The sequence below is a fragment of the Specibacter sp. BI4 genome, assembly GCF_056680095.1.
Window position 1 is genome coordinate 4,416,117 of sequence record NZ_CM155265.1, and the last position, 57,671, is coordinate 4,473,787.

General features: G+C 58.2%; 49 protein-coding genes (1 of these 49 only partly in view). 32 read left to right on the top strand and 17 right to left on the bottom strand.

The genetic code is table 11. The features are described 5' to 3' along the window. Positions 1 to 22: 22 nt before the first annotated feature. From AC1L6K_RS19935 to AC1L6K_RS19955, 5 genes are all read right to left on the bottom strand, one after another. Complete coding sequence (locus AC1L6K_RS19935) at positions 23 to 1,033, bottom strand: MsnO8 family LLM class oxidoreductase (protein ID WP_480950557.1); 1,011 nt, start codon at positions 1,031 to 1,033, stop codon at positions 23 to 25. A gap of 1,051 nt (positions 1,034 to 2,084) precedes the next feature. Further along, on the bottom strand, positions 2,085 to 3,677 hold the full coding sequence (locus AC1L6K_RS19940; protein ID WP_480950558.1) for a long-chain fatty acid--CoA ligase: 1,593 nt from the start codon (positions 3,675 to 3,677) through the stop codon (positions 2,085 to 2,087). A gap of 38 nt (positions 3,678 to 3,715) precedes the next feature. Further along, on the bottom strand, positions 3,716 to 5,113 hold the full coding sequence (locus AC1L6K_RS19945) for an MFS transporter (protein WP_480950559.1): 1,398 nt from the start codon (positions 5,111 to 5,113) through the stop codon (positions 3,716 to 3,718). Between the two features lie 72 nt (positions 5,114 to 5,185). Further along, positions 5,186 to 6,385, bottom strand: coding sequence for an acetyl-CoA C-acyltransferase (locus AC1L6K_RS19950; RefSeq protein WP_480950560.1), 1,200 nt, complete (start codon positions 6,383 to 6,385; stop codon positions 5,186 to 5,188). Next, positions 6,382 to 7,305: an SDR family NAD(P)-dependent oxidoreductase gene (locus AC1L6K_RS19955; RefSeq protein ID WP_480950561.1), complete on the bottom strand. Its 924-nt coding sequence runs from the start codon at positions 7,303 to 7,305 to the stop codon at positions 6,382 to 6,384. The genes AC1L6K_RS19950 and AC1L6K_RS19955 overlap by 4 nt, the downstream gene beginning before the upstream one ends. 151 nt (positions 7,306 to 7,456) lie before the next feature. On the opposite strand from AC1L6K_RS19955, the gene AC1L6K_RS19960 reads away from it, so the two are divergent. The 3 genes from AC1L6K_RS19960 (at position 7,457) to AC1L6K_RS19970 (ending at position 10,434) form a co-directional block, all read left to right on the top strand. Further along, on the top strand, positions 7,457 to 8,080 hold the full coding sequence (locus AC1L6K_RS19960) for a TetR/AcrR family transcriptional regulator (protein ID WP_480950562.1): 624 nt from the start codon (positions 7,457 to 7,459) through the stop codon (positions 8,078 to 8,080). A 428-nt stretch (positions 8,081 to 8,508) separates the two neighbouring features. Continuing rightward, on the top strand, positions 8,509 to 9,375 hold the full coding sequence (locus AC1L6K_RS19965) for a peptidylprolyl isomerase (protein ID WP_480950563.1): 867 nt from the start codon (positions 8,509 to 8,511) through the stop codon (positions 9,373 to 9,375). A 372-nt stretch (positions 9,376 to 9,747) separates the two neighbouring features. After that, entirely contained in the window at positions 9,748 to 10,434 is a 687-nt protein-coding gene (locus AC1L6K_RS19970; RefSeq protein WP_480950564.1) for a hypothetical protein, read from the top strand. Positions 10,435 to 10,559: 125 nt separating this feature from the next. On the opposite strand, the gene AC1L6K_RS19975 is transcribed toward AC1L6K_RS19970, so the two are convergent. The 3 genes from AC1L6K_RS19975 to AC1L6K_RS19985 all read right to left on the bottom strand — a co-directional run bounded on the left by AC1L6K_RS19975 (position 10,560) and on the right by AC1L6K_RS19985 (position 12,613). Continuing rightward, positions 10,560 to 11,117, bottom strand: coding sequence for a hypothetical protein (locus AC1L6K_RS19975; protein WP_480950565.1), 558 nt, complete (start codon positions 11,115 to 11,117; stop codon positions 10,560 to 10,562). 175 nt (positions 11,118 to 11,292) lie between these two features. Further along, positions 11,293 to 11,604, bottom strand: a complete 312-nt coding sequence (locus AC1L6K_RS19980) for a hypothetical protein (protein ID WP_480950566.1) — start codon at positions 11,602 to 11,604, stop codon at positions 11,293 to 11,295. A gap of 73 nt (positions 11,605 to 11,677) precedes the next feature. Then, positions 11,678 to 12,613: an IclR family transcriptional regulator gene (locus AC1L6K_RS19985; RefSeq protein WP_480950567.1), complete on the bottom strand. Its 936-nt coding sequence runs from the start codon at positions 12,611 to 12,613 to the stop codon at positions 11,678 to 11,680. Here AC1L6K_RS19985 and AC1L6K_RS19990 point away from each other — a divergent pair. The 5 genes from AC1L6K_RS19990 to AC1L6K_RS20010 all read left to right on the top strand — a co-directional run bounded on the left by AC1L6K_RS19990 (position 12,541) and on the right by AC1L6K_RS20010 (position 17,911). Continuing rightward, positions 12,541 to 13,554, top strand: coding sequence for a 2-dehydro-3-deoxygalactonokinase (locus tag AC1L6K_RS19990; protein WP_480950568.1), 1,014 nt, complete (start codon positions 12,541 to 12,543; stop codon positions 13,552 to 13,554). The genes AC1L6K_RS19985 and AC1L6K_RS19990 overlap by 73 nt on opposite strands. A gap of 9 nt (positions 13,555 to 13,563) precedes the next feature. Next, entirely contained in the window at positions 13,564 to 14,181 is a 618-nt protein-coding gene (locus AC1L6K_RS19995) for a 2-dehydro-3-deoxy-6-phosphogalactonate aldolase (RefSeq protein ID WP_480950569.1), read from the top strand. Between the two features lie 137 nt (positions 14,182 to 14,318). Then, positions 14,319 to 15,467, top strand: coding sequence for a galactonate dehydratase (gene dgoD / locus AC1L6K_RS20000; RefSeq protein ID WP_480950570.1), 1,149 nt, complete (start codon positions 14,319 to 14,321; stop codon positions 15,465 to 15,467). 78 nt (positions 15,468 to 15,545) lie between these two features. Then, positions 15,546 to 16,904 (top strand): MFS transporter, encoded by a 1,359-nt coding sequence (locus AC1L6K_RS20005; RefSeq protein WP_480950571.1) that lies wholly within the window; start codon positions 15,546 to 15,548, stop codon positions 16,902 to 16,904. A gap of 74 nt (positions 16,905 to 16,978) precedes the next feature. Continuing rightward, complete coding sequence (locus AC1L6K_RS20010; protein WP_480950572.1) at positions 16,979 to 17,911, top strand: 2-hydroxyacid dehydrogenase; 933 nt, start codon at positions 16,979 to 16,981, stop codon at positions 17,909 to 17,911. Positions 17,912 to 18,315: 404 nt separating this feature from the next. On the opposite strand, the gene AC1L6K_RS20015 is transcribed toward AC1L6K_RS20010, so the two are convergent. Beyond that, on the bottom strand, positions 18,316 to 19,164 hold the full coding sequence (locus AC1L6K_RS20015) for a GIY-YIG nuclease family protein (RefSeq protein WP_480950573.1): 849 nt from the start codon (positions 19,162 to 19,164) through the stop codon (positions 18,316 to 18,318). 1,404 nt (positions 19,165 to 20,568) lie between these two features. Next, on the bottom strand, positions 20,569 to 22,296 hold the full coding sequence (locus AC1L6K_RS20020; protein ID WP_480950574.1) for an AIPR family protein: 1,728 nt from the start codon (positions 22,294 to 22,296) through the stop codon (positions 20,569 to 20,571). A 364-nt stretch (positions 22,297 to 22,660) separates the two neighbouring features. On the opposite strand from AC1L6K_RS20020, the gene AC1L6K_RS20025 reads away from it, so the two are divergent. The 12 genes from AC1L6K_RS20025 to AC1L6K_RS20080 all read left to right on the top strand — a co-directional run bounded on the left by AC1L6K_RS20025 (position 22,661) and on the right by AC1L6K_RS20080 (position 31,395). Next, positions 22,661 to 23,380: a hypothetical protein gene (locus AC1L6K_RS20025; RefSeq protein WP_480950575.1), complete on the top strand. Its 720-nt coding sequence runs from the start codon at positions 22,661 to 22,663 to the stop codon at positions 23,378 to 23,380. A gap of 1,406 nt (positions 23,381 to 24,786) precedes the next feature. Then, complete coding sequence (locus AC1L6K_RS20030) at positions 24,787 to 25,230, top strand: hypothetical protein (RefSeq protein ID WP_480950576.1); 444 nt, start codon at positions 24,787 to 24,789, stop codon at positions 25,228 to 25,230. A 450-nt stretch (positions 25,231 to 25,680) separates the two neighbouring features. Then, on the top strand, positions 25,681 to 26,178 hold the full coding sequence (locus AC1L6K_RS20035) for a hypothetical protein (protein WP_480950577.1): 498 nt from the start codon (positions 25,681 to 25,683) through the stop codon (positions 26,176 to 26,178). Positions 26,179 to 26,369: 191 nt separating this feature from the next. Then, positions 26,370 to 26,531, top strand: coding sequence for a hypothetical protein (locus AC1L6K_RS20040; RefSeq protein WP_480950578.1), 162 nt, complete (start codon positions 26,370 to 26,372; stop codon positions 26,529 to 26,531). A gap of 54 nt (positions 26,532 to 26,585) precedes the next feature. Next, positions 26,586 to 27,077, top strand: coding sequence for a GNAT family N-acetyltransferase (locus AC1L6K_RS20045; protein ID WP_480950579.1), 492 nt, complete (start codon positions 26,586 to 26,588; stop codon positions 27,075 to 27,077). A 207-nt stretch (positions 27,078 to 27,284) separates the two neighbouring features. Then, on the top strand, positions 27,285 to 27,500 hold the full coding sequence (locus AC1L6K_RS20050; protein WP_480950580.1) for a hypothetical protein: 216 nt from the start codon (positions 27,285 to 27,287) through the stop codon (positions 27,498 to 27,500). Positions 27,501 to 27,813: 313 nt separating this feature from the next. After that, positions 27,814 to 28,200, top strand: coding sequence for a hypothetical protein (locus tag AC1L6K_RS20055; RefSeq protein WP_480950581.1), 387 nt, complete (start codon positions 27,814 to 27,816; stop codon positions 28,198 to 28,200). Between the two features lie 79 nt (positions 28,201 to 28,279). Continuing rightward, positions 28,280 to 28,642 carry a hypothetical protein gene (locus AC1L6K_RS20060; protein WP_480950582.1) on the top strand — a complete coding sequence of 121 codons (363 nt, stop codon included), beginning with the start codon at positions 28,280 to 28,282 and terminating at the stop codon, positions 28,640 to 28,642. After that, complete coding sequence (locus AC1L6K_RS20065; protein WP_480950583.1) at positions 28,639 to 29,490, top strand: hypothetical protein; 852 nt, start codon at positions 28,639 to 28,641, stop codon at positions 29,488 to 29,490. Before AC1L6K_RS20060 ends, AC1L6K_RS20065 begins: the two co-directional genes overlap by 4 nt. Before the next feature lie 660 nt (positions 29,491 to 30,150). Beyond that, entirely contained in the window at positions 30,151 to 30,630 is a 480-nt protein-coding gene (locus tag AC1L6K_RS20070) for an ImmA/IrrE family metallo-endopeptidase (protein ID WP_480950584.1), read from the top strand. Next, the gene (locus tag AC1L6K_RS20075) at positions 30,623 to 31,033 is read left to right on the top strand and encodes a hypothetical protein (RefSeq protein WP_480950585.1); all 411 of its coding nucleotides are present in this window, start codon (positions 30,623 to 30,625) and stop codon (positions 31,031 to 31,033) included. Before AC1L6K_RS20070 ends, AC1L6K_RS20075 begins: the two co-directional genes overlap by 8 nt. 149 nt (positions 31,034 to 31,182) lie before the next feature. Further along, a complete protein-coding gene (locus AC1L6K_RS20080) occupies positions 31,183 to 31,395 on the top strand; it encodes a helix-turn-helix domain-containing protein (protein WP_480950586.1) in 213 nt (70 codons plus the stop codon). An 802-nt stretch (positions 31,396 to 32,197) separates the two neighbouring features. Here the strand turns inward: AC1L6K_RS20080 and AC1L6K_RS20085 are convergent. From AC1L6K_RS20085 to AC1L6K_RS20110, 6 genes are all read right to left on the bottom strand, one after another. Next, positions 32,198 to 32,647 (bottom strand): hypothetical protein, encoded by a 450-nt coding sequence (locus tag AC1L6K_RS20085; RefSeq protein ID WP_480950587.1) that lies wholly within the window; start codon positions 32,645 to 32,647, stop codon positions 32,198 to 32,200. 115 nt (positions 32,648 to 32,762) lie between these two features. Further along, positions 32,763 to 33,512, bottom strand: a complete 750-nt coding sequence (locus AC1L6K_RS20090; RefSeq protein ID WP_480948877.1) for an ATP-binding protein — start codon at positions 33,510 to 33,512, stop codon at positions 32,763 to 32,765. Further along, positions 33,509 to 35,065, bottom strand: coding sequence for an IS21 family transposase (gene istA / locus AC1L6K_RS20095; protein ID WP_480948876.1), 1,557 nt, complete (start codon positions 35,063 to 35,065; stop codon positions 33,509 to 33,511). Before istA ends, AC1L6K_RS20090 begins: the two co-directional genes overlap by 4 nt. Positions 35,066 to 35,182: 117 nt before the next feature. Beyond that, entirely contained in the window at positions 35,183 to 36,457 is a 1,275-nt protein-coding gene (locus tag AC1L6K_RS20100; protein WP_480950588.1) for an AAA family ATPase, read from the bottom strand. 172 nt (positions 36,458 to 36,629) lie between these two features. Then, a complete protein-coding gene (locus AC1L6K_RS20105) occupies positions 36,630 to 38,027 on the bottom strand; it encodes an IS1380 family transposase (RefSeq protein ID WP_480949419.1) in 1,398 nt (465 codons plus the stop codon). Between the two features lie 79 nt (positions 38,028 to 38,106). After that, the gene (locus AC1L6K_RS20110; protein WP_480950589.1) at positions 38,107 to 39,255 is read right to left on the bottom strand and encodes a hypothetical protein; all 1,149 of its coding nucleotides are present in this window, start codon (positions 39,253 to 39,255) and stop codon (positions 38,107 to 38,109) included. Between the two features lie 184 nt (positions 39,256 to 39,439). On the opposite strand from AC1L6K_RS20110, the gene AC1L6K_RS20115 reads away from it, so the two are divergent. The 8 genes from AC1L6K_RS20115 (at position 39,440) to dcm (ending at position 50,189) form a co-directional block, all read left to right on the top strand. Next, complete coding sequence (locus AC1L6K_RS20115) at positions 39,440 to 40,732, top strand: restriction endonuclease (RefSeq protein WP_480950590.1); 1,293 nt, start codon at positions 39,440 to 39,442, stop codon at positions 40,730 to 40,732. Between the two features lie 196 nt (positions 40,733 to 40,928). Beyond that, positions 40,929 to 41,153, top strand: a complete 225-nt coding sequence (locus tag AC1L6K_RS20120; RefSeq protein WP_480950591.1) for a hypothetical protein — start codon at positions 40,929 to 40,931, stop codon at positions 41,151 to 41,153. A 768-nt stretch (positions 41,154 to 41,921) separates the two neighbouring features. Continuing rightward, positions 41,922 to 42,962, top strand: a complete 1,041-nt coding sequence (locus tag AC1L6K_RS20125) for a hypothetical protein (RefSeq protein WP_480950592.1) — start codon at positions 41,922 to 41,924, stop codon at positions 42,960 to 42,962. Next, positions 42,959 to 43,564: a hypothetical protein gene (locus AC1L6K_RS20130; protein WP_480950593.1), complete on the top strand. Its 606-nt coding sequence runs from the start codon at positions 42,959 to 42,961 to the stop codon at positions 43,562 to 43,564. Before AC1L6K_RS20125 ends, AC1L6K_RS20130 begins: the two co-directional genes overlap by 4 nt. 15 nt (positions 43,565 to 43,579) lie before the next feature. Next, entirely contained in the window at positions 43,580 to 45,637 is a 2,058-nt protein-coding gene (locus AC1L6K_RS20135; protein ID WP_480950594.1) for a hypothetical protein, read from the top strand. Between the two features lie 275 nt (positions 45,638 to 45,912). Further along, complete coding sequence (locus tag AC1L6K_RS20140; RefSeq protein WP_480950595.1) at positions 45,913 to 47,124, top strand: HNH endonuclease; 1,212 nt, start codon at positions 45,913 to 45,915, stop codon at positions 47,122 to 47,124. A gap of 321 nt (positions 47,125 to 47,445) precedes the next feature. Next, positions 47,446 to 48,648, top strand: a complete 1,203-nt coding sequence (locus tag AC1L6K_RS20145) for an MvaI/BcnI family restriction endonuclease (protein ID WP_480950596.1) — start codon at positions 47,446 to 47,448, stop codon at positions 48,646 to 48,648. 230 nt (positions 48,649 to 48,878) lie between these two features. After that, on the top strand, positions 48,879 to 50,189 hold the full coding sequence (gene dcm, locus AC1L6K_RS20150; protein ID WP_480950597.1) for a DNA (cytosine-5-)-methyltransferase: 1,311 nt from the start codon (positions 48,879 to 48,881) through the stop codon (positions 50,187 to 50,189). Here dcm and AC1L6K_RS20155 read toward each other — a convergent pair. After that, positions 50,186 to 51,562, bottom strand: a complete 1,377-nt coding sequence (locus AC1L6K_RS20155) for an MvaI/BcnI family restriction endonuclease (protein WP_480950598.1) — start codon at positions 51,560 to 51,562, stop codon at positions 50,186 to 50,188. The two genes, dcm and AC1L6K_RS20155, sit on opposite strands and share 4 nt — an antisense overlap. 647 nt (positions 51,563 to 52,209) lie before the next feature. On the opposite strand from AC1L6K_RS20155, the gene AC1L6K_RS20160 reads away from it, so the two are divergent. From AC1L6K_RS20160 to mobF, 4 genes are all read left to right on the top strand, one after another. Next, the gene (locus tag AC1L6K_RS20160; RefSeq protein WP_480950599.1) at positions 52,210 to 53,232 is read left to right on the top strand and encodes a DUF4192 domain-containing protein; all 1,023 of its coding nucleotides are present in this window, start codon (positions 52,210 to 52,212) and stop codon (positions 53,230 to 53,232) included. Positions 53,233 to 53,282: 50 nt separating this feature from the next. Next, a complete protein-coding gene (locus tag AC1L6K_RS20165; RefSeq protein WP_480950600.1) occupies positions 53,283 to 53,519 on the top strand; it encodes a glutaredoxin family protein in 237 nt (78 codons plus the stop codon). Positions 53,520 to 53,932: 413 nt separating this feature from the next. Beyond that, positions 53,933 to 54,343, top strand: coding sequence for a hypothetical protein (locus tag AC1L6K_RS20170; protein WP_480950601.1), 411 nt, complete (start codon positions 53,933 to 53,935; stop codon positions 54,341 to 54,343). Next, a protein-coding gene (mobF, locus tag AC1L6K_RS20175) for a MobF family relaxase (RefSeq protein WP_480950602.1) crosses the window boundary here: on the top strand, positions 54,340 to 57,671 show its 5' portion. The gene runs 247 nt beyond the window's last position; only the first 3,332 of its 3,579 coding nucleotides appear in the window; it begins with the start codon at positions 54,340 to 54,342; the stop codon falls past the right edge of the window. The genes AC1L6K_RS20170 and mobF overlap by 4 nt, the downstream gene beginning before the upstream one ends.

A 57,671-nucleotide genomic window follows, 5' to 3' on the forward strand; every position in this document is an offset into this window, starting at 1 on the left:
TCGTTGCAGCTGAACTTGAAACTTAAGCGTGAGTTCTACGCGTTGCCATGATGGCGGCCAGGGCGGCGTCAGCATCGTCACGATCGGCATCGGCGAACGTTGAGGCGCTGCTCATGATCTCGTCGGCACCGGTGAAAGCAATCAGCTCGTCCATGCGAGCTTCCACGGTGGCCGAATCGCCGTAGATCGCGTTTGCGAGCCAGTCATCGATCCCCTCCTGCTGACGAGCGGTCGGTCGTTTCGCCAGCACGCTCTCGACAGATTCCAGCGGTCCGAATTCGCCGGTCTCGCGCGAACGCACCATCGCCCACGCCTCGGGAAGCAGCAACTGCCGAGCCCGCTCGCGAGTCTTGGCAATCATGATGTCGACGCTGACAATGAGGTGCGCGGCGTCGCCGGCCCGTTCTCGGTACTGAGCCAGGGCATCCGGGTTCCGCAGCAGCGAACCGCCCACAACAGTGGGCAACCCGGCTTTACCGGAGACCTCCAGCCCTTGCTGCATTGCGAGAACAAACACCGGCGGCGGCGCACTTGCTGCCGGGCGCGCGGTGATGGGCCCAGTTCCGGCCAGTGCGTCGCGCAGTTCAGCGAGGTCATGGGGGAAGCGCTCGGCGGCAGCCGCCTCGGTGCGCAGGGCGCGACGCACTCCCGCCGTGAAGCCGAGTGAGCGCCCGACTCCGAGATCAACCCGACCTGGATACAGCGCCTCTAGCATGAGGAACTGCTCGGCGACCACAAACGGTGGGTGGTTGGGCAACATGACGCCGCCGCTCCCGATGCGGATGCTGGCGGTCGCCGCGCCGACGGCTGCCAGCAGGACGGCGGGACTGCCGCTCGCCACCCCGGGAACCCCGTGATGCTCGGCGACCCAGAAACGGTGGTAGCCATGCGCCTCGGCGCGCTGCGCACGGGCGATCGTGCGGTGCAGCGCCAGCGCATCCTCCTCGCCCTTCCGGGTGCGAGAACGGTCGAGCAGCGATAGCTGAACAGATTTAGACATTGTCTCGTGCAACGCCGGGCGGGCACTGTTCATTCCGCATCCAGCGTGGGCAGCCTCCTGGAGCTTTTGTCTCCGAGGGTCGCACTCTCGATCCCGGCGGGCCACTGAACTTTCGGCCTCGCTCTACTGGTGGGGCGTCCGGTACGTATAGGGATACCGCTGGCAGAACCAGCGCGATCGATTTAGCCCACGAGATCATTTCACGCGGAGCCTACCCGATCCACTGATCGACTGAATGACCCAGGCAAAGCTGGATTCATTCAGCACAAGCGCAGCAGCGACTCGTTCGCGAGCGGCATTCAACGAGCCGGGAACCATGGACATTCGAACCGAAACTGCCGGCACTGAACGGTCGGCACTACAGCCGCAAGTAAATACTATCGAATAGTATCGCCGCAGGTCAGAGCATGCTGAACCCTGAATACCTATCAACAGTTATCAACGTTTATGAACCCCGATTGCTGATCAGGGGTCAATTCTAACCTTCCAATAGGCTATTTTGACCTGTTCCTGCATGGCGTGACTCCAACAATGCAAGGTACTAAATAGCCACCGTTGCGTCTTCAAAAATATGAGTTCTGTATGACGTGGTGGGAACTTCCACCAGACTACTGAACGGCCCTGAGTCTGGCACGTCAACCACCAATACTGCAGTTCACATTTTACTCTTAATTCATGTCGATCTACCTGCAAGGCCTGGCATTCACGAAACGAAGTCTAGATCCGACACGAGCGATCGCTCAGTGACTCGTCTCGCGGACAAAACCTCGCGGACAAAACGTTGACGAGGTCAGTGGCAGTGCCCAAGCTCCTATAAGGTCATGCCTACTTGACCGCGACCTAATACAAGGCGTCCGTCGAGCAGACTGTTCAGTTTTTAGGACAAGCTCCACAAAGAGCCTAAGGGCTGTCAGTCTCAGATGGGGTCATGTCCGACGAAACAATTAATACCAGTATCAACGTCCCTGATTCTGGGCCCAAGTCAGAGACTAGCGAAAGATCAAGGGCACAGCAGGACGGGACATGTAGGGCGCTTACAGCGCTTGCACGTGCCTTGCCCGCAGGGCAGATCATGCCAGAATGATCAGACCAATCCTGAAGCGACCCATGCCTCGGTATCCCGCAGAACCTTTTTGGAGATTTTTCCGGTGGGCGTCTTAGGGATATCATCCGTGAAAAGGACATCCTCGGGGATCCACCACTTTGCCACCTTTTCGCGGAGGTGGGTGCGCAGCGCAGCATCGGTAAGGCTGGTGTTCGGTCGGGCTACGACGAAGGCGACGGGGCGTTCACCCCATTGGTCGTCGGGCCTTCCGATCACCGCTGCCTCTGAAACGTCCGGGTGGCTCATGATGGCGTTTTCCAACTCGACAGATCCGATCCACTCTCCCCCGGATTTGATCAGGTCCTTGAGTCGGTCCACCACGTGAACGCAGCCGTCGGGGTCGATGACTCCAACGTCACCGGTGCGTAGCCAGCCGTCTTCAGTGAAGGAGTCCGCCCCGTCGCAGGAGCCGAAGTATCCGGCTGCGATGGTTGGCCCCGCCACCTGGAGTTCCCCATTTTCTTTTCCATTATGCAAGGCTATGGTGCCATCCGGGCGGGCGAGCCTAATCTTGATCAACGGGTTGGGGTATCCCGGTGCACATATTGCGCTGAGGCTCTGCTGATCGATGTCCTTAAGGTTTTGCCCGGCAATCGTGGCGGCACGGGCGGTGGTCAACGTTGGGCTGGCCTCGGTCATGCCCCAGGTTCCCACGACCGGCACGCCGGTACTCTCCAAATATTGTCGGGAAAGTTCAACCGGCAGGGGCCCGCCACCGTTCGCAAGCCGGCGAAGGCTGGATAGATCACGTCCGTGTAGATGCGGCAGCAGGCTGCGCCATACGGTGGTGACTGCAGCCGAGACGGTTACCTTCTCGCGCTCGATCATCTCGGCTAATCTTTCGGGGTCTGAAACTCTCCCCGGTAAGACCAGCGACGATCCGCTCAGGGCCACAGCGTAGGGCAGGCCCCACGCGTTCGCGTGGAACATCGGAACAATCGGCATCACCACGTCGGTGTGGACGAGCGCAAAAGAGTCGGCGAACAAGTGGGACATGGCGTGCAGAATAATCGAACGGTGGTCATACAGCACCCCCTTGGGGCGACCCGTGGTGCCCGAAGTGTAACAAAGTGCGGCAGCCGCCCGCTCGTCGAGCGGATCGAAGCTTTCTGCTGCCTGGGCCTCGTCTAGGAGGTCTTCGTAACGCAGGATGCGCGGATCCGACGGAACCTGGATTTCCGGTACATCGTCAATCACGACGATGTGGCGTACCGTGGGCAGCCGTTCGGCCAGTGGCCACAGGACATCGAGCAATGAACGATCGACGAAGATGACGTCGTCCTGTGCGTCATTGATGATGTATTCGATATCGCCCGGGGCCAGGCGGTGGTTGATCGTGTGCAGCACGCGCCCGGAGCTGGGAATTCCAAAGTACAGTTCCAAATGCGACTGGCTGTTCCAACCTAGGGTGGCCACCCGTGCAGCGGCAGGAACCCGAAGGGTATTCAATGCAGCGGCGAGCAGTCTCGCCCGGCGCCCCACCTCACCGTAGGTGGATTCCCTGCGTTGTTGGTAGGGGCCGGTCACCACGGACTTTGAGGCGAATGACCCTTCGAGCTTCTCGACCAGCAAGATGGTGGTCAGCGGGTGATCCTGCATGAGTCCGAGCATCATCGGCCTTCCGTTAGCGGAATATCCATGGACTGCTCACGTGCCAGAGCATCATCCGATACCGGATCTTGAATATCTTGCTCACCTTTAAGCTGCCGTTTCCGATCTTCGCTCCGAAGCGCTCGGGCCAGGAATGGAACTAGTGCCATGGAGATGGCTGAGACTGCAATGACTATCACGAAGCCGGTGGCCGGGTCGCCGGTCTTAGTCTCCGCGATGCCGAAGAGGTATGGTCCTACAAACCCTCCGATGAGTCCGATGGTATTGATGAAGGCCAGTCCCGCAGCGGCGACCACGCCGGACATCCGGGCCATGGCTACCGACCAGAACAGCGGCAGGGTGCCGAAGATAAAAATTGCGCCAATCAGGATAAGCAGCACCCGGATGACTGCAGAATCAGTGAGCATATAGGCCGCCGCGGTCAGCAACGTGCCAAGGGCCATTGCGCCCAACCAAGCGGCTTCACGCTGCGACCCGCGAAATAGCCGTGGCATGACCAGCACACCGATTGTTGCACCGATGCCCACCGAACCGGAGATCAGACCGATCATGAATGGGGTGGAGACGTTCATGCTCTCAATGATGGAGGGGATGTTGAACACCAGGCCGACGCTGCTGATTTGGTTGAGGAAGTAGACGAAGGCGAGAAGGACAATGAAGGGGCGTCCAAAAGCCTTGCCCAGATTGCCGCGGATGTGCCTGTCGCTCTCGTCCGGGACTCCGGCATGCGAGATCATGCTGGACGACTCTTCGGTGGTCAACCATTTAGCATCTGACGGGCTTGATGGCAGCTTGAACCACAGCAGCACGCCAATAGCCATGGTGATCAGGCCTTCAACAATGAACATCCACTGCCATCCGTGAAGACCGGCAATGTCATCCATTTCCATTAGTGCCCCGCCCAGCGGGCCGCCAATGATCAGGGCGATAGTCGGCGCCAAGTAGATGTAGCCCATGACGCTGGCGCGCTGATGTTGCGCAAACCAGACGGTGACCATGTAGGCCATCGCAGGGAACAGGCCGGCTTCGGCCGCACCGAGGATGAAGCGGAGGATGTAGAAGGAGTACTCGCCCTGGACGAACATCATCAAGACGGTGACCGCGCCCCAAGTCAGTGCGATGCGAGTGATCCACGCCCGCGGGCCGACCTTGTACATGATCAGGTTGCTCGGTATTTCAAGGAACGCGTAGCTGATAAAGAAGATACCTGCACCGAGCCCGTAGGCTGCCGCGCTGAGCCCAATGTCGGTCTCGAATTGCGTCTTGGCCATCGACACGTTGGTTCGGTCGATGTAGGACATGAAATAAATAAGGCACAGCAAGGGGATGAGCTTAAGCATCGTCTTACGCGTTGCCCGAGCATGCACGGGGTCAGTGCGGACTGCTGGAGTAGTCATGGTTCCTTGATCCTTCTACTAAAAGTGGAAAATGTGGAATCTAAGCGAAAGAGGATCACCGTTTGGTGGAGATCAGAAAATTTCGAAGAGTGCGGCGGCGCCCATGCCGCCTCCTACACACATAGTCACCACGCCGTAACGTGCACCGCGTCTGCGACCTTCTAGCAACAGGTGCCCGGTCAACCGGGAACCTGTCATCCCATAGGGGTGGCCAACGGCGATGGCACCGCCGTTGACATTGAACTTGTCCGGGTCGATGCCAAGCCGGTCGCGGCAATAGATGGCTTGGGAGGCGAAAGCCTCGTTGAGCTCCCACAAGTCAATGTCGTCTATGGCCAAGCCGTGGCGAGCCAGCAATTTTGGTACCGCGTAAACGGGCCCAATGCCCATTTCGCCTGGCTCACAACCGGCTACCGCCATGCCACGGTAGGCGCCCAAGGCATCGATTCCTCGCCGTTGAGCTTCAGCGGCTTCCATCAGCACGGCGGCCGAGGCCCCGTCGGAGAGTTGCGATGCGTTGCCTGCGGTGATCGTCGCTTGTTCCGAGGCTTGCCCATTGTTGAGCACGGGGGACAACTTAGCCAAAGCCTCGAGCGTGGTACCGGGACGGTTTCCCTCATCCATGGCAAATATGTTGCTCGGACCAGTTCCTGCTGTACCGCGCTGATCGGCGGAGTCGTCGTCCAGCGCGAACGGCAGGATTTCGTTCTCAAAGTACCCGCGCTGCTGAGCGGCAGCAGTACGTTGCTGCGAGGTGAGCGCGTAGGCGTCCTGCGCCTCCCTGCTGACCCCGTATTTCTCGGCCACGATTTCCGCGGTCTCAAGCATTGAGAGGTAAATGGAGGGGCGCCGTTCTTTTAGCCAAGAATCCTGCGCCAGGTAGCGATTCTGATGTTCATTTTGGACCAAGGAAATTGACTCGACTCCGCCGCCCACTGCGATGGACATCTCGTCGGTGATGATCTGCTTGGCCGCGGTGGCAATGGACATTAGCCCGGAGGCGCATTGCCTATCGATACTCATCGCCGGCACGGTGACCGGAAGGCCGGCGCGTAAAACTGCCTGGCGGGCGGTATTGAAACCGGTGGTGCCTTCCTGCATGGCGCAACCGAGAATGACGTCTTCTACCTCGGCACCATCAACGCCTGCCTTGGCCAACGCTCCGGTAATTGCATGCGCCGCCAAATGAGGGCCTGTGGTCTTGCTCAGCGAACCCTTGAAGGCGCGGCCTATGGGTGTTCGGGCCGTTGCGACGACTACCGCTTCCCTCACAGCAAGGCCCCCAGGGATTCACTGACGTTTTCGACCTTCGCGATATACCGGCGGGTCTGTTCAAAGGCGCTCTCGGTACGCACAGTGCTGGACATGTCGCTGATGCGCTCCCACTGTTCGGCTACATCTTCGGCCGAGAGATTCTCGACGGGCAGGAAGACCCCTGCGGATTCTTCCATTCGGGCCGTGGCAAAGACGCCCGCGCCAGCTGCCAAAATTGTCTTGGTCGGGGCCTGCGGTGAAACCATGAATACCGCACCGGGGGAGACATGCTCTGGTGCCAGCATCGCCAAGTCTTCGGGCTCAAGAAGTCCTGCGGTCATTTGTGTTGCGGCGGTTGGCGCCAACGCGTTCACTCGGACATTCTTACTCTCGCCTTCGATGGCCAACACGTTCATAAGCCCGATCACGGCAGACTTGGCCGTGCCGTAATTTGCCTGTCCAAAGTTGCCGTAAATCCCCGAGGCGGAGGTCGTCATGAGAATACGCCCGTAGCCCTGCCGAAGCATATGCGGCCAGGCCGCGTGCGAGCAGTTGACCGAACCCATGACGTGGACTTCCAAGACCTTGCGGAAATCCGCCAGGCTTGATTTGCCGAAAGACTTGTCTCGAAGGATCCCCGCATTATTGATGAGGATGTCCAGTCGTCCAAATTCACTTATGATGCGCTCAACCATGTCCTGGACCGCAGTTTCATCCGAAACATCGCAGAGGGCCAAAGCCGCACGACCACCGGACGCCTCGATCTCGGCGACGACCAACGCTGCAGCTGCGGGCTGTGTGGATTCGGTCGAAGCCGGATCCACGTCGTTCACGATGACGGTTGCGCCGTGTTTTGCAAGTTCCAGAGCATGCGCACGTCCTAGACCAGTTCCCGCTCCGGTCACCAGTGCGACTTGTCGTTCAAGGTTTATGACCATGTGGGTGCTCCTCAATTGGCAGTCATACTACTCAGTATTTTTTCATACTACTCGGTATTATCGTAATGAAGATCACATGGATGTCAAGCGGAGTCACGATGGATACGTAGGGTGAGAGTGTGATGATGTTTTGAGCGGCGACGGAGGATCAATGACAAAAAGCCCTGAAATAGACACGAGTATCCACGAGCGCATTCTCGATGCGGCCGCGGCGGCCTTTACCCGAAGAGGCTTCGACAAGACGACCATGGATGACATTGCGAAGTCAGTCGGCGCCACCAAGGGGCTGATCTACTATCATTTTCCCTCGAAGTTCGACATCTATCTCGGTGGTTATGAACTTGGCATGAGCAAGGTGAAGCAAGCAGTTGAGCCGATGGCCGATGCGGGCAGAAACGGGCTCGAGTGTCTTCGGCAGATGGGGATCGCCCATGTGCGGAACCTGATGACCAATCCCAAATACCATCACCTCATCCATCAAGGCGTGCGTGACCAGGCCTCTGAATCCATGACGATGCGCCAGCGCGAGTCCCTTTTGGATCTGAATCAGCTTCGTAAGGAATATGAGCTCATGTTCCGTCGAGCCATCGAAGCAGGCATCAATGACGGATCGCTCCGGGTGGTTGAGCCTGCACTGGCCACGAGGGTCCTGCTGAGCAGCTTGAACGCAGTCGATATGTGGTATCGCGAAACAGAAGATCAGACGGCGGAAAACATTCAGACTATGGCAGAGGACGTCGTCGATCTCATCACTGGCGGGATCCAAGCTCACTGAGCCCCACCTTACGGCGATCGGGAATTCGAGCTTTCGTTGCTCCGAAGCGGCGGGGGTGACGCGATGTCGGGCTAGGAACTACCGGTCACCGACGGTCAGAATGAGTCTCTAAGGAATTCGGGCGGAACAGCGTATCTCAAAGCCCTCCCCCACAGCAAAGCAGCTCACCTTCCCAACGCCCTCACTTGCATATACATTGCCCAATACTCCCACCTCGCGTCTCCACCACACGCCCCTGACAAGCCCACATGTTTCTCCGACCGGTGAGCTATGAACAGAGGGCGAGAATGACAGGAACGTGGCTGCCCTCCGGAATGGCTACCATCGGGGTGGAGAGCCACCGTAGCCGTAACTTCACAGAGTCAAGCTGCCTTTGGCCTACTATTGTGCCCAGCATGCCACCCACCCGAGAGCAGGGCAGAAATACCATGTCTGGTGCAGTCCCACCCAACAGAACAAACACCTTGGCCATAGTCTCCTTCGTGTCGTCCTTCTTCGTCTCGGTCGCAGGTATTGTGATCGGGCACATGGCCCTAAAACAGATAAAGAACAGCCATGAAGGAGGCAGAGGGTTGGCGATCGCAGGACTGGTCATAGGCTATGTTTCCGCAGCAGCCACCGTAGTCGGCGCCATTGTTTTGGCTGTCGCGCTGATGTCACTGAATGCCCTTGCCACAGCCCCCAGCGGTCCTACCGCTGAAGAGGCTTCCACTACGGAAGCCTATGATCTGCTCGATCAGCCAGATGCCACCTCTCCCGAACCCCGAGTGGAGGCTCCCTCCCCTGAACTCAGCGGCAACAGGGACTGGGTGGGGACCATCAGCGTGAACGGCAATGTCCTGGATGTAACTCTCCATGGGCAGAAGGCCCCTCAAGGTGTCGCGGTATTTGTCTCCCTGGCCGACCAAGGTTTTTATGACGGGACGTCATGTCACCGGCTTACTACTGGAGGGTTCGACGTGCTGCAGTGTGGCGACCCCTCAGGCACCGGCAGCGGCGGTCCGGACTATAGATTCGGGCCCATCGAGAACGCCCCAGCTGACAACATCTACCGACGTGGCGACATTGCGTTGGCTCGAGTTGCCGATGAACCAAACAGTATGGGGAGCCAGTTTTTCATCATGTATGGGGACACTGAGATTCCGAGCGATTCTGTAGGCGGGTACACGGTAGTCGGACATATAACTAGCGGTCTAGAAGCCGTTGACAAGATCGCTGCAGGCGGCGTCATCGGGGGCGGTACCGATGGAAAGCCTGCATTGCCGGCCAGTATCGAAAGTATTTCCGCGAAGTAGCAGTACTCTCCATGTCAGCCCTGGCCTGAGCACTTTCGGCCTCGGTTCTACTTGGACGAATCTTTCACTAACCACTCATCTCTAAGCCAAACAATCCGCTCTCCAAAATGGCTGAGCGGGTTGTTTCGTCGCCTGGCAACGCGGTCATGAGGAAGGCGCCTTCCAGCGCCACAGCCAGGGACGCTGGCCAGTTTTTCGGTTGAGATCTCCGAATAACTCTCCCGCAATCACAACGTTGCGGGAGCCGAATCGAAATATGCGACCGTAGGCTACCCCAGAGCTTGGGTGAAGCATTCTGACTCCGCCTCTTGACCGCCGCAGACCCCTTCTCATGTTATTTGTCGCCTATCTCGGCGATAATCAATATCTAGCTTGCTTCGGGGACGCAACCGCACTGGATATCCCGACGCTATTTCCGGACTTTTGGCCGACGTTCGTGTGCTATTCTCCTTTTTTATGGAGCCAATTAAAAAGTGTGTTTTGGGCTTTGGTACAGCATTGCTGCTGGCCATGAGCCTAGTGGGTTGCAGCAGCGAAGTTCCTGCAACCAATGACGCCGTCCCCGCCCCGAAGGTTTCTGAGACGCCTACGGCCCAGACCCGAGAATGGTCGGTGGGGGTCAAAGATTGGCAAAGCAGCGGGTGCAGCGGAAAGGTGACCTTCACCGCCGCCGGAGAGTGGGCCTCGGCGCAAAACGAGCTTGTGCGTGCTGGGGAAGTGAAATTGGGCGCAATTTGCCATAGCGATCTGCCAGCATTTCAGAAGATACTTTTACAAGATTTAGAGGATCCGGCACTGCGAGATTCAGCACGCAAGTCGCTTGAATCCGGTGACCCTCTTCAAGCGTTCATGACGTCGTACTTCGTGAGCGGCGATTGCCAAGATCTTCCACGTGTAACCATCTCTGGACAACCGGGGCTAATCTGCGAGTACGACCATTATGTACAGGCCGTTACTAGCGTCAATGACACTATGGTTTTGATACATGCGGAAACAGCAGACGGCGTCACGCCAGAAATAAAGTCAATCGTGTCGTCAGCCTCGATTTCATTGGACTGACTGACCGACTTCCTTTTGCTCTTCAATACAGGCCGCCCACCGGTACACCCACAACAAGCGGCCCGCCACTCTTCACGAGCAGCGGGCCGGTTGTCCGAAGCGAAACGCCGCCTAGGCGATAGGCGTCAAGACTTGATGCAGGTGGAGTCGTATGTGTCGGTGATTTTGAGGCCTCGCTGGCCCAGGACCTGGATGCGGGTGGTTGCTGCTTCTGATTCCGGATCGTCGGCTTTTGCAGGCATGTGAACATCGACTGGCTCGATGGCGAAATCGACTGTCTCGGGAACATTCTCGATAACCTGGTCACCGAGTGGCGTGCCGATAGTCATGGTGCGCCCGTCAATCTTCCAAGTGCCTTCTGCGGTGAACTCGGCGTCATCCCAGATGGCGGTGTAGGTGCCGTCCTCGCGGACGTCCAGCTGGATATCATCGATGTCCATATACGAGTTAGAAAGCTCAGGAAAAGTGACCGAGGCCTCTACAAATTGGTTCTGGGCGCGGCAATCCCACTTGCCTGGCAAGAACGCGGCGAAAGAGTTTGCAGCAACAGTCTCAACAACCTGGGCTGCAGGGGCCTCTTGAACCTTGGCGTCTGCCTGCGGGCTCGCACCTTGCGAGCATCCTGAGAGGGCGAGAATTCCCACCAAAGCTGCCGCCGTCATATGTCGCTTCTTCAATTGCATCCCCATAGTTTTATGTTCGAGTCCCCAGGACTGAGTTCCAGGGGCAATGTGTGTTCCCATGCATAATAGCCCACCGAACACGCCTATCGATGCGCCACGACAAAGCCCGTCTCTCAGTGTGAGAGACGGGTTTTTTGCTGGGTGGTTAAAACGCCGGGAGTGCCTCGCGGGCCTCTCAACAGGACAGGCCGCCCACCCGGCCGGCCAGCGCCGAATCCTGGTTGCGCACGAAGTGCGCGACGGCCGCCCAGATGTACGCTGTTTCCTCGCCCTCGTCGTCTTCATCAACTTCGCCCGGGCCAGTCATTTCGACCGCAATGTTCATCAACCACTGGGCGTCAGAGCGATAGGCATAGCTCGTCTTGAATTTGTAGGCTGCATAGCCAGCAGCCATCAGTTCTTCGGCGGTGTAGCTCTTGTTTGCGGCAGTTCCGGGGGTTTGGGTCTTGGTGTTCAAGCAGTCCTCCTGGACGGTCAACGGGGACATGATCGCCGGATTTTTCCGGCTTGTACTACCTCATGCATAGTCAATGGGATCCCCTTGCTCAGCACCCGAAGGATTAGCGTGCCGATCTATAGCCCATCTCACCCGAAATGGCTGCCGCAACCTGTTGGACCAGCGGGAGGAGCTCGCGCATGCGGTCCGCAGGCATGTAAGGGGCAGTCGCCGAAACACTGATGGCAGCCACAATGCCCCCTGAGGCGTCGCGGACTGGGGCCGCCACACAGCGGATTCCGGGCTCATTTTCCTCCATGTCGTACGAGTATCCGCCCTTGCGGTAGTGATTCATGCGCGCGACGAAGTCCCCCTCGGCCGTAGCGCCCGCCTTACGGGCCGCGGGTGAGGCTGCCGTCATATCTACCGGGGCTTCCGCACGCCAACGCTCCACCCATCCAGCTGCATCGTCGTCCACCAAGAGCGCCTTACCGATTCCAGTGCGCGTCAGAGGCATACGCAGACCGACTCGTGAACGCATCTCCGCGCCACGCTGGCCAGGGATCTTCATCAGGTAGAGCACCGCCCCGTACTCACGAACGGCCAAGTGTACGGTGTCTAGCACTCGGGCAGCGAGGCCCTCCAAATGCTGACCTGCGACCGTGGTCAACGGGTTGGAGGAGAGGGCGCCGAATCCAAGTTCGATCAGAGTGGGGCCCAGACCTAGCCCCACCGGCGTCTCTCGCAAGTAGCCCTCGCTCTTCAGCGCCTGCAGTAGGCGGTGAACCGTACTACGGGGCAGTCCCGTTGCACGCTGGAGCTCCGGAGCCTCCTTCAAGCCGTCAGCCACGAGGCGCACGAGTGACAAACCATTCAATAACGTCTGAGCACCCTTCGGCGCATCATTGGACCTCGTCGTCAATTCCATACGTCCCACTATATGGGTAATAGTTGAACAATGTGGGACGTGAGGCCTAGTTTCGTTACATGCATCACAACAATTCGCCTGGACAGCCTGCCCTCGTGGCCATCGACTGGGGCACTTCCTCCCTACGTGCATGGTCGCTCGATCACGAAGGCTCTGTTCTGTCTCTGACGACGTCCCGCGACGGCCTGCGTGCTGTCGGAGCCTTCGCCACGGCCTCGCGAATAGAAGCCGCACAGGCGTTCGCCCAGACCTTGGCCGCGCTCTCCGACAGGCTGGGAGCGCCCGGAGTGCCCGCGCTGGCCTGTGGCATGGTGGGCGCTGACGGCGGCTGGACAACGGCTGGGCGTCTCGATCTTCCGATCCGAGCAACAGCTGGGGCCTTCGAGCCGACAACGGTTCCGGATGCATCTCCCACGGTCGACATCGTTCCCGGGTTAAGGACCGCCCCGGATGCGGCGGGCTCGTGTGATGTCCTCCGGGGTGAGGAGACGCAGGTAATCGGGGCTCTTGCCCGCCTAGGCGACCCCGCCAATGTAACCCTCATTCTTCCCGGAACGCACACCAAGTGGCTGCGCGTGGCGGACGGCGAGATCGTCGACTTCGCAACAGTCATGACTGGCGAGCTGCACGCGGCATTGTTGGACGCGACAATCCTGGGTGATCCGGCTCGGCGCGCCACTGCGGCTGGAGCACCCGACACGACGCCGAACACCGAAGCGTTCGACGCCGGCGTTGCACATTCGCTTTCCAACCCCGGTCAACCATTCGCCGCCCGCCTTTTCAGTGCCCGCACCCGATACCTCTCTGGCGAGCTCCCACCTGCCTACATCTCGTCTTACCTGTCTGGTCTGCTCATCGGCGACGAGACTGCCGCAATGCTCGCGGGCACCCTCGCTCCCGGCGCCCTGGTTGCCTTGTGCGCCGACGGCCCTCTGGGCGACCTTTACCAGCGGGCCCTGTCCACCCAGGGCATTCTGGTACCGCTTCTGGAGGACACCGCCCTCGACGGATTGCGCGTCGTAGCCCGCGCCTGGGGACTTCTCCCTACTGCCCCCTCCACCACCTCCAATTAAGGACCTCCCATGTATTCCTCCCCCACTGGACTCATCGCCATCCTGCGCGGCCTCACCCCCGAGGAGGCCCCCGAAATCGGCCGCGCGCTTTATGGCGCCGGCATCCGCACCCTTGAGGTTCCTCTCAATTCCCCTGAGCCGCTCGAGTCCATCCGCATATTGCGCGAGGATCTGCCTGACGATGCCCGGGTCGGCGCTGGTACGGTCCTGACCCGCGCGCAGGTGGCCGACGTGGCGGCGGCGGGCGGCCAACTGACCGTCTCCCCAAACGCCAACGCCGACGTCATCGCGGCCGCGACCACCCTGGGCCTGGCCAGCTACCCGGGTGTAGCCACTCCCACGGAGGCTTTCGCCGCGCTCCAGATCGGCGCAACCGCGCTGAAGATCTTCCCTTCAGAGACTGTGGGGATCACCGGGATGAAGGCCTGGTCTTCGGTCCTTCCCGCCGGAACGCAACTGCTACCCGTCGGCGGCGTCGACGACAAAACTCTTACGTCATGGCTGCAGGCTGGCGCTGCGGGAGCGGGTATCGGTTCCTGGTTGTACAAACCGGGCCGCACCATCGAGGAGGTTGCCTCGCGTGCTGCCTCGCTCGTGGCAGCGTGGAATTCTCACCAGGCCATGTAAGTCTCCGCCGCCGGTGCCGGCTATCTCCCACGTACGAATGACTAGCCCTGCGCTAGCTCACGCACGCCTGTCTGGCACGCAGTGTCGAGCATTGAACGCGTCACCCAAAACCCCGTCATTCGAAAGGCATTTCATCGATGAAGATCAAATCCATAACCACCTATGCCGTCCCTCCGCGTTGGCTCTTCGTGAAGGTGGAGACCGACACTGGCGTGGTCGGCTGGGGCGAGCCCGTGCTGGAGGGGCGTGCGGCTACTGTCGCGGCCGCCGTGGACGAGCTGGCCGACTACCTGATCGGCAAGGATCCGCGCCGCATCGAGGACCACTGGACGGTCATGTACCGCTCGGGTTTCTACCGCGGCGGCGGCATCCACATGTCCGCGTTGGCTGGACTCGATCAGGCTTTGTGGGACATCAAGGGCAAGGCACTCGGCGTACCCGTCCACGAGCTACTTGGCGGGCAGCTTCGAGATTCCATTAAGGTTTACTCGTGGATCGGCGGAGACCGGCCGGGAGAGACTGCCGCTCAGGCGCGCGACGCCGTCGAGCGAGGTTTCAGCGCCGTAAAGATGAACGGGCCGGAGGAAATGCAGTACATCGATACGTGGGACAAAGTCGAGCGTGTGGTGCACAACGTGTCCGAGATCCGCGACGCGGTGGGGCCCAATATCGGCATCGGCGTCGACTTCCACGGGCGCGTACACCGCCCCATGGCTCGCGTATTGCTCTCCGAACTGGAACAGTGCCACCTCATGTTCGTAGAGGAACCCGTCCTCTCCGAACACGTGGACGGCATCGCCGACGTGCTGCGCGCGTCCTCCACCCCGATCGCGCTAGGCGAACGCCTGTACTCGCGCTGGGACTTCCGCCACGTGCTGGAGAGCGGCGTCGTGGACATTATCCAGCCCGATTTGTCCCACGCCGGCGGCATCACGGAAGTCCGCAAAATTGCCGCCATGGCCGAGACATACGACGTCGCGTTGGCACCGCATTGCCCCTTGGGACCAATCGCTTTGGCCGCCTGCCTGGCGGTGGACGCAGTCAGCTACAACGCAGTAATCCAGGAACAAAGCCTGGGGATTCACTACAACAAATCCAACGACCTGCTCGATTACGTTACGGACCCGAGCGTGTTCGACTACGCAGACGGCATGGTCAAGATCCCATCCGGGCCCGGCCTAGGCGTAAACATCAATGAGGAATACGTCATCGAGCGCGCCGAGCAAGGTCACCGTTGGCGAAACCCGGTATGGCGTCACGCCGACGGCTCCTTCGCGGAGTGGTGATGACTTTCCCCGACCGTTTATGCCCTCACACAGTCCACCCCAAAAATATTTCATTCCCCTTCACAACGAGGTGACCCTATGAATGCAACACTCGCTCCGTCGATTCTTCGCAAACTGAACCTGAAGATCATCCCCCTAGTCATCATCTGCTACTTCATCGCCAATCTGGACAAGACAAACATCTCCATCGCGGCACTCCAAATGAACGCCGACCTAGGACTAACGGCCACCATGTACGGTGTCGGCGTCTCCGTCTTCTACATCACCTATCTAATTTTTGAGGTGCCCTCCAACCTCCTCATGACGAAGGTGGGGCCCCGCATCTGGATTGCCCGCATTATGATCTCCTGGGGCATCATCAGTTCCATGATGTTCATGGTCCAGCAGCCATGGCAGCTCTACACGCTGCGACTTCTCCTCGGTGCCGCCGAAGCTGGCTTCGCCCCGGGCATCATCTACTACCTCTCGCAATGGTTCCCGCAGGCCAACCGTGCCCGCGCAATGTCCTTCTTCTACATGGGTTCCGTTGGCGCCTCTGTGGTGGGTCTTCCTCTGGGCGGCCTGATTCTGAATATGCATGGCTTCCTGGGCATGACCGGCTGGCGCTGGCTGTTCCTGATCGAGGGCATCCCCGCCCTTATTCTGGGCGTCGTCATCCTCTTCGTGATGCGTGACACCCCGCATAAGGCGCCATGGCTCTCGCGCGCCGAAGCCGACGACCTGGTCGCCGTCCTCGAGGCCGAACGTGGTACAGCCATCATCGGCGCCCACGTCCCCTGGTACAAGGCGATCGCCAACCGGACCGTCATCGGACTTTCTGCAGTCTGGCTGTTCCAAGCGTTTTGCACCATCGGCGCCACCCTTTTCATGCCGCTGATCCTCAAAGGGCTGGTCCCGAACTCCAGCAGCGTCATGGTCGGAGTACTGTCCGCAGTGCCGTTCCTGGTCGCCTGCATCTTCATGTACTTCAACGGCCGCAGCTCCGACCGAACCGGCGAGCGTTCCAAGCACCTCTCATTTCCGCTCATCGCGGCCGGCGTCTGCATGGCATTGGCCCCGTACAGCCCGCCCGCGGTCGCCTACGTACTGCTTATTCTTGCAGTGGGCCTTACCTTCGCCCTAACTCCAGTGTTCTGGGCCGTGACGACAGAAAAGATCGTAGGCGTCGCAGCCGCAGCGTCCATCGCCGTTATCAATACCGTGGCCCAGTTTGCCGGCCTTGGCCTGCCGCCCGTCCTTGGCGCCATCAAAGACAGCACAGGAAACTACAACGGCGGCTTGCTCCTTATCGCTGTGGCGCTGATCGTCGGCGGTGTACTAGGGCGGCTAGTCACCCGCAATCACCGTTCGCACAATCACCCGACAGTCCCATCAGCTGGGTCGGCTATTTCAGGTTCACACGACAAAACACCGACAGGCGAGGTGCCTACTCGATGACCCCCAGCACTGACTCCCAGCTCTTCACGTCGAGGCGGAAGACGCCCCTTCTACAACACGCGCCCCTCCCGGACATGCTGATCAATGCGCTTGGTCAGGACCACGAGATCGTCGACTTCCACACCCTCTCTGCCGCAGATTTCACTGCGCGGGCAGAGGAGTTCGAAATCTTGATGACCAATGGTGAGGACACCGTTACGCGCGAGCGGATCCAGTCGCTACCTTCGCTCGGGCTCATCGCCAACTTCGGAGTGGGCTATGACGGTATCGATCTGCAGGCAGCACGTGAGCATGGAGTGCAGGTAAGCAATACTCCGGACGTACTGACGGACGACGTAGCCGACCTAGCCATCGGTCTCTTGTTGGCGACCTCACGTCAGATCCCGGCAGCACAGCGCTTCCTAGAGTCCGGCGCGTGGGCCGGAGGCGGCTATACCTGGACGAGCAAGGTGTCCGGGTCACGACTGGGCATCGTTGGCATGGGGCGAATCGGAGAAGCGATCGCACGAAGGGCTTTGGCTTTCGACATGCCAGTCCGGTACTTCTCCCGCCATCCCAAGCAGGAGCTCCCCCATGGCTTCGAACCATCATTGATGAAACTTGCTACGTGGGCAGATACTCTCATTGTCTGTGTCCCCGGAGGGAAAGAAACCAAAAGGCTCATCAATGCTGAAATCCTACGAGCCCTCGGCCCGCATGGCCTCCTCATCAATGTCAGTCGCGGATCAGTCGTGGATGAAGTAGAGCTCATTGAAGTGCTCCATGCGAGCGAGCTTGGCGGTGCGGGTCTCGACGTTTTCGCTGACGAGCCCCGGGTTCCCAAGGAGCTGCAGGGACTCCCAAACGTAGTACTCACTCCACATATGGCTAGCGCGACGTTGCAAACGCGAGAAGCAATGTCACAGCTCGTCGTGGAAAACGTCAGTGCATTTGTAGGCGGCCGACGTCTTGCGACGCCTGTTGACCCAATTCCGGCCACGAAGAATTCGCTGTTATTTGACCATTGATCGTGTATACCTACACAAGTGCCAATCTAACCTTGCGAGTTGCTGACCCATAGGCATCTTCCGTTGTCTGTCAGCGACTATCAAGGAGGCCGCCTCCCGCGGCGCTTCATAGTGGGTCAGGGCTGGGTTGACCCACTATTGATTCTGGTTGTCACGCAGGACTCCTTGCGCATCTGCCATCTTCTAATATGTCACCACCGAACTGTTTCATGAGCCCCGTCTCTGCAGACAGTTGCCCGGTTGGAGGTTTAGATTCTCTCTCGTTCGGTCAACCTGATCCCACGGGCCCGGGTAAATCCCGATCGAGTTGAATGCTGTGATCTCGGGTGTCCTGAGCATAGAGGAAATGGAACGTCCCCCAGCTCCAACGGGCAAGGCCGGCGGTCTTTGTGCTCGGCGGTCGATCAGTTCCTGTTGAGCCCAAACTGGCGGGTCATCAAGGCTGCCTTGTAGTGGGACTCCGCCGAGTTCACTTCCGTGGAGGGCGTGCTGGGCCCAAACACGCGCAGGAGGCTGAAGACGAAGTGACGCGCATGGTCGGTCTTCTGCTTTTTCGCCTCGCCAGGAACGCTGATGTATGCGAGCTCGCGGAGGGCTATGTTCCCGCCGTGGCCGTCCTTGGCATAGCTCGTCCATCGGCCGAGGATTCGTTCGGAACCGTCCGCCTTGCCTACGTACTGCTTGCCGTTGGTCGAGTCGGTGATGAGGTAAATCCCCTGGACCTCGGACAGTGCTGCCCGCCAGTCGGCATAGCGAGGATCATCCACCATGTCCATCAGCTGCTGGTAACTGAGCAGGACGCCGTCGAACCCAGGGAAGGGGACTTTGTCGCGGTCGGCAATCTCCAGCACGGGCATGCGCATGGCACTGGCCGCGGATGCGCTTCTATGCCAGCTTCGAGGAGTATCCCATTCGACGACCAGGCGGTCGTTCAAGGGCGAGAGGAACGGCGACGGACGCAGGTCGTAACATCGAACCTCATCAGTACGCTCTTCGATCACCTCACCATGGTTCTCGAAGGTGCCCCAGAGCCGGGAGCGCCGTTTGCCATCGGCCAGGAAGACCACCCAGTACCTCGGTGGATTTGCCGGGAAGCGACGCGCGGAGAGGTTCTGCTTTCTGGTGTAGTACAGGACTCGTTCGTCGGTCACGTCTTCGGGCCCACGCAACCCTTCCGGATCGTTCGGCTTGAAGGCGTGGCGGATCAGGTGGACGTCATCCAGCCGGACGGAAGGGTCAAAATCGGCTCCCACGCCAGCGAGAACGTGGCTGAAAGTGAGGGACGCAAAAGCTGCTGGCGCAGCAGGAGCCGGAGCATCCTGCAGAGGGTCAGCGGAAGATGAGTGAAGTTCGGGCACAGGAACACCCTATGTCACCGCCCGGGCAGGCCAGCGTCTAGACATTCGAACCGCTATTGCTTTGTGGGATAGCCAGTCTAAATTCTCCGGTCCAATGCAAGCAGAAAAACATCGCCGCAGGTCAGAGGTGCATTCGGCGCCTGACACTTACCAATAGTTTTCAACGTTTTACACCCCGCTTTACAAGCATCGGGTTGCTATTCCTTGCCACTACCCCGCATTGGCCCATGTTTTCGCGGATGATTAATGACAATGGGAGGTACTAAACACTCTCCAGTTTGCGTTGATTGTGGAGAGTTTATGGCGAGTCGGTTGCAATTCGTCTTACCCCTTCAGAAATCCATGGCGCTTGGCGTTCAAAATTGGCAGGGATGGCATCTTCGTTGTCGAGGCTCTTTCCCTCTACCTCGACTCGTTCAATACTACGTTTCTGACAGCGAGCCCCCGGAGTCTCTCCAACGCCTTATCGCGGTCATAACTCCCATTTCGCCAGGCTCGCAAAATTGCCCCGGTTACACGTATCTCAGCGATCTTCACCTCACTGTTTGGGAGTCCGTCCAGTCTGACTAATGACCGACTCAGCGCTTTCATTACCTCGACGTCTTCCCCTCTGGAGACCATCCACATCATTTCAACCTCGGCGGTTACGTAGCTAAGGTCGAATGGGTCGGGGCCAGCGAATTCAACGGCTACGGAACCGGATGTCGGAACTGGAATGGCTTTAGCCCCTCTGTGCCACTCTTTCGTTACCCGAATGTAGGCGATAATTGCGGCGTCCAGTCGGACACCATACCCAGCGTTACTGGCCCTTTTTGCTTCTTGCCGCTGCGCCCAGATAGCGGCCCCCGCACCGATTAGCGCCGAAATCAGGCTCACTCCAACTGTAATCCAATCCGGGCCGCCACCCCCGGATGCCAGTTCAAAAGGTTGCGGTGTACTCGGGGGCGTGGATAGCAGGTTCAGGATCATGGACTAACCGTAACTGCTGGAGGGAAATCCCGCACAAATTTGGTGGCGGGATTTCCCTCTCTGCTTGCCGAGTCGGCCAAAAACCTGTTCTGACATTGGCCGTTGGGGGGTCGCTTGGTCTGCAGGACAGAAGTTTACTTAGTTGACCTAGGTCGAGTGAATCTGATGGCAGCAACCTCAAACAAAAGAAAAAACATCAGTTAGTGAATAATAAGAATGTCAAAATTGTCCGAGTTCGAGCTATCGCCATATCACAAACTTTAGCTCTCCTTGCCGGTACACCAAACTGGACTTTGGTTCCATGTCCGCGTTTCTAAAATTGCCCACGGTCTAACTCCCATTACTTCCAGGCCGAGCGGCAAGCACTCGGGCCTTAAAGCCTTCCGTGAACGCTTTAGTACGGACACTGTCACGGTTCAAAACTGCTCCAGGCGTCTCTGCCTCAACGGTTGCGTCAATCAGATCTAAGAGTCCTTTTACGAGTATCTCAAGCTTTTCAGCGTCCCATACCAGTGGCAGGAGCTTGTCGCAGGATGCTTTAGATTTCCGGTCACCCTGAGGTAGTCGCCCATCTCCCAAGACATGCAATTTAATACCCATCAGGAGCTGGTAGCGGGCGGGCGCATACTCACGAGGGATGCGCTTATTGCGCAACATCCATTCAATACGATAAAATGCCGCAGAACTCGTATAGTATGCAAGAGTGTTTTGAATCGGGTTAAACAAATCAGCTTTGCGATCTTCTTTAAGCTCATTTATGTATCGTCCGGCGCGAGCAGGTTCATCCAAAAACATCGAAGCAAATGACTTCGTAGCCTGTGCTTTAGTGACTATTCGCGTGCGTTCGACTTCCAACATGTCTGCATATTGTTTTGAGCGACGCTCGTAGTAGAGCCTTTCAGCTGGTTCGAAGGTTGGGAATAACGCTTCCAAGTCTTTATGGAAATGCTCTTGTGCTGCAAGATCGTCATCTGTCACTGCTGTCTGACGATTGGTGGCCGCTGTGATTCCCGAGATTACTTCCTCATCCTGCGACTGGATCAGACGAACACTAACATGGACATCATCAGTTAGTATTTCTTTGGCGTGGAACAGCACGTGACAAGTTTGGCAGCCGTTAACAATCTGAAAGTCTTTCAACTGAAAATCGTCGCCCGCCAATGCCAGCGATCTTGAAACGATGGTTATCCCGTTGTTAAGAACTGCAAATCTATGCTGACCAACGGCATCATTCAGAGTGCTCAGGATCTCCATGTTTACAGGGTTGTAGTCTTGGAAATCCCGAACGTTATCGAAGAACACGCTCTTCCGTATGCCTCCTCCGATGTCAGTCAGCAACCTGACTAGTTCTTTGGCAGGAAGAACGCCAAGAAACGATTGAGTAACCCCCGGCATCTTGGGCAAAGTAAGGCGTTTGTCCATCGTAAAGTCCGCAGTAGCGGCTGCCGACGCTGCCTGGTAAAGATCACGCAGGCCTCTAGCTCCTATTGGTTCAACCGAAATTTTGGAAAAATAGTTGGTCTCATCGAGACGCTTGGCGGCTGCTATCGCCTTCTTGTTCAGCAGGTCGTCTCCCACGTTTCCCGTTGTGGCATAGTAAACGGCAATCTCAGGTAGATTGTGCGAGATTTTGGAGATGTCTTCAAATATTGCATCGATGGACTTCTTGAGATTCAGCACATCCTCGTTGGCAGGATATGCGACATCCTTTTCAACAAAAAGGTGACGCAAGTTATCGCCCAATTCGGTCAGCACCGCAGCCTCAAAGCTCTGGGACCGTTTCGCTTGAATCAAGATGAACTTCACATCAAGTTTCCGAGATTTGGCGACTGCTTGTTTGATATCCGCAGCATCTAGAAGCAGATCACCATTAATGAGCACTCCTGCAACATCAACGCCAAGGTCCCCACCTGCTCCTATAACAAAATCAAGTGGGCTAAAATCGTCGTCGAAGTGTGCCTTGAGAATTGCCTTGGCGACAAATGCCTCAAACTGCGTTGCCTCGTCCTGTGCCTGCAGCCCCTCTGCAACGGCAAACGTGTCAGCAAGCGACTTCACTATCCGGTCCAAAGATTTACCCCCCACTATTGTTCCCGCACGTGTGTGCGTGTTAGACAAGTATGTGTCACAATCTGCCAGAATCCTGGTTCTGGCTGTAACACCATGTATTACTCGGTCTCTGCCAGCTGCGATGCAGCATCCGGCTGATGTGCGCCGCACCTGCCCACGCCGCTCCTCCCAGGCCAGCGACACCGAAGCAACTGGTGTGCTTCTCTGGCTCCGGATCAAAACCCACGCCATCACCAACTACAGCTTGCCCGCTTGCGGCAACACACTCTTGCCTGACTGACACATCGTGGCCGAAATCGAAGACAAAGTGATTGTGCATGGATGAGGTACGGAACACGGCACAATGGAACGCATGAGAATCATGGGGGAAATCACCTGCCGCTTGTCCGAGAGCGGCGTCAAGCCAGGCATCCTTTACTGCACCGAGCCAGAGGCCTATCGGCTCGATGAATGGGCAACTTCTGGGGCGGTCATTACTGCCGTAGCAACAATAGCCCTCGCCCTGTTCGCAGTTCTGGCTTGGAAAAGTGCACAGAAGCAACTGCGGCAAATGGAGCGGGACAGCGCGGCGGCCGAGAAACGATTCGCGAAGCAGCTGCTTGCGAACAGCAATAACGAGCTTCGAAAAGACATGGATGAATCACTGTTCGGCTATCTGTCAGCTCACGCCGACATTGTCGCGGCAGCAACGGGTGAAGGCATGCCAGTCGGTATCGCTCAAACGCAAGTCAAGAAGGCCAACCTCAGGTTCCGAATGGTCTGGGCGCTACCCGGGATGGGTGGAGAGCTTACGAATTTCGACACCATCATGACAATGCTGGCAACCGCCAGACTCCAAGAGTTGGATTGGGCTGAAGGAAACCCATTCAGAGATGGCGGCGCCGAAGCTGCGCTACTTGCAGGATTCCAGAGTCTCAGCATGCACGTCTCGAATCTATTCTCCAAACGGATTGACCCACTGCAGTTCCGCCAAGCACTGGCTGAAGAGCATCTTTATATACTCAAACTGCACCAGGGCCTGTTAATCCCTGAATACGTGCAGCGCATGATGGATCGAGGAATGTTCGAATGAATGCCGCGTACGTCCGCATGATCGTCAGCTCCGCCGCCGGCAAGTACGTAAGCGGCCGAGTTATCAACGACTCAAGAGGAATACACTCGGCGCGTCCAGTGCCTCGCGACTTGCAACGGCTACGCGGTAGCTTGAATCTTGACTACTGAGAAGAGTTCCCCAGTCGTTGCCATCCTCGCTTACACACTTGCGCAGGTCGCGGAAATGTTGAAGGGACCGGTTTCCTCGATCCGCACCCATTGCCGCACCCAAGCACTTAAGGCGCCTACAAGACGGGCGCGGCATGTCCCGCCCGCAGCGATTGAACATTACCAGCGCGCACAGCCCCGGCAGTGAGGTACAGCAGGGCTTTGTACTGCCCACCGGAAACCATCAGCTGTGACCGAAATTGACCGGAATCGGCAATGGGTAATTGACCGTTAGCAGGTCATAACACGTAAAAACTCAATGAATCAAAGACAGGATGGGGTCGCTACTGGCGACCCCATCCTCATTTCCACCGCTTACCCACCACAAACACCCAAAATTGCCGCCGAACGGAAGCGCGGAAGTACCGCCTTTCACGTTCCTGTTGGCGGCCAGTTAAAACTGCCCACTCGCGGCCAATAGGACTTCTACGGTTTTGGGCTCCATGGCCATGTTCGGTGCCCACTGGCGGCCACGTCAAATGGCCGGAATCCGCTGGAGATGTCCAGGCAACCAGTACTCGCGACGGCTCTGATGGGCAGGCGGCCTTCGGTACATCCAGGACCTGTGGTCACCACTACTTCAAGCGCTAACCTCTGCAAAGATCGATGGCTCTTCAGACGGGTTCGAGCGAGAACGGCAACGCGTTTTCATCGCTCCCCATCACCCTGCCCGCGCGAACGACTTGCTCATCACCTGCGACCACCATTCTCACCGTCGGCGCCCCAGAATCACAGGGAACACCGGCCCATAAGGCCCCCCAGTGCCAGTGAAATCATTCAGCCCTTCGGCGCCGACTCCATGGCCAGATCAATCCATGACGACGTTCCCACGGCCCTCGCATAAGTCGCCGCGGCCGATGGGCGCAATCGACCCAAGCCTCCCTACCAATCAGCCCGAGCTGGTGAGCGAGGACCCTTCAGGAGCCACGCACATCGACTTCTGAGCGACTCATGCTTGGCAAAACAGAACTAGCCCGAAATCGATAAAATTCAACTCCGGCCCGTGCCCACTGGCGGCCACCACTATTGGCCACACGTGGGCACACAGAATGGCCGCCAGTGGGCAGTTCCACCTGTCCGCTAACACGTTCCCGAGAGACTGAACATGGCCGGCCTCACATGGGGCCCGGCCGGGTTAGGCTCCCGGCGCCGTACCTCAATCCGGCGCCGGGAACTGACGGGCACACAAACACAAACCCCACCGGGGAGGCACAGAACATGACCACTGACGACGACATCGTACGGGCGCTCAACGGCGAACCTTCCCGTGTGAAGACGGCCAGGAACAACCGCCTAGTTGAAGCGCTCACAGGCCAACCAGTCACACGCACACCCGCTCGAGGCGAGATGCAAGTGCAGGAACGCGGCGACGGATTCGAAGCAACCAAGACATGGGCCGCCAAAGGCAAAGCAGACGCAGCCGTGAAGGCGCTAACCGAAGCGCTCATGCGTGCCGACAAGTCCAAGGGCATCTACGCCGCGGAGAACGAAGCCCGGGCCGTTGCCGATGAAGCCTACGAAAACGCGGCCAAGAAGACAACCTACGAGGATGAGCGACAGGAAGCGGTATTCGAAGCCGCCCTCAAGCGAACCATCATCGAGCAAGGCGCACCCACAGCAACAACCTTTGTGCGCGCCAGCGGGACGGTTACAAAGCTGTGAGCATCATGGCGGCCGCGCTCGGCCTCGGCGGAAAGATCCACCCACTCATGGGCCCCATCTTCAGCGGACGGCCCAGCTCAGTAGGGATCGGTGACACCTGCAGCATGTGCGTAGGTGACACGCTCGCCGCCGCTGACTCAGCAATCCGGGACAGCAACGGCCGCACAGTGTTCGTTTGCCTGCCTCATGAGCTACTACTTCACCGAGCTTTCGACGCCGACAAGGCCGGGCGCACCGGATTGGACGAGTACGAGGCCGAGATCCTCGGAGAGATCCTGTACGCAGCCACCCGCCCAGGATGGATGCCGCTACCCATTTACGAGGCACTGACTCGACGGGCCGAACGAAAAGCTCGCCTCCTCGCAATAGTCAGCATCGTCCCCAAAGCGCGGCCCCTACTTGACGCCCGCATCGCCACCCCCGCACCGACTGACTTAGGACCACCACATCATGGGAATTCTTTCAACCAGCGCTGAACGCGCACAGAGCAACGTCGCCAAGGCCGAGGCCACCGTTTCCGAATGGCAGGCCAAAGCGGCAACAGCCCGGGCAGAAGCCGCCGCACTCGACGCAACCGCCGGCGCCGCGATCCTTGCCGACGAGACCGCCGCCGAACGTGTCACTCTGCAGGTGCAGACCCTCGAGCGGAAGGCCCGCGCTTACGACCAGGCAGCGACCGAAGCCGGGAAGAACTTGCGCACGGCACGCCTGGCGGTCCTCACCGCCGAAGCCGACACCCTCGACAAGGAAGCGGACGGGATCCGCAAGCGAGCCGAAAAGCAGGAGGGCGCCGTAGAGAAGCTCTTGTCGCAGCTCGAGGAACTGGACGAGGGCAAATGGGAGCGTTCGGAAATCGCCGCAGAATCCACCCAGAGCACGAAAGTTTGGCACGCCGGAAAGGCACAGGCCATCCGGTTGGAAAGCCTCGCGATACAGACCCGGGCCTAGTGCATCCGATACTGGCTAACCAACGGCGTACTTCCCGCAGACTTGCGCGACCTGAATAAAGAATTTGGACCAACCCATGACGTCGTCAGCTATGACTTCATGAGCTACCGCCTGGACCGCTACAGCGACCCGATCACGGACAGCCTGCGCGCCGCCGTAGACTCCGGGCTTACCGTCCATGGCGCGTAACTATGGCGCCTATTGATCCGTCCGTTTGGAACACCTCCCCGGAGGGTATCGACGAGATCGTCAAAGACATCGACGAAGGACTCCTAGACGCCGAACCCCAATACCGCGACTTCCTCCTCAACGTCGCCAAAGGGCTACGCGGAGAGGCCGTAGAGGGGTTCTAGGCGAGCTCTGGTCCGTTGCATCATTTGACCTTCCAATTGCTGGATACTTGAGGGATGGAAATCCGAGAAGCAACGCGTGCAGACTATCCGGCGATTGGGAATCTCATTCGCGAGTGGGCGCCCGAGGTAGGCAACAGATACCTCCACAGCCAACGGCGCCTCTCTGAACAAGACTTAGTCGCGGAGCAGGACGGGTTCATTGTTGGGTGGATTTCAGGGATGCACACGTCCGCCGCATGGTCATTGGTAGCGGAATACGAAAGTCAGCCTGAAGGGTGGAAGTGTTCGTTCATCGTGAGAATGTTCGTGGCTGAAAACTCTAGATACGATGGCGTTGGTGAAAGTCTGCTTGAAGCGTTCTATGCCGATGCTCGAACGTGGGGAAACAACCTGGTGCTTTTGCAAATGGATGAGACTGGCGACGTGGAACGACTGCGACGCTTCTATCTCAAACGCCGGTTCTACTTCATGGATCCCTCGCAAGAGTTCGCCGGAAGGGAACCTTGGATCCTTGGACGTGTACTAAGCCGGTCAGCCCTGAACTAGTTACGACTAACGTGCCAATCACGGCCCGCACTGCGTCAATGTGGTGGGTAAGCGGTGGATTTGGGAGAGCATGCAGAATTGTGTACGCACCCTTTCCCTTTGGTTCCGGCCTAGCGCAGCCTCTTGCACCCCAGATTGTTGTCTTATCGGTCGCATTGTGACGGCCCGGCTTCCGGCGATGTCGTTGCCTCGTGGTTGACTCATCGCATGACTATTCCCAAGACCAAAGCAAGCAAACTCCCGGGCGACGCACTCATCGGGTTCGGGCCAGTGATCGCGGGACTCGGCCTTGTCACGGCGTTTCTGACGGCTGGGAACGCCGGCGGCCTGGCGCTGGTCCTGTCGCTGACGATTGGCGGGCTTCTCTTGGTGGTCATCGGCTATCTGAAACGCATATCTGTAGCTCTCGCCACCAAGCAGTAGCCGGACTGGTGTTTCCGACCCGCGGAAGCACGGAAGTACCGGCCACGCCGTGGACGCCAGACTTGACCAATGGCCATCACCCCGGAAACCCTGAAACTGTCCGCCGAGGCTCGAAAGAAACTCCTCGGCATAACTGACGCCCAGACCAAGGCGCTCGCGAATGCCTGGGTGACCGTCTGGGACGGGCTCGCACCGGAGCTTGAGGCAGCAATGCTGGACGTGTTCTTGGATGCCAAGAGCGGGAGAGTCTCCCGAGCTGCCGCCCTACAGCTGGCACGCCAGCGGCTCGTGGAGCTCGCAGACAGTTGTTGGTGTGACTGTTGGCCCAGACCTGCCCACGGTGGCAGTCGACGGCCGCACCGCACAAGCCGCCATGATTGGTCCCCAACTGCCGGCCGACAAGATCGGTATCGGGTTCGACTCGTTCGCAGCCGCACCCGTCGACGCTATGGTCGCCAGGACGTTGACGCAGATCCACAAGCACACCCGGCCGCTGGTCGACGATGTCGTGCGCATGATGAAGTCTGAACTGGTGCGCGGTATCACCCCTTGGCAACAACCCACGCAAAACTGGGCAGCGGATGATTTCCCGAGCAAAGGGACGTTTCGCTGGCGGGTTATTCCGGGCTGTGATGTTTGCCCGGAACGAAACCCTAGACATGCATCGCGCAGGGGCTCTGCTGGCCGACACGGCGAATAAGGACATCTTGCAGGGTTGGCGGTGGCAAGCGTCCCTTTCTGGCCGCACGTGCCCGTCCTGCCTCGCCAACCACGACACCATGCACCCGCCCGAGGAACCCGGGCCGATCGACCACCACCAGGGCCGCTGCGCCCGCGTGCCCGTCACCAAGACGTGGAAAGAACTCGGGTTCGATATTGAGGAGCCGGCAGACACGTTCCCTGACGCCCGGGCATGGTTCGACAACCTCGACGAGCCGTCACAGCTTGCCATCATGGGTAAAGGCCGCCTCGAGCTCCTCAACGCCGACAAGATCCAGTGGGCCGACCTGACCACGAGGACAACCAACGGGCAATGGCGGGACTCTATGACCAACACTCCACTGGCCACACTCAAAAAGCAGGCAGCGCGAGAAGCACGAGAGGCCGCATACGAGGTGCTGGTTGCAAGGAACCGGGCATGAGCGGCACGCCCTGTAGCGGGTGCGGCGCTGCCCTGGCCGCCGGCTGGTTCCTATGCCATGAAGACACCCTTGACCTTGAGTTCCAGCTGCGCCGCGTCTTTGACGTGTACGGCAATGTGCAGGCTACGTTGCAGCGCCGCGACGTCGGCACCAAATCACTTGGCAGCAAGGGCGGTACAGCATCCTCTGTCGAGCCCGTGAATCTGTCGGTCCTCGATGACGTCGTGACGTTGCAAGCTGTCGTCACCGGTTGGGCGGCACAGATCCCGACGGCGCGCCCGACCTCACGGGAACCGCACCACATCGCCGCGTGGATGCTGCGCCCTGAAACCATTGCGCTCATACGCCGGCAAACATGGGCGTACGACTTGGCTCTTGAACTCGCTGACGCCCTCCACCCGCTCGCCAGGGCCGCGGATCATTCACAGGAGAAGGTCGACCTCGGCCCCTGCCCTAACGGGTGCGGAGGGAACCTGAAAGCCGTTGCCGGCGCACGCTGGGCAACATGCACCGAATGCCGGGAACGATTCGAAACTGCCGAGCAGAAGCAGTGGATGATCAGCGAAGCCTGGCACGTCACCGCACCACTCCCACAGATCGTGCGAGCCCTTCATGCACTGCAGGTCTATGTCACTCCCAAGGATGCTGAGAACTGGGCCTCGCGTCGAAAGCTCATCGCCTGCATCGCTGACGATGGCACCAAAACGTATCAGCTCAAGCAGGTTCATACGGTACATCAAGCCATGGTGGCCAAGCGCGAAGCAGCAAAGGAACGAGCCGCGGGCCCGGGCAGCACTCAAGAAAGCGGCCTGAAAACGAGCATTCCGGTGGGTAGGCGGTGGATATGAAGGGGGTCGCTAGTAGCGACCCCATAGGAGGCCAATGAACACAATGGAATCCGCCCAACGGGCCTGAGAACGAACTGTTAGCAGAGCAGGCTTCCGGTACTTGGGCAAGGCGTTTCTTGTGTCTGGAGCGGGGCTCACATGCTGCGGCGCCAGACAGCCATGGCCCCACCCTAAAGGACGACGGCGGACTTTGTCAGTGCCTCGGCGTATCGTGCACGGCATGGAAAGTGCGGAAGTAGTAATCGTGGGCGGCGTGCCGGTGTCGTTCATCCGGGATGGCCGGACGTGGCATGTGGGTGCTGAGCCAGCGCGCTGGTACGAGCGGCAGCCATGGTGGACGACAGCGGCCCGGGCGCCCAAAGGAGGCTCGCTGCGTATCGATGTTGTGGTGTGGCAAGTCCAAGCCAGAATCGGCAGGAATCCCAGAACACCACTCGTCACCTTCGAGCTGGTACTCGGGCAGGACAGGGCAACATGGACGTGTCGGTCCATGGATGCTGTAGCGGCGTAACGTGGCATAGCGCTGTGATGCGTGACGCAATCGTGGCGCAGCTTAGGCAAGCCTACCTAAGTTAGAGCATGGCAAAGGTTAGACTATTTGCACAGCCTGTGGATAAGCAATCCACAGGCTGTGGATAACCAATATGGAAAGGAGGGGTAATGCTAGTCAAAGAAGCGGCTCGTAACGCGGCCGAAGAAACCCTGAATAACTATTGGGATGGCGAGTTCCCCGTTGATCCTGTAGCGATCGCGAGGGCCAAGAACCTTGATGTCAGATTTGCTGTTCTGAAGGATGGAGTCTCTGGGGCGATCGTTGCAGAGACCGGCAAGACTCCCATCATTCTTGTGGATAGTACCGAGAACTATGGTCGGCAGATGTTCACTACGGCTCACGAAATTGGCCACTATGTGGAGCGTGAAAAGGCTGGCGATACCGAGTACTCGTTTGTTGAGACGCGGAGTCGCAAGTACGATCTGCGTGAGTTCTATGCAGATGAATTTGCAGGAAACCTGCTGATGCCTGAGGCGGCGTTCCGAAACAAATACAAGGAAACTGGTTCACAGTTCCTAACCGCTTCACACTTTGCCGTCTCGGTCCAAGCAGTTAAGAAGCGCCTCGAAAGGCTTCGGATTGCCTGACGATAGGGCCGCCCTCGCGGCCCTATCTGCTGACGGGCTGCAAGGTGATGTCACCCGCGATTATAGTGTCGAGGATCTAGTGTCGGGGGCGGACTCCGCGCCAAGCGATGCCGACCTGGAGTCCTATCAGCTTGAGCTTCAAAGAGCCGAACTAGCTCGCCTTACGCAGATGTCCACACTCCGCAGTAAGTTCTTCTGGCTCGCCACTATTCTGGCTGCTGCCGTCATCCTGGCCAGCACGGCCGGCGTGGGGTACTACGTGATCACTTCTGGTAAAGACACTGAACCTGCCGTACTGATCACCTGGATGACCGCAGTAGTAGTCGAGCTGCTTGGAATCTTGAAGATCATGGCACTGTACTTGTTCCCTAATGGCAGCTCCAAGAGCTCATCTGATAGTTAAACACAAGTAGGCCCCCACCCGGTGATGAAGGGTGGGGGCCTTACTTATGTGTGGTCAGAACCGAGGGTAGACCGCAAACTCAGGAAAGGTGTGCCTGACACTTCGCCGAACTCAGAATGAACCAGCTTGGAAACGGACTAGTTTGAAGTATGACCACAGAGAAGACAGCCTCAGGTATGACCGTCCGCGCTTACACGCCCGACCAGGTGACCGAGATGTTGCAGGAAAAGGTGGAGGCCATCAACCGTCACTGCCGAACCCAGGCGTTGAAGGGCGCTTACAAGACGGGCGGCAGGACTTCATCGTGGCGGATCCCGCCGGCGGCGATTGATCATTATCAGCGCATGGCGCCGCGGCAGTAGCCGGTTCAGGCTCTCACTGTGTCGCCCACCGTTTACCCACCGGAAACAGTCAGTAATGACCAGAAATGACCGGTAGGCGAATCGCCACGGACGTCCACTCGAGCCCGTAATCTAGGCACCAATCGGCAATGACCAACAGTGACCGGAAACAGCAATTGCTAATCTCTTGGCCGCCGGTCCGATTCCGCCCCGGGGCACAAAAGGGCCTCTGACCTGCGGTTATACCCCGCAGAGCCGAGGCCATTTGGGGCCAACTCCCCTTTTACTCCCCCAATACGTCAGAATTTTCCACCGGTTCCCCTCCCTTTTCCTGCAGGAGGGACTCCCCCTTTTCGCGTCCATGGGCGCAATGCGTGCGAGATTCCGCGGGTTTGGAACTCCACGACGCTTGAGGGTTGACGCGGATAAGTATTGAACCTCCGATCGCCTTAGTCCCGTGACGGAACACCGTCCGTTAGCCAAGAACTTCCATTGAGACTGCACGCAGTCCGGGGTCGCGCGGCAGATTCGATCTTCTAGCCCTCGTAATTCGGCAATACTGGCATGAATCATCAGCCCCAACGATGTGCTGAAGCACGTCCATTCCAAAGCGGTTCAGGCAAGGTAGCGCTTGATTTCCGATAGCTTAGAGCGTTGCGACAGTGTCTTCAATTCGGCCTCAATACAGCACACGGCTGATTGTTGTCCCTCCAGAATCCATACACGCCTTGAGAACGGCTAGCCGTCGACTACCAAGCCTGTGGTCAGTGAGACTGCAACGCATGGGTCACAAGGTCGTCACAGAGATTCAGCGCGGGTGCTTCTAACTATTTTGTCGGTAGGCATTCTTACGGGAATTGAAGTCCTTTGCCCAGTCTCGGGCCATTGTTACCCTATCCATCATGTCAGCGGGAGTAGGGAGAGACACTTGGCTACCTGCACCCGTGGAATGAACATAGTAGGAATTAACATCCATGCCGTTATCTATCGCTCCCACATCAGCCTGGGTGACTACTACCAGGCTGGAAAGCATGCCTGTCCTGATGGCAGGTTGATTTCGTGCAACCACGCCACCAATCATGATTTCCTCAACCGCATACTCCCAGGCGTTACGGAGGTCGGTGGCAAACCTTACGCAATCATTGGCATAAGCAGTCATGTCCATGTCAGCCCCGCTGTAATGCTTACGTGCAACGGGTATCACTTCATGCTCAAGCTTGGCGAGAAGGTTCTTGAAGCCCTGAGTTGGCGTGCCAGTTCCCGCAACTTGCAACCCTGAGTATTTGAGGCTTTGAGCACCACCTGATCGTGCGGTTCAGCACCACAGTTCGTGTGAGAGAGCGCCAGTGGTGGTGTGGCTGGGAACCACTGACGCCCTCCGTCATGGATTACGAGTCGGCCTGTGCGGTGTGCTCCCTCATGTTGTAGGTGCCGGTCTCGACCCAGATCGTGTTGTGGATGATCCTGTCCATGATGGCGTCCGCGTGAACACCGGAGCCGAGGCGCTGGTGCCAGTCTTTCTGCGAATACTGGGTGCAGAACACGGTTGACGTTTCGCCGTAGCGGCGCTCCATCAGCTCCAGCAACATGCCGCGCATCGATTCCGTCGGCCGATCCAGCAACCACTCATCAACGACGAGCAACGTGAACGCGGCGTACTTGCGCAGGAACTTCCCGGACCCGCCGGGGCTGTCTTGCGCGGCGACCCAGGCCTCCTCCAGGTCGGGCATGCGGACGTAGTGGGCTCTGATGCGGTGTTCGCAGGCGCGTTTGGCCAGAGCGCATCCCAGATACGATTTCCCCGAGCCGGTGAATCCTTGGAAGACAACGTTCTGCTGTCGGGCCACGAAGGAACATGTGCCGAGCTGGGTCAGGAGTTCTCGGTTGAGGCTGCGCTCCTGGAGCAGATCAATGCGGCGCAGGTCAGCGTTTGGGTAACGCAGCCCCGCCCGCCGGATCAGACCCTCGACCTTGGAGTGAGTAAAGGTGGAATAGGCGTCATCGACGACTAACCGCACCCGCTCTTCGAACGGTATGCCGATGCTGAGCGTCTCGTCCTGACTGTCAATCGCGGCCAAGAGTTCACCGGCGTTCATTTCACGCAGCTTGCGTTTGGTCTCCCCGTCCAGCCGGCTCATCGGGTGCCGCCAGCGTAGTAGGCGCTGCCGCGGACGTATCCGCCGTCCTCAGCCTCAGACTCATCGGGGACGTGCCCCGTTTTATCTTGCCCGGTGTCAAGGATTGGCCGCAGGTGTGCGTAACGAGGAGAGCGGATTGGCCCGCGCAACGCCAGCACACAGGCCGCTTCGACCCGGGCCGGGGAGAACCGGCGAGAGAGGCGTAGCACCGCCAACGCCGGGTCAAAGCCAGCCTCCTCGATCGAGGCCGCTTCGAAGATCTTGCCGATCACCGTCACCGTAGCCGGGCCCATCCGGGCTGCCCAGTCATCGATCCGGTCCCGGTCCCAAGCCTGCCAACTGCGCCCCTCAGGCAAGTCCGCGTCGTTGCTCTGATACTGATTGACCGTGCTTGCCGGCAGCAGCAGGTGGCTTGTCAGACGCTCATCACTGCGATAAACCTCCAGCATCGTGTCCGTCACGCGAAGGTCAACATGGGCGCCGATATGGCCAAAGGGCACGGAGTAGAAGTTCTTCGCCCAGACCACGTGAGCGTTGTTGTTCACCTTGCGCTTATAGATCCACGTGCTGATCTCGAACGGAGCTGCCGGTAGCGGTTGCATCAGCGGCAGCTCCTCGGTGGTGAACACACTGAGCCGGGACCCGGGGCGTTTCTGGAACGGCTGCCGATTATAGGCATCGATCTTCTCCCGGATCCGGGTGCGCAACTGCGCCAACGACGTGAACTGCTCGTGCCTAAGCCCCGCGATAACCCAGGTCGCAACATGTGAAACCGTGTTTTCGACGCTCGCCTTATCTTTTGGTGCCCGAACTCTGCCCGGCAGTACCGCGGCCGAATAGTGCGCCGCCATTTCTCGGTAGGCGTCGTTGAGAACGACCTCGCCCTCACGGGGGTGGGAGATCACCCCGGTCTTCAGATTGTCGGGAACCAGGCGTGGAACGCTGCCACCGAAGAAGGCGAACATCGATGCATGTGCACGCAGCCAGGACCCCTGGCGCATATCCAGGCTCGCTTCCACGAACGCGTACCGGCTGAACGGCAGGCAAGCGACGAACAAATACACTTTCGAGAGCTCACCGGTGCTCGGATCCAGCAGTTGCATCGTGGGTCCGGACCAGTCCACCTCGATGCTGCGGGCAGCCTTGTGACCAACCCGGGACGATGCTCCAGTCACGGCCGCGTGCTCACCATAAAGCCGACAGAACCTGTCGTAGCTCATGACCGCTTGCCCCGCGCGAGAAGTCTCGTCGACATACTCCTGATGCAAAAGCTTCAACGTCACCCCAACCCGCGCCAGCTCGGTGTGTACCCGAGCCCAGTCTGGCTGCGCGAACACGCTTTCCCGGACCCCGCGGCCGGGAAACAACGCCGTGTATACCTCGGCCTCCGACAGCTCGGCGACGTCATCCCAACCAAGTCCTGCCAGCTGCGCCGCATCCAGGACAGCCTGAATGCTGTGCCGGGATATCTTGTGAGCGGACTCAATCGCTCTACGCGACAGGTTTTGATTACGTAGCTGCAACACCAGCTTCGCTTTGATCTTCCGTACCATTACCAGTACTCCTTCCACCACGTGGCCATCACATGGTGGAAGGAGCCTTGCAGGTGGTGCTCAACCACACCAATGGTGGTGTTCAACCACACCGGCCGCACTGCCGAGCGATGGCGCTTACCCGCACCACAGGCGGAGCCCACAGAAGCCAATATTCAACCCAGCCCCCTCTTCTGGATGCCTTGTCAGTTCAACGTAGTTCGCTTCAACCTTGGTCGGGTTGGCAATTTGTGCCAGTGCCTGCCGGCGGATGTCCTTTTCCACGCCTTCATGCCACAGTGCTCCCACAAAAGACACATTGTGGGTAAAAATAATGACCTGTCGATGATGGGCTTCTTCAACCAGCCGTACGGCGATTTTGGTCTGAAAGTCATGGTCAAGGCTCGTCATGGGGTCGTCAAAAATGATCGCTGAGCCATCATCGCTACTGGTGACATCAGCAAGAAACGCTGCAACCGTAACCGCACGGAGTTCTCCCTCACTGAGAACTCCGTTAGCCCTTTCGGTGGCACTGATTGCACCGTCCACATTGAAGCCGATGGTGTTGATGCCACGGTCGACAGACTGAACCAGCTTCACCCGCAGACGGGCTTCACTCTCGGGAGCATTCTGTGACAAGTTTTCCATCATGCGGAGGTTGGCTGTGAAGTCAGTGGCAATGCGTTCAATGTAGTCCTTCACCAAGGACTTGGACTTGAGGGAAAGCCCCCGAGTCGCCGTTTCAGCCCCCACCTTTTCCAAGGCACCGATGTAAATAAGACGGTTGTGGTGGTCTCGCAAGACTTCAAGCGAACCAGCAACCTTGGAGCGTTCTTGCAGTTCCAACAGCCGTGTTTCCTTACCGGCAATGTCAGAGCCATCCTCGGTCTCGCCCTGGATAGCCTTCACCGTGTCGTCGAAACCCTTGGCTATCGTCTCAAACAGGCTGTCAGTCTCTTCCAACTCGCCAGCAACTGTCGGATGAATTAGGACGCTTGGGTTAACTGCTTCATCGTCAAGGAACGGTGCTGTGATTTCGTCAATGAGCTCGCTACTTACAAGCAGACCCGTTGTTGGTGTTTCAAGCAGTCGGTTGACCAGGGCAAGGTTGGCACGGAACTTGGTGATGTCTTCCTGATGGTCTGCTTCCAAGACTGTCAACATGTCCGCATTGATGTTGTCACTAGATACGGCAGTCCTGATGCCGGCAATGATAGCCGTCATCTGCCGTGTCAGCCGTTGCTTTTCTGCGTCCAGATCCTTTGCCATCGCAGTCTTAAAATTGTTTAGACGGTCATGTGCTTCTGGCGTGAGTGTCTGGTGGCAGAGTAGGCAAAATTCACTGTCGTCAGAGGGGAAGCCATCTGTGAGCTCTTGCTCTTCCCGTGCGAATTCTTGAGCTGCATCCCACATGGACTTCCATTTTGGGCTAAGCCTTGATCCACCGATCCGGTTTGGAGATTGTCTGAATCTCAGTTCTTGACGGTTTGGCGTTTTTGGGCAGCGGTGGGTGGCGGCCTCGCTGCCGGTGGTGTTCCACTTTTGGTTCCTTGGGTTGGGCCGGGTTCGGCTTGGTTGACGGGCTTTATGCGGCTTGTGGTGGTGCGTGGGTGGCGGTGAAGAGGTTCACCCACTCGGTTTTCCAGGGCCAGTGGTGGGGTAAGTGCAGCTGTTGGCGTCGTGCGCTGGAGGCTATTCGGGCCGGGACGTTAATGATCTTGCGGCGGATCGTGCCGGTCCTGGCCTTGGCGAAGTGGCCGGAAGCGAGGACCCCGGTGGTGCGGGTGAGGTTGTAAGCCATGACCGCTGCCACCAGCCATGCCGAGTTCGCCGCGAACTTGCCCGAGGGCAGATGGGCCAGTGCACTGTCTTTGAGATCTGCGTTGACCTGCTCGATTCGAGCATGTTTGCGATGAACCTTGTCGGCAGCAACCGCGTCAAGCTTGTCTTCGGCAATGGTGGTGAAAAAGGCATGGAACCGGTACGTGTCAAAGAGTGCCGGCTGCCCGGCTGTGGCTTTGGGGTTCAGCTCGGGGATGCGGCGCACGACCAGGCGCCCGGGGACCCGCTCGCTGCTCTTTCTGGAGGAAAACGCGGTGAACGGGATCTCCGCGACTTCAGCCACAGACACCCATGCTTGGGTGTCTTCGTCATAGATGGCGTTGGTGTACTTAATGGGCGTCCACGCATCCTGTGCGATCTCCGTGATCGCGCGTTTGACGGCCTTGTTCATCGGGACCGTGACCGTAACATCGGCCCCACCGGCCAACGCTGCACTGACGGAGGGGTAGCCGTAGTAGGCCGAATCAAAACGACACACCACCGGCCCCGGCGTCTTGGTTCGCTTGAGAGTGCCCAGTGCTTCCGTGACGAACTTGTTCGCACCGCGGGCGGAGTTCGCAGCCCCTTTCCGCAGGCGCTGGCCAATGATGACGGGGGCAGTGTCTTCCCGGGACGCGGTCGCCAACACGGCATTCAGGCCCCGGACCTTGGAATAGCCATAACCGGAACCCTGCTTCAAGTACCCATGAACTTCGACGATCGTGTCGTCAACATCAACAAAGACGAACTCGCCGTCCCCGGCCGGGGCACCGAACAAGGGTGCTTTCAGTGCCAGATTGACCAGAAACCGGGAGGCGACAGCATCGAGTTGTTTCACATGCCCGAACGTGAAGGAGCGCAGGAACGAGCCCAGCGTTGACGGGGCGTAGCAACCCTTGAAGGATTTCTTCATCCCGCCGTGGCGCAGCACGGCCATGTCATCAATGGAATCGGCCCCGGCAACCATGCCCGCCACCAGTGCAGCGACCTTCAACCCGGAGTTCGCTCCCTTGTCCGACGGGACCGTGAGCCACTCATCAGCCAGGGAATGCAGGCCCGCATCCTGGGCCAAACGCATCACCGGAACCAGTCCCGTGGACGACACAAGGTTCTCCTCATCAAAGGAAACTGACACGGCCGTGCGGGTATGGGAAACTAACATCTACGAGATGTCCTCTTTTAGGTATGAAAATTTGACTGTGGTAAGCCATATTTTCCCCTAAAAGACGGGCATTTCGTGTTTAAACCGCCGAGCAACCCCCAAAACCTATCGGTGGATCAAGGCTAAGAACGCCAGAGACAGGTTCAGTCGTGAAGTCATGATGGATTTCCACTGCCTGTTCTGCGTCAATCGCACGCAAGCGGATCCAGATAGACCGTAGGGCTTCTACCTGCTCGTTGCTGACCTTCCCAGCCAGTGTTTTGATGCGGTTGGATTGTGTGCGGTAGTTCGTGCTGGCAACTTTGGCTGTGCCTTCCCGAGCCGATTTGCTGTTGCCTTTAAGGTTGGATATCTCGCCCGGTAGGGTTGTCAGGTCTTGCTTGTCGTCGTCCGTCAGGGTTCCAAGGGTGGTCACCAATTCAACGGCGGCAGCCCTACCAAGAAAGTCCATGGCGGTGCGGACACTTGTTGACACTGCATCCACAACAATGGTTGGAACCTGCTCTGCTTTGAGAACAGCAATCCTGCTCTTTGCCTCTTGGGCGACGGATCCATATGTTGCCGTCATGCTTGTAACAAGTTCCAAGCCAGGGGGAATGAAGGACAGTTCTGTGGGGCTCTTGCCTACATGGACTGATGCTGACTGGCTGTCATACACAGCAACCCTAGGCAAGTCAGTGTTGTCAGTTTCTACCCGTGGGTTCCACTCATGGTCCAGGTCGGTGCCGCCCAACTGATACCAGACTTTGGCTTGGGGTTCAGGTTGTTCGGGTTGGAAGACATCGCCCTTGATTTCTTCTTTTGCTTTTGCGTGACAGCACGATTTAAGGATTCTCGTGTATCCGCTCTTGCCCACGCCATTCAAACCGAAAATGATGTTCAACCCAGCAGGTTTGAGTGTCAGTTCAGCCCCAGGACGCAGACGATTGACGCCCTGGATGTGTTGGATCTTGGACAGGGCCACCGGTGGGGCTGCTGATGAACTGCTGGGGACATGCTTTTGAGTGAATGGGACTACGGCAGGGTTGCTGAATGTGGTCTTTTCGCCATCCCGTTCGTCAAGGCTGACGTTGTCTTTGAGGTTGGCTTCATAGGCAATATCTGTCAAGACTGCGATGTCTTCGTCAGGTAGTTCGGCTGTAGTTGCATGCCGTCGAAGGGCATCCTGTTGCCATGGTTTGAGTGTCGCCGAAAATACAATGAGTTCGTCGTAGATACTGCCAGCCACGGTGGTGCTCCCCAGATAGTTTCGTATTCCTCATGCTACCCATGAATAGCAATGGCAAGAGACGTGTGTTTCGTCAGTTGTGAATCGCACATATCAACGCTAAGCCGCAGGCCATCCTGGGCCTACTGAAAGAAGAATACTGGCCTGCCCTGGCGGCCTCGGGGTCTGCTCCCGCATCACACCCATGAACAGTTCACTGGGGATCATATTGACCAGTAACATGCCAAAAATCTCAACAGCTACAGGCAGCGCGACGTACGCAGCGTGGCTGACCGGTCCGGGCGTCATGAGAAGCTATGGTTCCAATATGAATACGCCGTTTCGTTCTCGCCATAATCAGGAGATCCTGCTTGCTGATTGGAGCGATGCGGAGGATCTAGCAGCATGGTACATGCGCACACATCTTGGAATGCAGGACGCCAGAACCACAGGTTCTGGCAATGACCAAGGCATCGACGTTGTCTCCGATCGCGGAGTCGCCCAGGTGAAACATACGGCGGTCCCAGTTGGGGGTCCCACAGTTCAGTCCGCACTCGGTGCGGGGCATGGAAACGTAACCGTGCTCTTCTTTTCCCTGTCAGGTTTCACTCGTCAAGCTGAAGAATTCGGGGAACGAGCTGGAGTTGCCCTGTTTAACTTTGACATCTATGGAGATGTGCGTGCCCATAATGTCCATGCCCGTCATCTTGTGACGCTTGGCGGCCGTAAGCGGACCTTGAATGTTGAGGAAGTACGCTTAAAAAGGCTACGTGAGAAGGCTCTGCCGGCCATGACAAAAATGGAACAGCGCCGGAGCGAAGTCGACGCTCTGGCCGCTGAACTCGAGAACACCACCGGCCTCGAAAGCGACAGCCGTACCTTGGCCTGCATCGTCGGGGAGTACGCGGGATTCCTGCACACGATTGGAGCCCAACGATTGGGTATCGATGAGCTTCTGGCGATTCTCGACGACGCGAGGGCTGGCAGAACTCGGATGGGAATCTACGACAAGCCGGAGCTCATCCCCGTGCCAGCCATAGAAGCCGGGTGCCAAGGACTCATTGAGCTTTACGAGGAAATCGACGACATAGAGTCTCTCCGCCTCCTCACCGCCAGCAAATGGGTTAAGAAGTTCTTCGACTGGGATATTCGCAGAGAGCACATAACTTACCTCATTGAATTTGCGAGATTCTCGCCGTTGGACAAGGAACCACCTCTAGAAGCCATACAGCTCGAAACCACCATCGAAATGGGCAGCAAGCTAAATTCTTCTATTGCATCGCGTTGGCTAGACAACTTTCCCGAGGGCCTTGACTTGAGCTCGTTCCTTGCGGCGGCAAACAAAGACCCCATCGGACGTGAACCGGACCACTGCAAAGGGTTGCTCGAGCACTTCTGGTTGATCGAACTTGAAAACGAAGACACGCCCCCTGCATATCCCCTCGGATACGAAGCCCAAGACATAGAACGAGTTCGACAAGCTCTCAATGCACAATGACTATTCTTTCCTTCGCCATTTAGGCTCTTGTTTTAGCTCCTAAAAAATCAGTCTGACGTTCTTCCAGACAAGCCACGATGAATAGCTCACTTGATCACTCGAAATTTCCTATGGCTAGCTTTGCTGGTCATGTCCGCTCCAGATACACAACCTCAGCACCGACAATCGATCAGGCCACGCGCGTAAAATAGTCACCATGGACAGCGACCTCCACGCGATCGGGCACCACATACGTGGCCCACTCTGCCCAGAAATTGAACCCGCACCCGAACAGCGCCGCTGGCTCACGGAAAAGCACTCCCCCTTTTCAAACAATAACAATCACCATCCACGGCGTATCATCAACTTTGAAATCGACCAAAATTCCCTAAAACTCAATGATTTTGAGAACCAACAACAAAACCCGATACCCAGATGGTGAGATTCTCTTGGTCGTGGGTTCAATTCCCGCCCGGGGCACACCGCCCGGTGCACACAAAAGAGCCTCTGACCTGCGGTTATGCTCCGCAGGCCAGAGGTCCTTAATGGCCAAAACAGCCCACGTCACGTTTTACTCACGTTTTTGAACGAAAAGTTGATCATGTTTTTGGCATGCTTTGGGGCGGGATAGGTTCAATTTCTGGTCACGTTTTTGAGTGAATGCCCAACGATTGTCATAGTCTGTCACCAACACTCCGGGAATCGTGCGGACGCCGCTCCGTACCCACCAGCATTGCGCCTACTCTAAATGTCATCCACATGACTATCCACATCCTAAGACGCCGGACAGTTTGTGAATGCTCAATTGTTCCCATATTCGAGCCGCAAAGCTCGGCGTGAAGCCGTCCAAATCCTAACGTTCAGCACGGACGATAATCAGCCAAACGCCTTCAGGCAGCATCGGCCACATGGCTTCATGTCCGTGACGACAGCCGGTGCAATAGGACTGACTCATGACGCTGCCGAGGACTGTTGCGCGGCCAAAGCCTGCAGTTGAACTGTGGACGCACCAAACGCCCTAGCGGCCAGCACTGCTGGCATGGCTGAACATGGAGCAGGTCAACTTGATCCAATTCTCGACTATCTGCACGAACAGCGCTTTCCGCCTAGTTTGCTCGACAGTTCTGGTCACAGCGACCGCAACAATGATTATGCCGGCCCATGAGTAGTCGATATGCTGACGTTACCGAACGAAGCTAGAGGGGGCCCATTGTCAGTTCAGCTTGCCGTGGTGGGCTCGGGCGACATCGACTTCCGCTTCCTGGAAACACGATTCTCTGGCCCCGCAGGCGCGCGCGACGCGTTCGAACGCCTTGTTGCAGACATCGTCGGAATCGTTCATCCCGATGTTCAGGAGGTTCAGGCGAACCCTGGCGACTGGGGTATCGACGCATATGTCGGAGAACTCGAAAATGGCGGCGAAGTCCATATCTGGCAGTCTAAGTACTTCATCGCCGGATTCGGTTCGACGCAGCAGGGCGATGTGCGGGAGTCGTACAAGTCGGCCCAGAAAGCCGCAAAGGAACATGGTTACAAGATTGCTTCCTGGACGCTCTGCATTCCGTGCGAACTCGACGGACCAATGCTCACTTGGTGGGAGGGATGGCAGAAGCGAATGGCCAAAGCTGACGATCTGACAGTGAGCCTCGAATCTGCTGGGCGGCTTCGGCGACGACTCCAGTCACCGGCCGGGGCGGACGTTAGAAACCACTACTTCTCGCCTCTTTTCCCACTGCCGCACACAACTGAGCTCCCGGAGAGCTCACGGGGACTGGAGGAGCTTATCGACGACGCCAAGTACGACGATGCTTTATTCGTACGCCAGATGAACGAAGCTGGATTGCCAGAGACTTTCGCTGCTCGTGAAGCGTTCTTCAATGCCGAGATCTTGGAGCGCGAGGTCACGGATAAAGGAATCAAGTCCGAAGTTTCTGCGCTATCGACATGGCGTGTGCGGGTGTCATCAACTTGGTCGATAGCCTTCAATACGGAGTGCCAAACGTCGGCCGTGCGACGCTTCCCTCAGCTATATGGCAACGTGGCCGAAAGCATCGAAGCGAGTCACGTGCAAGAGGCAGCGAACCTCAGAGCACACGTCATTCACGGCATCGGCCTTCTGCATCAAGCTGTAGATAATGGTCGTGCAGGATGGGTCCGAGATTGGCGTGATGTCGCCAAAGACCACCGTTCAGGGATCTCCAACAGCAATCCCAGCCTACGCACTGGGGAAGGAACGGAGGAAGAGTCGTGAGCACCCCGATAGACCCCAACGGCAACGCAACATCGACTCTGCGCGCCGAGTCCGTACCCGCATTTCGGATGGCACAGCTTCTTCTTGTACTAGTGAGTGCACAGGTTCAGGGCAAAAGGCTAGATCTCGAGCGTCTATCAGTCATCGAGTTCCTCTCGGCGAATCCGTTCTTGGTGCTGGAGTCGGATTCCCCCGCCTCCAGCCAGCTGCATCTGCAGGGATTCGGACGTCACTCCATCACCTACGCATCCCCGAGCCAGCGCTTCGTGTCCCGACGCGAACGAGTCGCTTCGGACATCGCCCAAATGGTCTCTTTCGGGCTGGTTCGACTCGCTGTTCACGACGGGGCAAGAGTGTTCACGGTCACCGATCTGGGACGACGATCTGCGGACCGTTTGTGCTCGGTATACGCCGACGCATACCGACTCAGCGTCGAGACAATTACACCCATCGTGATAAAGCTTTCTCCGACGAGGATGAGGGATCAACTCGAGACATGGCTTCGCGTAGACCCGGTGCTCTTTGACCTCATCGACAGTCCGACAATCGGCGAGTTCGAGGCTGAAGCCTCCGAGCTCACATCACGCGACATACTCTTCTAGGAACTGCCAACGACCATGACCACTTCCCCCGCTTTCAACATACGTGCGCTCCGGTTGCTCGGTCCAAACCACAAGTATCGCGTCGACTTTACAGAGGCTGATGGCAAGGGCCTACCCCGGCAGCTGTCGATTATCGCTGGAGAGATCAGCACCGGCAAGACCACAGTGCTTGAGCTCATCGACTGGTGCCTCGGCGCGAAGGAGCACCCCGAACACGACGAAGTATTGGCCAATGTACGGTCCGCTCAGCTTGCCGTGGATATTGCGGTGCCCGGCGGTGGCCCGCCCGTGCACTATGTCATCGAGCGGGCACTCGGCTCGAGGGTGACGAGAGCCTACCTCTATGCAGGTGACCTTGACACGATGTCTGGCTCACCTCTTCGATCCTTCACGTCCGACCCCTCCGACCCGGACTCCCTGTCTCATTACCTCTTGCAGCTGTGTGGCCTCAGCGGTCTCCGCTTGGACCAGTCGCCGTCGCAGGAGGACTCGAAAACCAGCGTTCTAAGCTTCAGAGACCTGCAACCGCTCTGGTTCCTAACCAACCGGCGACTCGACAATGGCGACCTCGTATACGAGAGACAGCCGCACCGTTCCATCAAGCTCAATCAAGTGGTCAACATTCTGTTTGGGGTATCCGACAACGAGCATTCAACGTTGTCGCGCGCCGTCGAAGATCTTGCTGCGGAAGAACGGGAGCTCACGCGAGCAGTCCAGACACTTAGGACGTTCATGACCGATGCAGGGTTCACCACCATCGGAGAGATTGACTCGGAGTCCGACGGTCTCAGGGTCCAGGTGGCTGCACTCAACGCACAACGGCAGACCATCGACGGCAACATCTCAGCCAGTGGCGACTTCACCGCTGAGTTGCGCGCCAGCTACGCTCGCAACGAGAGAGACGCACAGCGCATTCAGGCCGAGTTGCGAGACCGAGATACTCTTGCTCGCCGCCTCGAGCCCCTTCGCTCTCAGTATGCAGATGAGATACGCCGTCTCGATCTCGTCGCTGAATCGCTAAATCTGTTCGACTCTCTCTCCGTCGTGACGTGCCCGGTTTGCCAGAACAAGCTCCAGTCTCCGCCCGAGATCGTGGACGACGAGTGTTCACTTTGCCACTCACATCTGAAGTCAGATGTGACCGATGGCGAGAGCGTTCCAGACCTCTCCACGGAACGGCGCAGTCTTGCGCGACGTCTGAAGCAGCTTCTTGAGTTTGCTCAAGAGGTGCGGGCAGAGGGTGACGAGCTTCGGAGGAACCTGAGCATCGCCGACACGAAGGTACGAGAGGCCCAATCAGCGCTCGACCAGATCTCGGGCGAAGTCATCTCTCCATTCCTGACGCAACGCGATGCAATCCAGCAGTCGCTCGGTGACACTCGTGTAGAACTCAAAACGATGCTCCGAGCCCGGCAGATGCTTCTACAACTCCAGCAGAAGGAAGTGGAGCTGCTGCAAGCGTCAGCCGCTCTCAAGGACGCGCGAGCGCGCAAGGCTCAGTATTTGAAGAACGAGACGCCGCGGGACACCATTCTCGACAGGATCGGCGAACGCCTCTTCAAGATCCTCGAAGACTTCGGCTATCCGAAAGTCGATCTTGTGCGCGTTGAGCGGAACCTCGTGCCATTCGTTCGCGGGCGCCGCTATGACAAAGTCGGCTCTTCCGGGGCCATGACACTCATCGCACTCGCTTGGGAACTCGCGCTCTTCGAGTTGGCGTTCGAGGAAGGTTCGGGCCACCCCGGATTCGTCATCATCGATAGTCCCCAAAAGAACCTCGTCCCAGGCTCCGTAACTGTGTCTCCTGTACCAGACACGGGAACAGACGATGACGGCGCCGAGATCGGCCGACTCATCACCACTCGCAGCCGGAACATCGTGGAGAACATCTACCGCCACGTCGTTGGCTGGCTCGTCACGCACCCCGGTGCGCAGGTCATCTTCGTTGATAACCAGCCTCCGTCTGTCGCTGACCAGCACATCGTTGTCCGATACACGCAGAATCCCGATGATCCGCCGTATGGTCTCATCGACAATGAAGACGGCCGTGCATCGGAAGTCACGAGTAGCTGACGGACGAGGACAAGCTGCGAGGAGATCCGCTGGTTTAGCTGGTTTAGGTGGTTGAGCTTTCTAAAGCATTCGACACCACGCTGAAATTCCATCCGATACCGACCCGAAAGATGGCATACTGGCTCCCCCTTTTGACCCCAAAATACTTGCTGTTGCCTACCTCAGCGCATCATCAGAGGGGCGCAGTGTGGGTGCGTTTGGGTGTGGGAAAGCGACACTCCTGCGAGCTGTTTTGCGCCATGCAACTCTTACATCACGTTGGGTTAAGCTAAGGCATGTCGCTCACAGCAACCGAAGCCGCCGCAAGATTAAGAATCCACCCCAAAACGCTCCGTCAGAAACTGCGCGACGGAATCATCAAGGGTCACCAGGTCAATGGGAATACTTGGGTCGTGGAGGAAGGCGACCTAGAAGCCTATGTGCGCCAAGGGAACAGCGACCTTGTGAAGCTTGGCGGCGGCACTCAATCTTCAGTCCTACCCGAAATGGCACGAACTATCCTGGCTTTAAACGCCACAGCGGCGAGTACTGAAATTCATACTCCCATGCCACTCCCTGGCGGGCAGCCGGCAGCATGGCTCCTCTTGGCGGTGGGCGATGATCGGGCTTTTGGTAGCAATGATGGCTACGACGACGAACCGGAATCCCACTATAAATGGGACAGCACGGTCCCAAACCACTCTCGAATTTCAGTCGGCGACGCAGTGGTCCTGTGGGACAAGAAATCCAGCATCGGCGCGTCGATCGTCGAGTCAATCGAGACCTCGACGAGAACCAAACCCGTCTATAGCTGTCCGAACTGCGGAAAGGCCCATATCAAGCCCCGCAAGACGAAGGCGCCGCGATACAGATGCTTCAAATGCCACACTGACTTTGAACACGCCATCACGACCATAAAGGAAGTCGTGGAATACACCTCGGCGCACGGCCGTGGCTGGGTCGATCTATCTGGTGCACTCTCGGGCGCCCTGCTGCGCACGCTCTGTGAAAGCCCAAAATCGCAGCTCAGCTTGCGACCACTCAAATGGGATGAATTTAGGAAAGCCGTCGCGGAGACGAACGGTATTGAAGTGCTTTCAGTCGTCGAGGCTTCGCAGCGAATGATCAATGGTGGGCACAAAACCGCGAATGTGCGCGTTCGTATTGGCCAGGACGCCTTCCGCCGGTCGCTACTTGCAAAGATGGGGTCCATCTGTGCCTTTACAGGCAAGAGCCCCGCCGCCGCCCTCGAGGCTGCGCACCTCTACAGCTTTGCGAAAGTAGGTGAACACCACGAACACGGGGGGCTCCTCATGCGTCGCGATCTTCATAGGCTCTTCGACTTAGGCCTCATTGCAATTCACCCTGAGTCGCTGACAATCGACGTCTCACCGGCCCTGCTGGAATATCCCACGTATCAGAACCTTCAGGGCCTGCCGCTGACAGTCGCGGCCAGCTCAAACCAGGTGGATTGGCTGAAAGAGCATTGGATTGAACACCGACAATGAGCCATTTTGGACTGAAACCTATTTACGACCTCTGCCACGCAGACTTCTGATAATTGATCTAGAAAGCCTTGATCGCAATCGCCTCCTCTCGACGTCTTTAGCCCTGCAGAGGAGCGCCGCCATCTCATATCTACATCATTAGCCCTCGGACAACGACGCATAGAGCAATCTGTTGCGAATTATGCCCGCGTTCACGTTCCACGAATCGCCCTTATGCAATGCGGGCATGACGTTTAGCAGCACGTCAAAATTGGCTCGGTTTACTCGGGACAGCACGACTATCAGAATAAGAAAGACGAGCCGACCATTTACGACTCACCTATGTCCTACGCACGAACGATCACCGACGAGTTCGATTTCGTCTCGGGCGAGATTTTCGCCAAGATTCTGACGACGAACGATAACAACAGCAAGCATGGCGTCCTGATTCCACCAGCAAGCTACGGATTTTTTCCAGAATTGCCAATCATGGACCCTAAGGAAAACGCTAGCAAAATTTTCTCCGCGACTAACACAACTTCGAAGCAGGCCAGTGATCTCTCGTGGCGCTATTACCAAAAGTACCCTGAACGCAGGATCACGCGAGCTAGCCCGCTTCTAAACGACCACGCCCATGGCCGTCGTCTAATCATCATGACCCAGATTAGATACGCATCCGGAGAAATTGTTTACTATGTGGATGTTGTCCTTGAGGATCTAGATCCGCGGTTCACTGCACTCGTGGGGATCCTTTTCGCAGGAAGTAGCTTGACGAGCCCTGGTGCCTACGTGCTACTACCGCTTGACGCTTCCCAATTTGTCGTGGATGAAAACCTTGGAGAGCTCTTGAAGAGATTTGACGAGGTGAAGGCGCTGGGGTGGGTGGACAGCCTTCGCACGGGCGACACAGGGATCGGATACACATTCGAATCGCTTGTGGGGATCGAAGAGAATAACAGCCCCGAAGCAGACTTTCATGGCATTGAGATCAAGTGCAAACTTCAAAATGGAAAACAGTCATCATCAGGAAAGATCAACCTGTTCCAGTGCGGCCCTCAATGGCTAATCTCTGGACCCATGCTGAGCCGTATCCACGTCATCGGGGCACCCAATGACAAGGGCGTCATGTCATGCTACTCACAGGTCACTACAACCGGAAACAATAAGGGCCTTTGGCTTGGTCCTTCGACTTCCCCTCCGAGTCTCAGCCTCTTCAAAAACGACCAGGTCCTCGGCAAGTGGAATCACAAAAAGCTGTCCGATCGGTTAGAGCAAAAGCATTCAAGGGCTGTTTTCATCGTGGCCGAGAGCCGCAAAAATGGCGGCCACGTCCAGTACCGGTATACGGGCCTCTTGTATTGCGAACGCCCCCATATCGATCGGTTCGTTTCTCTTGTCGCGGCCCGGCGCATCATCTTCGAATTCGCCATGCGTCTGAACGAAAAAGGGAAGGTTCGTAACCACGGGTACCCTTGGCGTCTTGTCGACGAGCGAGACTTGGACCAGCTGTTCGCCTTTCAAATCCAGTTGAGAAAAGAACCATAGTCCCGTTCCCTCCCAGACACTGGCGAGCCGCCACAGGCGCACCTCTGCTTTTACCTCACGATGACAAATGTCGATAGCCGCTCTGCTCCTTCGCCCCGTTGGAATCACCGCACAATCTAACTCGAAGAGATGTTCGATACACTGCGGCGTGTCGATTTGAACATACGAGTAAAATGGGGAATATTAGTGGACAGAATGACCGTACAAATTCCCCATGAATGGAGCGTTTCATGACGCTAGCACCAGCCGAACAAGCTACCACCCCCCGAGCCCTGCTGCAGGAGCTGCGTAAGACCTACAGCCAAGCCAAGCTAGCCGCGCTGCTTGAGGTGGTACCTAAGACTGTCGCTCGCTGGGAAGCCGGAGAAACAGAATGCCCGCCGTACCTTAGAGCGGCCCTAGAAGAGATTCAACATCACCGCGCAGAAGCAACTGTCCCGACTCCCGTCAGCGCGCCATCGTTTCGATTCATTGACTTGTTTGCCGGAATTGGCGGGATTCGTTTGGCTTTTGAGTCAATCGGCGGTGACTGCGTCTTCACTTCGGAGTGGAATAAGTTCGCTCAACAGACCTACGCTCGGAACTTCGGACACGTTCTGCCTGGCTTCGTGGACGGCCTCCACGAAGAGGAATCCGGCCACGTGTTCGCGGGTGACATCACGAGGATTGACGCGGCCACTATCCCGGACCACGATGTCTTGCTGGCGGGGTTCCCTTGCCAGCCATTCTCAATCGCTGGGGTCTCGAAAAAGAACTCACTGGGGCGCGAGCATGGATTTGCTGACGCGACTCAAGGGACCTTGTTCTTTGATGTCGCCCGTATTATCGAGGAGAAGCAGCCAAAAGCTTTCATGCTTGAAAATGTTAAGAACTTGCTGTCACACGACAAGGGACGTACTTTCAAAGTTATCGAGCGGACATTGACGGAAGAGCTCGGCTACGCGATCCGTTTCAAAGTTGTCAATGGCGCCTCCTACGTGCCGCAAGGCCGACAGCGCATCATTATCGTTGGATTCAAGGACCCATCGGCGTTCGAGGGGGACGATGGGTTCAGCTTTGACAATCTTGTGTCCCAACGGAATGTGGACGGTAGCTCGAAAATAATCAACCCGACTATGGTCTCAATCCTTCATCCTGAGGACGGTTCCGAGGTCGCAGAGGCTCCTTTCACAGAGGGTAAGAAAGCCACTGTGAACGAGAAGTACATCCTGACACCGAACTTGTGGATCTACCTGAAGAACTACGCGGCTAAGCACCGTGCCGCTGGCAATGGCTTCGGATATGGTCTGGTCGGACCGGAATCGGTGGCCCGCACCCTGTCGGCCCGCTACCACAAGGACGGTTCAGAGATCTTAGTCTCTCGTGGCATCGGAGAACGTCCGCGCCGGCTGACGCCGCGTGAGTGCGCCCGCCTTATGGGCTTTCCTGAATCGTACGAGATCCCGGTCTCTGACACTCAGGCATACCGACAGTTCGGCAACAGTGTCGTAGTGCCGGCTGTGACTGCCGTTGCCGAGGAAATGAAACGATTCCTCGGTTAGAATAGGTCGACTTTCTCGTAGGATTCGTAGATCTGGGACAGCTGGTTGTGCTTAATGCGGATCTGGTTCCGGGGCTTGGACTGCCACCTCCCGTTGCCTAGCAGCGTGGTGTGACAGCCCGGGTCGTAGGAAATATGTCCAGCAGCCAGCGCTTCCAAAAACAGTAGAAACGTGGTGCCCTCACCAAGGTGTGTATGTGAACCAAACGAAAACTGATTCCCGGCGACTGGATCTGTCCGGCTCATGGATGGCAGGTACGCTGCTTGAGCGTGTTTGCGTTTCCAATGCCCTAGCAGCTTGGCGAAGGACCAGCCGGCAGCGACGTCACCTTCGGCGTCGATGAGGTTGATCGCGCCGTCCGCGGTGATCCGGTCCTTGGCAATACTTGCGTGCGGGTCGTAGCCGGAAAGCTCCAGCCGCAGCCCTGTGGTAGCGTTCGGCCCTTGTCCGACGCTATGGCGGCCGGTGAAGTCGTAACGGTCAGCCCGCGTTTGCCGTCCATACTGGTGCACGAACCAGGTAGTGTCATGCTCGGCGTATTTCCCGCGGTCAGGCTGCGGGGTGAACAGGGTGACCGGTTTACTTGCCGCCCTGTGCCACGCCGCGACGTTATATTGTTTGACTTCCCATCCGGCGAAGTCAGGGTCTGCGAAGCCATTTGCTGTAATACCCAAATGTGCTTCGAGAGTGTGCCCGCCACACCTGTTGCCCACACAAGGACCGAACCTTCCGTCGAGTTGTAGCTGGCTGGAAGCCACCCACCCGAGTCGGTGTATTCTCCCGAATTCCGAAAGCAACAGCTCCCTCCCCTGTAGCTGCTGGTCCTGCACATTGAAGCGGAAGGGGACCAACAGGTCTTGGTCCTCTTCCGCTATTGATCGGATATACGCAGCAGCGGGGCTGTGCACGCTGGCAACGAGGCCATATACCTGCTGCTTCTCCTCGTTAACTCCAATAAAGAGAATGCGGCCGGGTTCCTTACCACGGCGTACAGGACTCATGAATTCGTTAGGTGCCCCTGGGCTTCCCTTGAGGAATCCGGAGAATCTCACTTCAGGGTACTGAGGATAGTAGATCAGCTGGGCATGAGGGGCAGGCGAGGCTCCCTCGGGCGAAAGCCACGTCCAGTTGACGCTGGCATGATATATCGGGCGGTCGCCAGCGCCTGGCTTATTGGATGCACCTGGATACTGGAGGACATCCCCCGAAGGAAGCATGGAGACAGCGCTCAGGTCCGGTCCAAGGTATATCTGGTTCTTCGAGTTATTGTTAGGTCCCAAGAGCTTGAAGACTCCAGATGCGCAGCCGTGGGCGCGAAATAGAGACCGGACAGAGTCCAGCGATATCTGATCTTGCCAGAGTTCTTCAGCCATCTGGCAAGCCTAAACCAAACTTTTAATTTGTCACTTCGACCACACGCAGGTGACCGCTTGCCTGTCCAGCTCAAAACTCTCTGTCCTTGAAATTCAAGCTAAGAATCAAGTCTGAAGACTCAGCGAAAGAATGCTGGCCATTACACGTTTTATTAACGTGAAGTGCTGATCAAAATTTAGAGAAATCTCGTCAAAGCTGTGGTGTGTCGCTTGCCTGACCGTTGTTTGCTCCAAACGTGCGGTCAAGTAGTAGAAACCAAGCGACCAAATGAACATCGTCGATTACGACGACCGCCGTAAGCCACTGTGGAAGCGCCTTGAGCTCGACGACGGTCATCGGATATCGGCGAGCACAGCCATGGATCACTATGAACAGGTGCCCAACCACGTTGTGCCTTCTGGTATCCCATCATCGCTGGGCGGGCCCTCCACGCAACCAGGGCGCTACGCGCCGGTCCCTCCTCCAAAAATTCTTTCTCGGCGCTCCTGCGTCGCTTATTTCCTCGCAACTATTTTTGCCCCGTGCCCGGTTCCCCAAGTTGCATTCCGGCCCCTAATACCCAGCGGTGATTCCTTTTACCAGAAGGCACCAACAGAGCAGGCGGCCGCGAACACCCAGCCACCGTTCACCAATGAGGAGCAAGACAATGGAACCGATCAGAATCAGCAGCCCGGCCGACGCCATCAGCTACATCGGCCACAGCCTCGGATACTGGCCACAGGAAAGCCTCGTCTGCGTCGCCCTCGACGGGGCCGCCCTCGGCCCCACTCTCCGCGTGAACCTCCCCGGCACCGAAGACATCGGCGAGAGCTATGCCGAGCGCGTCGCCCAAGCGGTCGGCATCGATCGCGACGCCACCGCCGTCCTCATCGCCCTGTTCACCCACCAGCCATGGGGCAAGGGACACACCAAGCCCTTCACTGCGATGATGCAAGGACTCAAGCGACGGTTCTTGGCTGCCGGGCTGCTCGTCCATGACGTGTGGATCGTCGGCCCCGAATCCTTCGCCATGTACGACGAAACCAACCCCACCACCTGCGGCAAGGAAACCCCACTGGCTGCCATTGAATCCAGCACCGTCAACGCCGAATTGGTCTACCACGGAAGCGTCATCGAACAAAACGACGCGCCTGCCATCCCCGAATTGTTCGCCGCTGTCGACCACGACGCGGTCGAGTCAGCAATGCGAGACATGACCACCAACCCCGCCAAGAGCCTCGACGCGGCCTACCAGCTGTGGATGGATCTCATTGACCACGGCACCGAACCCACCCACGACCAACTGGCCGAAGTCCTAGCCGGGCTGCAGCACGTCGGGCTCAGGGACCAAATCCTGGCAGACATGCCCGGTATCGACGAGCCCATGGGATCCACACTCTTTGGCGCCACGGACGAAGCCCCGCAATGGGACCGGATCGACAGCTCCGAGAAGCTGCTGCGGCAACTGCTCACCATCGCAGCCCCAACACATGCTGCTGCCCCGTTGACAATGCTCGGCCACATCTGCTGGTGGAAGGGCAAGGGAACTGCTGCTGCGAACTACATGCACGTCGCTCTGACGTTCGCCCCCGACTACCACCTCGCTAGGTTGCTGGACCAGATGCTCGCCGCCGGCGTCGTGTCCGGCTGGGCGCAACACAAGGACACCGCGTATAGGAACCACCAGTAGCAATTCCAATCGATCCAGCACCAGTGGAAGCAGAGAGCGAGGCGAGGACTATGAGCATCACGGTCTATAGCAAGCCGGGTTGTCAGCAATGCAAGTTCACCTGTCTGGCCCTAGACCATGCCGGCATCCGTTATAGCCTCGTTGACCTGACCACCAATGCCGCCGCCCTCGAGTACGTCCAAGATCTCGGCTACTTCCAGGCCCCAGTCGTTGTCGTCAATGACCACCACCACTGGTCAGGATTCAACCCCATCGAAATCGAACGACTCCGCCTCGCCATCCAATAATTTCCCCCACATAGGAGATCCAGTGCCGCATGAGAACATCATGCGGCACTCCCCTGTGCCCCCACCAACCCACCAATTTTTCCTTCTGCACGTCTCCGCCGCCAGATCCTGTCAAAGCCAGACCTCTCAGCAGAATCACCGCACCCCACCATGGAGCTGCCACAACCATAAAATCCTTCACACTGTTGGCACCCAAGCAGGTGGCCGTCACGGCCGCGTGACGGCAATGTGACGTTTGGTCATGGTGTAAACCGGCCGAATCACCATGGACAGGTATGACAACGCGAACCTGCCCCGGATGCAACGCCATGTTCACACCCGCCAGCCCCCGGCAGCTCTTCTGCCGACCGGCGTGTGCCCACCGCCAGCGGCAACGAAATTACCGGCAGAGCCTTCAGGATGAAGAGCTGCGGATGACCGGCCACGTTGACCAGTCCAAGACGCACAACCAGGAGGCGATGGCTGCGCTCACCGCCTTATATGAGGCTTCGATCCGGAACCTGCGGTCCATGAATAAGCGCAAGCTCGCCATCGTGACACGGTCATTTGAGGACAGGCTGGCCGGCGCCTATGAACAGCTCAACGAAAGCGCCCAGGCAGTTTCCCGGGCGCAGTCGAAGGTCGATGAGCTGCAACGCTCGGTGAAGCGCTTGCAGTACGAATACAAGCAGCGTGAGCTCAGCGAAAAGCAGGCCGTCAAGGACATGCAACAACTCGCCGCCCGGCTCCTGGGATTGCATTCTGACGCAAACACCCGCCTCGACAAGACGTCCGCCGCGATCTTTGCACGCCGCGGCTGGAACACAGAAATGGGCAAGTCATGACCGTCTCCATAGCCCGCCTCTCCACCGAAGCTGGCGTCTCCTATCTGCTGAAGACCACCAGCCATGCTGACGTCGAAACCCGGGACCTCACCGGCTACTACACTGCCGCCAGCAACCCGCCCGGTCAATGGTTAGGTGCAGGACTTCCCGGTATCGGAATGAATCCCCACGCCACCGTCACCGATGCAGCCGCGAAAGCCCTCTTTGAACGAGGCGAACACCCCACCACAGGAGCATCCCTAGGCCACACACCGAACAAGGCATCCACCGTCACCGGTGCCAACGGCCAGCCCGTGCGCCGGGCTGCGGTGGCCGGTTTTGACCTCACTTTCAGTGTGCCCAAATCCGTCTCCGTGCTTTGGGCTCTGGGCAGCGACGAGTACAAGGACAAGGCCATGGCAGCCCACCACGCGGCCTTGGAAGCCACTCTGGCCTGGTTGGAGTCCTCCGCCATCCACACCCGGGCCGGACACGGCGGCGTGGCCCACGTTGGCGTCCACGGCGCCATTGCGGCGGCCTTCGACCACTGGGAGTCCCGCTCCGGAGACCCCCAGCTGCACACTCACGTCGTCATCGCCAATAGGGCCCAACGCCTCAGCGACGGCGTTTGGACCACCCTGGACTCACGCACCCTCTACAAGGCGACCGTGGCCGCCAGCCAACACTACAACGGGCTCCTCTACGACCAACTCGGCCGGGACCTGGGAACAGAGGCCGAAGTCCGCGCACCTACCAGCGCCATCCACAATTACCGTTTCGAACTCTCCGGCGTCGACGATAAACTCCTCCGCGAGTTTTCCAGCCGTTCCCGGCTGATCGACATCGAGGCAACCCGGCTCATCCACGACTGGTCCGACACCCACGGTCGGGAACCCAGCAACGCAGTCAAACTCAGAATGCGCCAACAGGCAACGCTATCCACCCGCACCGCCAAGAACCACGACGTCGTCCCCCTGAACACCCGGACCCGCCAGTGGCGCGAACGAGCCCAGGCCAAGGGTTTCGATCCCGAGGTGGTGTTGGCGGCAACCATCAACCGTTCCCACACGCACCCGCTCAACGCTGCCGACGCCGACACTGCCTGGATCGACAGCACTGCCGGGCTGGTCAAGGACTTGGTCGCTAGGCGGCGGGCCACCTGGAACCGGTGGAACCTGATCGCCGAAGCGGAACGGGTGTGTCTTGAGATCCGCTGCGCCACGGCCACCGACCGGATCCGCCTCATGGATGCCATCGCCACAGCCGCTGAGGATCAGTCTGTGGCGCTCAACGAGTTCCGCTATTCCATCCCGACCACCACATCCTCCGACTTGGTCTTCAACGGGCGCAGTGTCTTTGACTTGGCCAGCGCCCACCTGTTCACAGATGTCTCGACACTGGCGAACGAGGAGGCAATCATGAATGCCCACACGCACGACGCCGGCCCGCACCTCGAGCACACGACCATCCAGAACGCCCTCCAACAGTTCCGCAACACCCGGGGCGAATCCCTGCAGGGCGAGCAACGCAGGACCGCCGAGGCCGTGCTGTCCAGCGGGAGGCGGCTGGACGCCGTCGTCGGCCCGGCAGGGACCGGCAAGACCACCACGATGAGCGCCGTCAAAGCACTCTGGGAAGACAGCTTCGGGACAGGGACCGTGGTGGGGCTGGCCCCTGCTGCCGCCTCTGCCGACGTCCTAGGCCACGAGCTCGGAGTGTCCACGGACAATGTGAGCAAATGGCTCTACGAATCCACCGGCCCCGGAGCAGCAATGCGGGCAGGACAGTACGCGGAAGCCGCACAAAGGTACCAGGCAGCCTGTCAGTCCCTACGGATGGACACTCAGGCCAGAAGGGCCTTGGAGCGCCTTGCGCAGCGCATGAGCGCCCTCACAGCGACCCAAGCAAAGTGGCAGTTCCGGTCCGACCAGCTGGTCATCATCGATGAAGCGTCCATGGTCTCCACGTATCAGCTCGCCGCCCTCCTGGACCAGGCCACAGGTGCAGGGGCCAAGATTCTGCTCGTCGGAGACCCGGCACAGTTGGACTCCATCGACGCCGGCGGCGTTCTGGGCTGGCTGGACCGGACCGGCTGCGCACAACAGCTCAGCACGGTCTGGCGCTTCACCAATGTTTGGGAACGCCCCGCCTCCCTGAAACTACGCATAGGCGACATCGACGTCATCACCGAATACACAGCTCATGAACGCATCAGCAGCGGTACCTACGATGCAATGGTCGATGATGCCTACAACCGCTGGGACGCCGATATCCGCAACGGGAAGACCTCGATCCTCGTCGCTCCTGACAACGACACCGTCGCCATGCTCAACGAACGCGCCCAAGCAGACCGCGTCGGATCCGGCGCCGTCGACGCAGAAGCCACCGTTGACCTCAGCGACGGACTCCATGCCGGACGCGGCGACACCGTCCTGGCCAGGCGCAACGACCGCCACCTCCTCGACGAGACGGGCGACTTCATCCGCAACGGCACCCTCATAACAGTGTCTGGTTCACCCAATCCGGACGGTTCCATCGCAGGGATCCGACAGGACAACGGTGCACGAATCATCCTGGGCGCCAGTTATCTGGCCGAGTCTGTGGAGCTCGGCTACGCCACTACAGCCCACCGCTCCCAAGGCATCACAGTGGACACCGGCCACACCCTCGTCAGCGAAGGCAGACTGACCCGGGAACTGTTCTATGTTTCCATGACCCGGGGGAAGGCCGGCAACCACGCCTACATCAGCGAGCCAGACCCCCGCGACCACCACGGCGTGGACCCATCCTCCCTGCCCAACTGGCGGGAAATTCTCAGCTCCATACTCTCCATCGAAGGCGCCGAACATACAGCCCACGAGATCCGCGAGGAACAACGCAACCAAGCCAGCTCCCTGTCCCACCTACTCGCCGAACATGACTACCTCGCCCAAATCGCTGCTTCCGACGACGTCACCCACCTCATCAACACCCACTCCCCCGGCTCTTTGGCTGAAATGCAGGCGTCCCCCTCCTGGGGCGCCATGGTCGCAGCCTGGCGACGCACCGCAGTCACCAATAGATCCCTCGCCGAGCAAGCCTTGGCCGGCGGGCTGGAGCCAACAGCCGACGCCCGCGACGTTGCCGCCGTCGTGCACTCACGCCTGCAGGCCATCCATCGGAGGCAACCCACCACAGCAACACTGACGTTTGCGCCCACGTCAGTGCCCACTGACAGGGAGGATCTCCGGGAACTGCTCAACGACGTTCAGCAGCGCATCACCAAACGGCTGTCCGCAGTGGTCGTCCATGCCCTGGCCAACGAAGAACCCTGGGTGGACGCACTGCGCGCACAAACTGGCCTGCAAGC

Excerpts from the sequence above, each read along its gene's own strand:
- AC1L6K_RS19935 (WP_480950557.1), bottom strand. The coding sequence starts at position 1,033 with ATGAACAGTGCCCGCCCGGCGTTGCACGAGACAATGTCTAAATCTGTT.
- AC1L6K_RS19945 (WP_480950559.1), bottom strand. The coding sequence starts at position 5,113 with ATGACTACTCCAGCAGTCCGCACTGACCCCGTGCATGCTCGGGCAACG.
- AC1L6K_RS19955 (WP_480950561.1), bottom strand. The coding sequence starts at position 7,305 with ATGGTCATAAACCTTGAACGACAAGTCGCACTGGTGACCGGAGCGGGA.
- AC1L6K_RS19960 (WP_480950562.1), top strand. The coding sequence starts at position 7,457 with ATGACAAAAAGCCCTGAAATAGACACGAGTATCCACGAGCGCATTCTC.
- AC1L6K_RS19965 (WP_480950563.1), top strand. The coding sequence starts at position 8,509 with ATGTCTGGTGCAGTCCCACCCAACAGAACAAACACCTTGGCCATAGTC.
- AC1L6K_RS19975 (WP_480950565.1), bottom strand. The coding sequence starts at position 11,117 with ATGCAATTGAAGAAGCGACATATGACGGCGGCAGCTTTGGTGGGAATT.
- AC1L6K_RS19980 (WP_480950566.1), bottom strand. The coding sequence starts at position 11,604 with ATGTCCCCGTTGACCGTCCAGGAGGACTGCTTGAACACCAAGACCCAA.
- AC1L6K_RS19990 (WP_480950568.1), top strand. The coding sequence starts at position 12,541 with ATGCATCACAACAATTCGCCTGGACAGCCTGCCCTCGTGGCCATCGAC.
- AC1L6K_RS19985 (WP_480950567.1), bottom strand. The coding sequence starts at position 12,613 with ATGCACGTAGGGAGGAAGTGCCCCAGTCGATGGCCACGAGGGCAGGCT.
- AC1L6K_RS19995 (WP_480950569.1), top strand. The coding sequence starts at position 13,564 with ATGTATTCCTCCCCCACTGGACTCATCGCCATCCTGCGCGGCCTCACC.
- dgoD (WP_480950570.1), top strand. The coding sequence starts at position 14,319 with ATGAAGATCAAATCCATAACCACCTATGCCGTCCCTCCGCGTTGGCTC.
- AC1L6K_RS20005 (WP_480950571.1), top strand. The coding sequence starts at position 15,546 with ATGAATGCAACACTCGCTCCGTCGATTCTTCGCAAACTGAACCTGAAG.
- AC1L6K_RS20010 (WP_480950572.1), top strand. The coding sequence starts at position 16,979 with ATGCTGATCAATGCGCTTGGTCAGGACCACGAGATCGTCGACTTCCAC.
- AC1L6K_RS20025 (WP_480950575.1), top strand. The coding sequence starts at position 22,661 with ATGAGAATCATGGGGGAAATCACCTGCCGCTTGTCCGAGAGCGGCGTC.
- AC1L6K_RS20030 (WP_480950576.1), top strand. The coding sequence starts at position 24,787 with ATGACCACTGACGACGACATCGTACGGGCGCTCAACGGCGAACCTTCC.
- AC1L6K_RS20035 (WP_480950577.1), top strand. The coding sequence starts at position 25,681 with ATGGGAATTCTTTCAACCAGCGCTGAACGCGCACAGAGCAACGTCGCC.
- AC1L6K_RS20040 (WP_480950578.1), top strand. The coding sequence starts at position 26,370 with ATGGCGCCTATTGATCCGTCCGTTTGGAACACCTCCCCGGAGGGTATC.
- AC1L6K_RS20045 (WP_480950579.1), top strand. The coding sequence starts at position 26,586 with ATGGAAATCCGAGAAGCAACGCGTGCAGACTATCCGGCGATTGGGAAT.
- AC1L6K_RS20050 (WP_480950580.1), top strand. The coding sequence starts at position 27,285 with ATGACTATTCCCAAGACCAAAGCAAGCAAACTCCCGGGCGACGCACTC.
- AC1L6K_RS20060 (WP_480950582.1), top strand. The coding sequence starts at position 28,280 with ATGCACCCGCCCGAGGAACCCGGGCCGATCGACCACCACCAGGGCCGC.
- AC1L6K_RS20065 (WP_480950583.1), top strand. The coding sequence starts at position 28,639 with ATGAGCGGCACGCCCTGTAGCGGGTGCGGCGCTGCCCTGGCCGCCGGC.
- AC1L6K_RS20070 (WP_480950584.1), top strand. The coding sequence starts at position 30,151 with ATGCTAGTCAAAGAAGCGGCTCGTAACGCGGCCGAAGAAACCCTGAAT.
- AC1L6K_RS20080 (WP_480950586.1), top strand. The coding sequence starts at position 31,183 with ATGACCACAGAGAAGACAGCCTCAGGTATGACCGTCCGCGCTTACACG.
- AC1L6K_RS20090 (WP_480948877.1), bottom strand. The coding sequence starts at position 33,512 with ATGAGCCGGCTGGACGGGGAGACCAAACGCAAGCTGCGTGAAATGAAC.
- istA (WP_480948876.1), bottom strand. The coding sequence starts at position 35,065 with ATGGTACGGAAGATCAAAGCGAAGCTGGTGTTGCAGCTACGTAATCAA.
- AC1L6K_RS20100 (WP_480950588.1), bottom strand. The coding sequence starts at position 36,457 with ATGTGGGATGCAGCTCAAGAATTCGCACGGGAAGAGCAAGAGCTCACA.
- AC1L6K_RS20105 (WP_480949419.1), bottom strand. The coding sequence starts at position 38,027 with ATGTTAGTTTCCCATACCCGCACGGCCGTGTCAGTTTCCTTTGATGAG.
- AC1L6K_RS20115 (WP_480950590.1), top strand. The coding sequence starts at position 39,440 with ATGAACAGTTCACTGGGGATCATATTGACCAGTAACATGCCAAAAATC.
- AC1L6K_RS20120 (WP_480950591.1), top strand. The coding sequence starts at position 40,929 with ATGGACAGCGACCTCCACGCGATCGGGCACCACATACGTGGCCCACTC.
- AC1L6K_RS20135 (WP_480950594.1), top strand. The coding sequence starts at position 43,580 with ATGACCACTTCCCCCGCTTTCAACATACGTGCGCTCCGGTTGCTCGGT.
- AC1L6K_RS20140 (WP_480950595.1), top strand. The coding sequence starts at position 45,913 with ATGTCGCTCACAGCAACCGAAGCCGCCGCAAGATTAAGAATCCACCCC.
- AC1L6K_RS20145 (WP_480950596.1), top strand. The coding sequence starts at position 47,446 with ATGTCCTACGCACGAACGATCACCGACGAGTTCGATTTCGTCTCGGGC.
- dcm (WP_480950597.1), top strand. The coding sequence starts at position 48,879 with ATGACGCTAGCACCAGCCGAACAAGCTACCACCCCCCGAGCCCTGCTG.
- AC1L6K_RS20155 (WP_480950598.1), bottom strand. The coding sequence starts at position 51,562 with ATGGCTGAAGAACTCTGGCAAGATCAGATATCGCTGGACTCTGTCCGG.
- AC1L6K_RS20160 (WP_480950599.1), top strand. The coding sequence starts at position 52,210 with ATGGAACCGATCAGAATCAGCAGCCCGGCCGACGCCATCAGCTACATC.
- AC1L6K_RS20165 (WP_480950600.1), top strand. The coding sequence starts at position 53,283 with ATGAGCATCACGGTCTATAGCAAGCCGGGTTGTCAGCAATGCAAGTTC.
- AC1L6K_RS20170 (WP_480950601.1), top strand. The coding sequence starts at position 53,933 with ATGACCGGCCACGTTGACCAGTCCAAGACGCACAACCAGGAGGCGATG.